Genomic DNA, 52,674 nt, shown 5'->3' with positions numbered 1-52,674 from the left:
GCGAGGCGGACCATAAAGGTCCGCCCTACACGAATGCGAGGCGGACCATAAAGGTCCGCCCTACACGAATGCGAGGCGGACCATAAAGGTCCGCCCTACACGAATGCGAGGCGGACCATAAAGGTCCGCCCAACAGCCTAGAGTTTTGTTGAGATGCTGAACACGAATTCCGGCGCGTTGTTCAGCGACTGCGGACCGTACGCATAGTAGTTGTCGCCCAGGTAACCGAGGCTCGACGTGGCGTTACCCGTCGAACCGCTGTATCCGAGCGGACTGTTGTAGAAGTTGTTGTCGCCATACGCGAGAACTTGCGCGCTCGACGGATATTCCCACGGATAGCCGTGGTTGTGCACGACCGTGAACACGTTGGTGACGAGCATGCTCGCCTTGATGTTCTGCGCGATGTCGTGCGAGACGCCGATGTTCATGGTCAGCCACGACGGCCCGACGAGCGACCCGGGCGCGTCAAAGGCGTTGGTATACGGGTCGGGCCCGTTGGCCAGCGGACCTAACATCTCGTTCCCCGCCAGCTGCGGTATGCAGCCGGGCGTCGGGATGGCCGGCGCATTCGGATTAGCAGACCCGTAGCAATGCACGTCGGGGAAATTCAGCGAGTCGCCGTACGGGTTGCCGGACTGATAGTTGAACGTCGGCGTGATGTCCCAACCTCCCACGCGATAATCCAGGTTGAGGTTCACGGTGAAGCGGACGTCGTAGGACGGGGTAGTTGAACCCGGCGATTGGGTCAAAGACGGCGAGTAGTACCCATTGGGATCGAGCGAGGCGTAGTGCGTGTTGTACTGCGTGTTATACGCAGCGATGGATGCGTTGATGACGTCGATGAAGTTCTGACCGCCGAGCGCGCGCTCGTAGCGGATTTTCGAGTCCGTGTACGTCGCCGCCAGCACAGCCGACAAGCCGTTTGAGGTTTGGCGGTCCTTGCGCAGCAAGAACTCGGAACCACGGATGCGGGCAGCGCCAAAGTTGTACCCCGTGACGAACGTCGGGTTCGTCGGAACGACGGGCAGGTTGAGGATCTGACCACGCGTCACGCGCAGGTACGGCGTGACCTTTGCCGACCAGCCTTGATCGAATGCGTGCTCCAGCGAGAAATCGTAGTTCGTGCTGTCTTGCGGCTGGACGTTGTGCACTGCGGTGAACCCGAGACCGTCATAGAAATTGTTCAGCACCGAAACGGTGTCTTGCGGTCCGAACTGAGGCGCGCCGATGTACTCTTCGTACGCTGTCGCGGGCGGCTCGACATAGCGGCCGACCGAGAAGCGAAGGACGTCGCGCGGCGAGGCTGTGAACGTGGCGCCGAAACGCGGGCTGAACTCGTTGAAGTTCAAGTCTCCGGAGACGTTCGTCCAATGGCCCGCGCCCGGGAGCGCGGACGGACCGAGATTACCGAGCGTATTCACTTGGTCCGTGAGGTATGCAAAGCACGGTTCGGTCGGGCCGTAGGCATAACCGTGCAGGCAGTTGCCCGCGAGGTTCTGCGACTGCTCGGCGATGCCGTTCGGTCCGAGGATCTGCAACGGCGTGAGGCCGACTTCGAACCGATCCAAACGCGCGCCGATGTCGAAGAGCCAGCGATCGCTCGGCTTCCACGAATCCGCCAAAGCCGCGTCCGTGTTGATCTCCGGCAGCGCGTTCCAGTACGCGAACGGTGTGCCTTTCATGACGACGTTGTTCGGGTCGCCCGGCGCGCACGTGTGGAGATTGGGATCGGTCAGCGACAGGCCGCAGCCAGCCCAGAAGTTCTCCTGGAGAAAATTCGGCGCATAGTTGTAGCGCAGCGAGAGATCCTTGCTGTAGTCAATGTCGAAGCGCAAGAGGTGCGCTTGCGTCAACTGATTTTGGTAGTTGAGCGTATAGCCGGTCGCGTTGTCGTGCAATTGATAGAACGAATCGCCCACGAAGCCGTTCGTGGCTTGATCGAAGTTCCACGCCGAATATAACGCGTACGCGTAGAACCGCGCGAAGGACGATGAGCTCAACGCACGCGTGTAGCTGACCTTCTCAATTCCGGATTGCGTGGACTGGCTGTCGACGTAATTGGATGGGATCGTGCCGATCGAGTTGCCGGCGGTGGGCCAGGTGTATGTGCCGAGCTTCGTCGGATCGTACGGAGCGTTGTTCGGGCCCACGTAAGGCGTGCCGAACACCCACTGCAGCTGACCGTTGACGACTGAGCCGCCCTGGCCTTGCGCGTAGAGCGCGGGGTCGAGATGCGCGCCCGAATACGGGTACGGATTGCCGGTCGTGCCGCCGACCCAGAGCGCTTGCAGATCGTCGGTCATGCCGTTGTGCAGGATGCCGTAGTGGAGATTGATGACGGTATCCCGCTCGGCCGCTGAGATGTTTCCGAACTCTTGCCAGACCTCTTGTGAGATGGGCACGTTGAGATTATGCGCGCTGCCGCACGAGAGAAACGGCGTGGGTATCTCGGATTGCACATTGGGACCCATGAGCGTGTTGAACGCCAAGCAGCCGGGATCGTTCGCCGCGACGTTGATCACATGGTTGTCGAGGTTCTCGCGGTTCGCGAAATTGTAATCGGCGTTGACCGCCAGTTCGGAGACGTAGTAGCTGAACTTGCGATCGGGCGACGCGCCGTACAGATCGGCCTGCATCGTGTGATTGTACGTTGGCGCGCCGGCGACGAGCGTGAGGTCGCCGCCGCCCGGATACGTTCCGCGACGCATCACTTCATTGATATAGCCGGCCATAGAACGGCCGGAATCGGCGGGGGCACCGCCGGTATAGACTTCGAGACTGGAAAGTCCGTTCGTGACGAACGACGTGGCGTTCGCGGAGTCGAAGCCGCGGTTCAATGGAATGCCTTCGAGTTCGAAACCGATCTGATCGTTTGATCCGCCGCGTATGCTCAAGCTGCCGTTACCGCCGTAGCCGCCGCCGCCGCCGATCGAGCGCACGACGCCCGGCAACGATCCGACGACGCCGTTCTGACTGTACAACGTCTCGGCGCCGCCGGCAGAGCCCTGATAGCGATTCACCGCGCTGGCGCTGACCGCGTAGAGATCTCCCGTGACCGATTTTGACACGACGCCGGCCGTGGCGGTGGAGGTCACGGTCGTCAGCACCTTGATGGTAGGCCGCATCGTGACCGCGACGGTGGAAGTCTGATCCGCTTGCACGGTTATTCCGGCTACTTGCGTGGTGTCGTAACCGTCTTTCGTGGCCGTCACCGTGTAGGTGTCAGGCGTGAGGGCCAAGACCGAGAAGAAACCGCGCGCATCGCTCGTGCCGGCCGCCGATTGCGACGGCGCTGAGACCGATATCTTCGCGTTTGCTATCGGCGCGCCGCTTGCGTCCGCGACGTGTCCGGAAATACCGCCTGTGGTGCCGGCGATCGCAGCGCCGCTCAGACAGAGACCTGCGACGATGAGTGAAGCGACAACGCGCCCAAGGACGTTGACCGACATCAGCAGACCCTCTCGTTCTATCGAAGAAAATACCGAATGTCGCCAGCGAGACGGACTCGGCGACTGCGGCAATCGTACCGTGATGCCGTGGGTTCGTCAATAAGCGACGCGCATCTTCGTACGGGAGCAAACCGATTGCGTTCCGAATAGATTCGGGGTTGTACTGCGTCCTGCGAAGACGCGACCGATGGAGAACCTCATTTGAGCGTTCGAATCGCGGCATTTCTTTCGGCGCTGCTCGCGTTGAGCGGTTCTGTCGCGGGCTGCACTCGCGTGACCCCGTCGCTGCACAGCGGGGCGTCGCTCGGCGGCGTCCACGAATGGACACATCCAGGCGTTCTGCGCATCGGCTCGCGTCTCGTGCCCGACAACTTGAATCTCCTCATCGGCACGCAAGCCATCGACACGGATCTCGGCATGTTATGGGCGAGCTTTCTCCTCAGGGTCAACGACAAGAGCGAGCTAGTTCCTGACCTCGCGACCGAAGTGCCGTCACTGGCCAACGGCGGAATCAGCCGCGACGGCCTCGTGATCACGTACCATCTCCACCATGGCGTGAAGTGGCAAGACGGCGCGCCGTTCAACGCGGACGACGTCCTTTTCACCTTTCAGACCGTCATGAACCGCAAGAACATCGTGGTGACGCGCGCCGGATACGAGTTGGTCAGCAAGATCGATGAACCCGACAAATATACGATCGTCGTCCACTTGGCGAAGCCGTATGCGCCGTTCGTGCGCGTGTTCTTTGCGGTGTCGAGCACTTCGTTCTGCATCCTTCCCAAACACCTGCTCGCCGGATTGCCCGACCTCAATCGGGCGGACTTCAACAACCATCCGATCGGCACGGGACCGTTCAAGGTCGTGTCATACGAGAAGGACGTCGAAGTCAAGCTCGTCGCCAACCCGCTTTATTTCGGAGGCCCCCCGAGACTGCGCGAGATCGAATACCACATCGTGCCGAGCGACAACACGCTGCTCACGCAGATCAAGACGCACGAGATCGATGTCTATTATCGCGCCTCCGAAGCGCAGATGCCGAGCTTGACCGGTATCCCCGGCACGAAGATCTACGCGACCGCTTTCACGCGTTTCGGCGACATCGGGTTCAACGCGTCGCATCCGCCGCTCGATGACGTGCGCGTGCGCCGCGCGCTCGCGTATGCGACAAACAAAGCCGACTTGATCTCGAAGATCACACACGGCGTCAACATCGCGGCTGATTCCGATCAGCCCCCATTCTTATGGGCCTACAATCCGTCGGTTCCGAAGTATGACTTTGACCCGGCGCGGGCTCGCGCATTGTTGGATGCGGCAGGTTGGGTGCCAGGTCCCGACGGTATCCGCCGCAAGAACGGCCAGCCGCTCTTGCTCGTGATGTCGGGCTATACGGGATCCGCGACGCTTACCGCCACCCAAGAGGTTGTGCAGCGCGAATGGCGCGACGTCGGCGTGGACGTCGAGATAAAAGACTTTCCCTCAGATCTTCTTTACGCCCCGGCCACCGAAGGCGGCATCGAGCAGTCGGGTAAATTCGATGCGATCGTGGAGAGCTGGGGCAACGGGTCGGACCCGGATGACTACGTGTTGTGGGGGTGCCACAACCAACCGCCGAACGGCTGGAACGTGTATGGTATCTGCGATCCGCAGCTCGAGACTGCCGAGCACATCGCGCTGACGTCGAACGATCCGGCCGTGCGCAAAGCGCAGTACGCTATCGTGCAAGATCGGCTCGCGGATCAGGTGCCCGTGATCTTCTTGTGGTTTGAACGATACATAACGATAGCCAACTCCGATTTCACGGGCTACCACCCGAGCCACGTCGGATCGCCGTGGTGGAACCCGTGGGATTGGTCGATCTAACCAAACTGTAGGGCGGAACTTAACGGTCCGCCGCCGGACGATAAACGTCCGCCCTACAGTTTGGTTAGATCATCAGTTATCGCACTGGTGCAGCGGGTTTGACGGCGTCGGGGTCGGCGTCGGCACCGGCACGTTGAACTGGAAATCGCTGAACGTCGCCTGCCCGACCGCGTGGATGTGGTGGCGCGTGATCTGCGAGCTCTGCGATTGTACGACGCTGTATCCGTACACGGTTCCGTAATACTGCACGAGCGAGATGTGGTCATCGCTGTCGTGATAGTACCAGTCGAAGCGCTGCAGCTGACCGTCGGAGCGTCCTACCGTCACGTCGACGGTTGAGACTTCACCGTTTATTTTCGGCACCATGTGCAGCACATATGCCTCCGGCAGCGTCGAAATCGTGATGTTGTAACAGTGCTCCCAGCGCGGCGCAGAGAGAACGGTGCCTTCGACTTTCGTGATTCCCTTTAAGTACGAAGGCGTGTGAGGGAAATCGAGTTCGGTGAAACCCGGCTGGCCGTAGTACTCGGTGCCTTCGAGCACCGGGTGCAGCCACGGGAAATTCAATTGACGTACATCCAAGACCGCGTGCGCCTGATATGAATTGAGACCGGAATTCTTGTGCATGATCAAGTCGATGATGCTTTTGGTCGATTCGTCAGGCGACGAAGACGACGCGGCGAACCCCGCGCCGCCGCCGACGGCGAGGACCACGAGAACGGCGGCGCCCGCGACCGCGGCGGCCAGGCGAGCGAGGGGCGGTTTCTTCACGGCGATGATTCCTTCGATGTATATAACGGCCGATGCCCCCTCGATAGTTCGCTCCTCATGCCGTTTTCATCGCACGTTCGACGGCGCCGTGATACGCGACACGAAGGTCGTCACGACTTTCCTTTCACGCACACGAACTGTTTGAGGTACTTGTCCGGCCGTATGAGGTCTCGTTACGCGTGACCCGGTTTCGTCGTCTTTGAATGCAGAGCCCGATACGTTTAGAAATCATCGTCGCGTAGGATTCGCGGCCGGCCTAGATTCGCATTTGTCGACGGTCGAGCGCTGGGTGGATATGCCGGGGCCGACCTGCGGCGAGGAATAGGCGGCCGCACTACGAAACGCGTCAACGCTGATGGCGGGAAACACGACTTCGTCCGAACCTGTCGAACGGGTTGATCTGCGTCAGTTCCCTACATGGGAACGGCACGACCGTATGCTGGCGTCGTTCGACAAGCTGGCCGCCGGCCAATTCGTCGAATTCATCAACGATCACGAGCCCAAGGCGCTGCGCGCATCGGTTGAATCCGAGCGCAGCGGCATCACGCTATGGGATGTCCGCAATCAGGGCGACGGCCGCTGGATCGCTCGCATCACGCGCTTGCCCGACCCGTCCGTCACGGGCGACGCCCCGCGCGTCGCATTTCTACGCCGCTGCACGATGTTCCGCAACGTGCCGAAGGATCTGCTGCGAGAGATCGACCGCGTCGCCAAGGAGCGCACGTATCACGACCGTATGGTGATCGTCGCGGAAGGCACGAATTGGGCAGAACTCGGCATCGTGCGCCGCGGCATCGTGGAAGTCACGCGCGCGACCGACGAAGACCGCGAGATCGTGCTCTACGACGTCTCGCCGTGCTCGATGTTCAACGAAGCGGCGGTCTTCGACGAAGGCACTGCGGAGGTCACGGTCATCGCTCGCGGCGATGTGGACACGGTCGAACTTCCGGCCACGTTCGTACGGCAACTGCTCCAGCGCAGTCCCGAGGCTGCCGCCGGCTGCGCGCGCTTTTTTGCGCAGCGCCAACGTCGCTTGTCGGGTGCCGCCGGAAATCTCGCGTTCGGGCGCGTGTTGACAAGAATTGCGCGCGTTCTCTTGGACTACGCGTCACCCGACGAAGGCATGGCGCGCGGTGTCGGCGGTGTAGAGCGCATCACACAGTCGGACCTTGCCGCTCGTGTGGGCACCGTCCGCGACATGGGCAGCCGGGCGCTTTCGCACCTCGAGGATCTTGGTGCGATTGAGTTGCGGCGCGGGCGCGTCGTCCGTCTCGACCGCGCAAAATTGGACGACGTCGTAAAAACCACGAAATAGCCGGCGATATACGGCTAACGCCGCACGAAGAGCGCGCCGAGCCAGCCCCCGGCAAAACCGCACGCGACATCGAGTGCGTTTGAAAATAGCCCTTCCGGCGGCGGAGTGAGAGCCTGCGCGATCTCGATTGCGAGGCTGAACGCGGCGACCCACAAGCCGACCTGCCACGCAGCCGGAGATGAGGCGCCGGCTCGAGAGGCTCGCGCTGCGCAGTAACCGATCACCCCGAACGCGATGACGCTGTATGCCTTGCGGAGCACGACGTGAAAATCAAGGCCGGCCGGCGAGGTGAGGTCGTAGACCGCGTTGCTCGTGGCGAGATAGAAGAAGATCACGGCCGCGAGCGCCGTGATCCACCACCAAGCGGCGGGTCTTGCGCGGTACCCGCGCAAGGTCACGAGACCTTTGAGACGGGAGAGCGCACGCGCCCGCGCGCGGCTTCATTCACGTAGACAGACGTGATCGCACCGAGCCGCTTGATGCCTTCCATGATCTGCGCCGGCGTCAGCGACCCGATGGCGAGACGGAACGAGCGCTCATGCCGGTCGTTCACCGAGAAAGCCCGGCCAGGAATGAACGATATGTCCTTTTCCAGCGCGCGAACGAGCAATGCATCGCCAGAGCAGCCTTCGGGCATGGTCACCCAGACCGCACCGCCTGCGCGCGGACGCGTCCATCGCACAGCGTGCGGCATGTTGCGCTCGAGCGCGCCGAGCAACGCAGTCAGTTGATCCGCCCACTGGCGCCGCATCTGCAGATCCTGGCGCGCGATGGAGCCTGCCTCGAACAGGCGGCGCAACACGAGCTGCAAGAAAACATCGGAGCCGCGATCGATGACGTCCTTCGCCTGGATAAGCTGTTCAAGCACGCGCCCGGTAGCGAGCGTGGCGCCCATGTTCATGAGAAGACCACGAGAAACGGGGCGAGCATAGATCACGCGGCCGTCACGGTCCGTGGTGTACAGCGGCATCTGCGGTTTTCCACGGTACGTGAGCGGCGCGAAGGGGTCGCACTCGAAGACGAGCCAGTTGTGGCGAGCGGCTAGGTCCATGAGATGCTGCCGGCGCGCGGGGTGCATCTCGAGCCCGGTGGGATTATGCGCGCGCGGCGTGGTGACGACGAGACGGATGGGCTCGCGCGCGGCAGCCGCTTCGAGTATGTCGGTGCGCATGCCCTTATCGTCCATGGGAATGCCGATCATCCGGAGATTTCGAAGCCGGACCGCGTCGACGAGGCAGAATTGATTCGGGTCTTCCATGGCCACTGCGTCGCCTTCGTTGCAGAACGCGAGCAGCGCCAGTACGAGCGTCTCTTCGTAGCTGTTGGTGACAAGGACGCGATCCGCGCCGACTTCGATGCCCTCGTCACACATGTGCGCCGCGATGGCGGCCCGAAGATCGGGCGCGCCTTGCGTGTCCGTGGGGTGAACGGTGCTGAACTCCGAGTCGAGCGCGATTCGACGCATGGCGCGGCGCGACGGCGCCAGCATTTCGCCGCCGTACGACGGCACGCTGAAAAACGCGAACTGTGCGTGGCCGCAAGCCGGGGGCAGGCGATAGATGAACGAGAGATTCGTCTGCGCTCGCGGCCGGATGTAGCCGTCTTGCCATGCGAGGGCTCGCGCGTCCGGGTGGGGAGTATCGGCGGGTCGCGGCGGTAACTCCGCCACAAACGTCCCCACGCCCGGCCTGCCCGCGAGCAGGCCGCGCTCGCCGAGCACACGATACGCATGGGCAGCAGTGACGATGCTGACCTTAAGCTCTTCGGCGAGGTCTCGCACGCGAGGCATAACAGAGCCGCGCTGCAGACCGCCTTCTGCGATGAGCAGGCCGATCGCATCCGCGACCTGCATATAAAGAGGGCCGCTATTCTTTAACGGGGCGCTTTTAATTAAGATTAAGGCCGACTGTTCTGCTAATTTAGGCATGCTTACATACTATAGTTACTAAGTGACGGGCAAGTCAAGCAGAATTAGTTGTCAGCGCTTGAAAAGGTCTTCCGGCTTGTCGATCCGCCCGACTCGCCGCTGCCACGATCGCATTCGGCGACGCTGCTGCCACTTGTCGTAACGCTCGCGCAGATTTGAGCCGCGGAAATCCACGCCGCTCAGACGCGGGCGAAACACCGTGAACGCCCACGCGAAGAGCGATACGCCGCCGACGACGGCTGCCGCAGACGGGATGCTGCCGTAGCGCCCGTAGTTCCCGAAGAATTCCCAAATGATGACGAATGCCGCGAGCCAGCGAGCCTGCAGCGGGAAGAAGTATAGATAGACGGTCGCATATGGATTGAGGGCCGCGAAGGCCACGACCACCGCCACAAAACTGCCGACCATGCCGATCATCACGGGCACGCCGAGCCACGGGCTCAGCGCCATCATGATCAGTCCAGCGACGATCCCCGATGCGAAGAAGAAGAAGGCGAATCGCCAGCCGCCCCACGCGCGCTCCAACGACCCGCCGAAGAAATACAAGACGATTCCGTCAAACAAAACCGGGATTAAAGAGAGATGCACGAACGGGAATGTGAACGGCCGCCACAATTGTCCGGACAAGAACCAGGCGTCATTCGGCAGCCATCCTAATTGAAGGACGAACGCCGCTCCGAGGCCGGCGAACGCGAGCAAGAAGACGGCCGCGAAAACCGCCAGGATCGCGAACACCACGGGCGTGCCGCCATATCCAAAGGAAGGTCTATAGGTGGCCATGCGTCAGCCTGCGTTGACCGATCGACCGCCGGCTCGACGCATCACGCGGCTTGCGCGCGAACGAACTCGAAAACGACGTCAGCGCAGCGGTAGAAGTCCTCGAGATCAAGCCATTCGTCAAGCGTATGGATCGCGCGCATCCCGGTTCCGAAGTTCACGGATTCGATGCCGCGGCGATTGAACACATTCGAATCGCTGCCGCCGCCGATGGATGCCGTGCTCACGTCTGCGCCGACCGCCGTTGCTGCGGCGAGCAACGACTGGACGATAGGCGCCGCGTCCGGCACGTTCATGCTCTCGTACTCGCGCTCGCAGCGTTCCTCGACCCAAGCGCGATGCAGCGCACCTGCCACCGTTGCCGTGGCGGCCGCGGCGGCATCTTGGAAGCAGCGCCGGATGGCGGCGGTTGTGCGGTCGAGCGCGGCGTCGTCGAGGGAGCGCGCCTCGCCGCGCACGAGACAGAGATCGGGCACGACGTTCGTCGCGCTTCCGCCGCTCGCGATGACGACGTTGCTCGTGGTCTGCGGATCGATGCGCCCAAGCGGCATCGCCGCGATCGCCTGCGCAGCCACGCGTACGGCCGAGATGCCGGTCTCGGGCGCGACGCCGGCATGCGCTGCGAGGCCGTGCACGGTGAATTCGAATCGGTCGGCAGACGGCGCCCGAGTGACGCAGACCGTCGCATGAGCTGAATCCAGGACGAGCGCACGCTTCGAGCGCAGCGATCCGACCTCGAGTTGCTTTGCGCCGAGTAACCCGATCTCTTCGCAGATGCTGAAGACCACCTCGATCTCGCCATGAGGTATCGAGCGCTCTTTCAGCGTGCGCAAGACCTCCATGATCACGGCGACCCCCGACTTGTCGTCGCCGCCCAAAATCGTGGAACCGTCCGACCGCACGCGGTCGGCCATGCGCACCGGTTTGACGCCGTTTCCTGGCGGCACCGTGTCCATATGCGCGGACAGGAGGATCGGCGGCGCATCCGGCGCGATGGCGGCCATGCGCGCGATGACGTTCCCGACATCTGCACCGACGGAGGATCCGGCATCGTCGATGCGCACATCGCAGCCGAGGTCGCGCAATTCGGGCACGAGGCGATCGGCGACGCCTCGCTCGTGCTTAGACTGGCTATCGATCTGGACGAGGTCCAGGAAGTGTGAGACCATCCGTTCGCGCTGCATCATATGAACCCGAGTTTCCGCGGTGACTGTCGTGCTCCTCCGCTTGTGCGGATTGTCACATCGGCCGCGCGACGGAGGGTAACGGAAGGCGCTGCGGCCGATACATATGGATGACATCTTAAGCGCGGGTTGGGGGCACATCGGACATGAGTAAGAGCGTGGAAATCGCGTCGACGGCGGACGATCTGAGAATTGCAGGATCACTGCGGTGGCTGCAAATCGCGGCGCCGTTCGGTCTGTCGCTTGTCGTGGGGACGATGCTTGGCGCGATGGCGGGCGCGTTTTCGTATACGAACGCCGTCGACCCCACTGCCGGCGACGGCCGCTACGTCGTCGCGCAGCTGACGGGTATCGCCATTGGTTTTGTGATCGGAATATTTTGGGCGCGACACACGGCACTGGCGCCGCCGCCGCCGGATCCCGTCAATCTGGGGATGACCATGCTGCGCAAGTATCATCGCAACGCGACTCGCTCGGGTGCGGACGCAGACGCGGCGCAGTATAAGATCGGTGCAGAGTTCGTCCGCTCGCTGCACAACAGCGGCTGAGCCGGACCACGAGAGGAGGCGCTGCTTGTACGAAGGCCCCGCGCCCAGCCGCGCGACGATCGATCGATTCAAGCAGGTGCCGGGACTTCACGGCCTCTTCGTGCTTTTCGTATCCGTGGCGCTGTCGATCCTCGGCGGCGCCATAGGTCTATTCATAGGCGCGTTTCCCTATTTCGTGGTAGGAACGGCGCACTACGCGCGCGTGGACTTGTTCTTCGCGCAGAGCATGATCGTCGGCGCGATGATCGGTCTGATCGTCGGCTGTGCCAACGGCACGCGTTGGTTCCACGCCAACGACGTTCCGGGCTGGTTGAACCGGAGATTGATCCGCTACATGCGCGGCGCGACGCCCGTGATGAGCGGCATCAATCAGCGCACGATCAGCGTCTCCTATTTGCAGCAATTGCGCGCGATGCAAGGCGACTGACGGCCTAAGGCATAATCGTGCGGCGATATCCAACCGCACGAGGAGAGCTCGCCGATGCTACGCCGCGGTCAAGTCAAATTATTTCGCCATAACTCGGCTGCGCTGCGTGACAACGCGCTCGGCGATCCGTTCGAACGCGATCTTTACTGCTATCTGCCGGCCGGCTACGAGACGGACGGCAAGTCCTACCCCGTCATCTATTTCTTGTCCGGCTATACCGGGTTCGGGCGTTTGCTGTTGAACGCGGACGCATTCGCCGAGTCCATGGACCAGCGGCTCGACCGGTTGATCGCAAGCGGTGCGATGCCGCCTTCGATCGTCGTGATGCCCGACTGCTTCACGAAGCTCGGCGGAAGCCAATACCTGAACTCCTCCGCGGTCGGGAAATACGAAACCTACATCATCGACGAACTCGTGCAATTCGTGGATGAACAACTGCGCACGTTGCGGAGCCGCGATCATCGCGCCGTGACCGGCAAATCGAGCGGGGGCTACGGCGCGATGCGTCTGGCGATGCGCCACCCCGATGTGTTCGGAGCTTTTGGATCGCACTCGGGCGACTGCTATTGGGAGTACTGCTTTCTCGCCGATTTTCCGAAGCTCGTGATGCAACTCGAAAAGCACGGGGGCGTAGCGGGTTTTCTCGCGGCGTTCGAAGCGCTGCCCAAGAAACCGCACGATACCACGATCATACTGATGATGCTGGCGATGGCCGCCTGCTACTCTCCGAACCCCGCATCGCCCTACGGATTCGATCTGCCGGTCGACGAGGCCACCGGCGAAATTCGAGCCGACGTCTGGGCGCGCTGGCTTGAAAACGATCCGATACGTATGGCGCCCCAGCATGCCGATGCGCTGCGTTCGATGAAGGCGATCTTCCTAGATGCCGGTCTCAGGGACGAATGGAATCTTCAACTGGGCGCGCGCATGATGTGCAAACGCTTCGATGCGATCGGCGTGCCGTACATCCACGAAGAGTACGACGACGGGCACATGGGCGTCGTCTACCGGTACGACCGGTCGCTGACGATTCTCGCCAACGCCATCGCCGTCTAGGGCGGGACCGTAAAGGTCCCGTCTACACCGATTCTATGGTTCGCGGGTATCCGACGAACGGGCGAAATGCAGCTGCAGGGTGATCGTCTTGGCCGGGGTGCCTACGGTCGCCGTCAATTTGCGTGTGATATCGCCCGAGAGCGGCACGAGCAGATGCGGCTCGTAGACAACGGCGCCGCTTGCCGAGATGCGCGCGTGCGTCGCATCCGAGATCGAGATCGACTGGACGATCTTAATCGTGACCGCCATGCCTTGTATCCCAGTCACGGCATATCGCGTACGCGCGTCGAGCGGCGGCCTGTGCTCGGTCACCGTCCATGCTACGCCGACAGATCCGAGAGTCTGCGGCGCGAACAGGGGCGCGAAAAACGGCAGAAGCTGCACCGCCGCGTCGCTCAACGCGCCGGGCGCGAAGTCGAGTTGTCCGGCGGGTTCGATCGTGCCGAGCGCGACTAACGCCGTGGGGTTCCGGGTCCAGCGCTGAGTTATCTTTACGCCGAGGGCGTTGTTGCGCACGGCCATAACGTCGACGGTCACGGTACCGTGGTCGCGGCTCCCCGTCGTCTCCGCTCCGCCGACACTGCGGGCGTAGGAGACATCGAACACGACTTCACGAAGCGCTGCGCTCTGACCAGCCGGCGCGGTCGCGGCGCCTGCCGGACGCTCGTCCGTCAGAAGCCCGCAGCATGTGAGCGCCGCCGCGAACGCGGCGGCGCAAAGCGCCGGCGATGTGGCCCGAGCGCTCATGGAGACGGGTCGCGCGAGTCGGAGACGCGCTGGAAATTCGCGACGGTCGTCACGTTGGTCACGGACGATGCACCGGAGCTTCTCGCGTGCAAGACGACCTTGCCGGAGACCGGCACGAGTACCGCGGGCTTATATTGCACGTCCGTCGTGATGGTTGTGTCGATCGCCGCCACGCTCTTGCTCGTCACCGTGCTTAGCTCGTGGATGTTGGCGATCGCACCGACTATGTCGCCGACCGAGTAGGTCGTCACGACGTCGGCGGCCTGTCCCTTCGCCGCGCGCGACCAGGCCACGCCGGAGTTCGCAGGCTGCCCCGCCATGACATCGGTGCCGAAGTATTCCAAGATGGAACGCGTGCATTCGTTCATCTGACCGTTGTTGAAGTTCACCGACCCATCGGACGCGACGTTGCCGAGATACGTGCCCGACGGCGTTGAACCGGTCCAGCGTTCGGAGACTCGCATGCCGAGCGCATTATCGCTGATCTGCATGATGTCGACCGTCACCGTTCCGCTGTCGGTTGCATTGTTGTTGGACTCGTTGAACGCCGGCGCTTGCACCGCTGCATTGTTGATAGGATTTAGGATCTGCCCGCCATAGGTCTCGCCCGAGACCTCCAGCCGGCGCGTGTACGAGACTTTATAGACGACTTCGCGAAGCGGCGTGGCCGGGGAAATCTGGCCGCCGGCGGCCGACGCTGGCGGCGCGGCTGCTGCGCCGGACATCGCGAGCGCAGCGACAACAGCGAGGAACATGACAAACCTCCTTGTGCCCAAGACTTACGGATCCTTCGTATCGCTGATGCGTTCGAAATGGAAGTTATGCGTCACCGTCTGATCCGCGGTGCCGTTCGAGCTTCTGACTCTCGTCGTCATGTCGCCAGAGATGGGCACGAGCCGCCCCGGACGATAGATGATCGTATCGGTTTCGGTCGTCGGGAACATCCCCATGCCGGAGCTAGTCATCGTGGCGTCGACGGAGATCGTCACATCGGCTCCGTTGATCTTCGTGATCGCGAAGTGATGCATGTAGTGCGTCTTGTCGGCGTCGCTCGTAAGCGTCCAATTCGTGCCGACCGTCATGTCGTGCGCGGTGACAAAACCAGAGGCCACGTACGGCAGGACCGCCGTCATCGCAACGCTGTACGTGCCGGACACGATGCTCAACGTTCCATCGGGTGCGACGTAGCCGACCGCGGAATATGGTTTGCCGCCAAGAGAATTCCAGGCCTCGGATGCGCGCACGGCGAGGATGTCGCCGCTCAACACTTGGAGGACGTCGACGGTCAGCTTTCCCTCATCCCAACCGCTGCTCGACCCGGTATCCGTGCCGCCGTAATCACTCGCCGTGCCGCGCGCGGTATCCGACTCCGCGATCTTGTACACGATCTCTCGCAGCGGTCCGGGTGCGGCGGTAGCCGCAGCTGCCGGTGCCGCGGTCGCTGCCGGCACCGGGCTTGCGTCAGCCAAAATCGCCGAAGTACTGCCGACGGCCAAAAGGACCGCGAGCGCGACGGAAAACATGGAGGGATAATCCTTTCGTCGGATCGGTCGAATCGTCCGACGAATTATTTGCCGGTCGGGGGGCGGTTACCGCTTCACGAATGGGACCGCGAAGAGGAGCTGCGCGGACTCGACGGAGATGGCCCCGGGACGGTCGATGAAGCGCACCAGTTCAATGACCACCCTCGAATGTTCGGTCGGAGCGGCCGCGCCGTAGAAGTCGAGCTGGCGCGACGCGTATGGATTGGCAGCCGCGTCGTAGCGGACGGCGAGATAGGAGTTGCGGGTCGGGCGGTACTTCAAATCGAGGAAGCCGCCGCTAAATCCGGTGACGGAACCGAAGCCGTCAGAATTCGCGTCCCGGCCCCAGAGCTGCTGGGCGGTGAGATCCCATCGATCGGATGTCCAATCAGCCTGGACGCCTTCCCGGCCGTAACCGTCCTGGTACGTGTTGCCGGTGCTTCGCGATGTGAAGCCGCGGTCGCCAAGCATGCCAAGCACGCCCAGCCTGAGGGCAGGGTCGAGCTGGAGCGTGGCGGTCCCGAATAGCTCGGGCTTTGCGAACGATTGCGCAAGATCGGAGGGCGGTGCGGGCGCGCCGTACGCGGCCCCGTGGTATTCGTCGAACGATATGGAAAGTTCGACGTCTTCGTGCTTGTTGAGCTCTCCGAACATCGCGCCCAGCCGCGGCGTCGTGAAGTTGGCGGCGCTGTGGCCCACCGATTCCGTATATGCGAGCGGAGCGGTGATCGTATCGTTGCGCTGCGTCGCTTGGACGATGGTGCCGAGATCGTAGAGGCCCAAGCGCACCGTTCTGCCTTGATCGTCGACGTGCTGACCAAATGCGAAGAACAGACTTCCGGCGGCTCCCTGGCTGCCAAAAAGATAGCGGGCGAAATACGAGTACTCATCGTTTCGACCGAAATTTGCCGTGCTGATCAACACCGCCAGATTATTGAAGCGTCGCGATTGCGACGGGAGAAGATCTTTTGTCCACGTGTTCTGAAAGCGAAGCGCAAAGGGGAACTCGTGGTGTGTCGTCGCCTTCGGCAGACGAAAGCCGGCTTTCCGAAACGCGTTGCCGAACGCGTTGAGGTCCGGCACCGCCGTGTGGCACTGCGCGCACGAGAAACCGTAGCGTTCAGCAAAAATGGGTACGGCCGAAGCCGGAAGCCGACAAGCCGCCAGGACGACTGCCGCAAGTACGGTCGCGCCGACTATGATGCGTGCGTTCACTGGACGATGATGACGCCGCGCATAGGCTCGGGGTAATGGAAATAGCAGCCGAAATAGTATGTGCCGGGGACGCTTGCCGTGAAGACTTGCGACGGCGTTCCGCCGGCAAGCGCGCCCGAGGACCACTTCAATTGCCCGAGATCGGTACCGCTTTGGTTCAGCGCCTGCTGGTTGAGCGGATTGCCGGGGGGAAAGCCGCTCTGCCCAACGCTCGACGCCGTGTGCGTGAAGTTGTCATCGTTGACGAACTGCACCGTAGAGCCCACGGAGACGATCAGCGGATTCGGACTATAGCCGGCGACGATGCCGTATTGCGATCCATGCGGAGCGAAATTCAATAAGCTGATGTGTATGATGACCGCACCGAGCGCGACGCCGCCGCCGGATCCGCCGGTGGCCGAGCCCGGTGTGCAACCGGCCGCCGCGATCACCGCCAGAAGCGCTGCGGCAAATCTCGCCTTGTACATGGTGCGATGGTACGGTCGCGTACTGAATTCATTGTGAAAACCCGCGCCTGGACAAAGCTTGAAAGGGTCGTGCGGGTTAGCGTCGCAAAGACGATCTGCGATGGGCAAGCAAGCGTATCCCTTTACAAAACACGATCACGGCAATGAGCTGCTCGAAAAAAGTGGGACCGCACTTTTGATCGGCCTCTGCCTCGAACAACAGGTCCACTCCGCAAAGGCCATGATCGGGCCTTACGAGCTGCAGAAGCGGATCGGCCATCTCGATGCTCGCAAGATCTCGCTGATGAAACCCGAGGCGCTCGAAAAAGTGTTTCGCGAAGAGTCCGCGATACATCGATTTCCAAGCATGATGGCGAAACGCGTGCAAAAACTCTGCGGCGTCATCGCCGACGAGTATGACAATCGCGGTGAGCGCGTGTGGACGGGCATCACGAAGGCGGAAGAACTCTACGGGCGATTTCTGGCGCTGCCGGGATTCGGCGAAGGCAAAGCTGCCGCAGCCGTTCGCATCCTCGCGACGTTCGGCGGCCACAGGACGACCGGCTGGGAGAAATATTCCTCGCCTGAAGACATGCCGTGGACGTACAAAGACGGCGTCATCGAACGACCCGCGGACTAGGATCCGCAGCGAGCGGCGAGAGCGAGGAGTGCCGCGGTCACTTGGTCCGGCCGCTGGAACGTGGGGATATGGCCGGCGCCTTCGAATTCGACGTAGACCGCTCCGGCTACGGCGGCCGCTAGTCCGACCGCCTCGTCGCGCCCGAGAATCGGATCGTTCACGCCGCGCATGACGACAGCCGGCACCTTGATCGACGCGAGTTGGGGCGTAGAATCCGGGCGCGTGGCAAGCGCGACGAGCGCATCGGCGAGCCCGCCGCTTGATGCGTCGGCCAACATCTTTTCGGCCGAGGCACGCGCCGCGGGGTATGCTGACAGCTCTTCATCGAGCGGCCGGCGCGTGCGTTCTATGAAGAACGAGCGCCCTTCTCGTATGATGCGCTCGGCGTCCTCGAGCCGCGCGGTTCTTCTATCCTTTGAATCGGGAATCGAGCGCGAATCGACGAGAGCCAAACCCTGCAAGAAGTCTGGCGCGGCGCGCATCAGGGCAAAGGCGAGATAACCTCCCAGCGAACAGCCCGCCACGATTGCCTTGGTCACCCCCAACCTCCCGAGGCCCGAGAGCAGGTCGGCCGCCCACGCATCGACGTGCGGCGGCGTCGCGGGCCATGCTGCGGCACCTCCGAAACCTGGCATGTCGGGGACGAGGACGCGGTGTGACGCGGCTAACACGTCGGCCTGTCCATCCCACATGCGACCGTCATATGGAAATGCATGAAGGAGCAGTATCGCAGGCCCACTGCCTTTGTCGCGGATCCGCCATTCGTATGGGTTTGCGAGCATCTAGTCGATCCTATCGAACGCGATGTTCCCGCATTCGCACGCTTCGATTTCGAACGACAGAGCGAACTCCTCGTGCTCACGAGCGCAGGCGGTACAGCGGTACGTTCCCGGACCGGCTAGTTGGCCCACAACGAAGCGCCGGTCGTCTGCCATAGCGAGTGTTTTTCCGACGCGTCACAAAAACACTTCCGCGCCAGTCGTAATGCCATGCAAGACGCGGTAGACAAGCTCATCCACTCGCTGTTGAACGACCGGTCGAAACCGACGTCCGATGCCTGGAATCGCTTCGGCGATCACGGCGAATCGGAGATGCGGTGCCCGCTCTTCAAGACCGATTCGATGTGCTCGGCCTGCTGCGAACATTTCACCCGCGATCTCTTCGACGGCGAGAGCGGAGGAACTGAAGCCGCATTCGATGATGCGTATACGCGCTTTCGTCTCACGGCGCGCCGCGAAGTGAGCCGCCCCGTCTTCCGCCACCTTGCGGCATACGCGTGCCGCCGCTGCCCCAACAATCCGATGCGCGGCGTGCCCGCGAACGAAGTCATCTCCGAAGACGAAGACTAAACCGCCGCTTCATCATCCGTTACTCCATGAAACTCGCCGGCGCGCGGGTTTCATGCGTTTTGGCGACGAACGCCGCCGCATGAACAATCCGAATGGGTCTTGCGACCTGTGAAGATCGCGAAGTGCGGCGGCGCGATCATGGCAGGCGCAATCATTCTCTTCGCGCACGCGCCGGCTCAGGCGTGGGGTTTGAAAGGCCACACCATGATCGGGCAGGCCGCGATGGCGCACCTTCCAGCTGACGTGCCTGCGTTTCTTCGCAGCGACGATGCGAAGAACGAGATCATCTACCTTCAGGCCGAGGAGGATCGGCTGAAGATCGGTACCGATGTGGATCACGCATGGGCGCGGGAGTGGAGCACGGATCATTATCTCGACGTCGACGACAACGGCATGGTGGGCGGCGCGCTCTCGCTCACCGCGCTGCCCGAGACTCGAGATTCTTACATAAAGGCGCTGTGGTCCGCCCCGAAGCCTACCGACGCGTACTCCGTCGGCTTCCTTCCATATGCGATCCTCGAGGGCTACGAGCAGGTTCGCGCCGATTTTGCACTCTGGCGAGTCGCGCCGGCCGACGAACGCGCGCGCCGGGCTTCGCTTACGATCCACGACATCGGAATATTCTCGCACTTCGTCGGCGACGGAAGCCAGCCGCTGCACGTCTCGGTGCATTTCAACGGCTGGGGTGACTATCCAAATCCGCAGAACTACTCGGAGAGCCACACATTTCACGAGGATTACGAAAGTCGCTTCGTCGACGCCAACGTGACGGTGGACCAGGTCACGCCGCTCGTCGGTCCGTCGCAGGTCTTACCCGACGTGCCGCTCGCCGCCATCGAGCACTACATCCTCGAGACAAACGCGCGCGTCGTACCGCTCTATGACCTTGCAAAACGCGGCGCCATGGATGGGAGCGGTCCGCCTGCGACTCGCGCGGAACTCGTATCGCTCACGTCCGATCAGCTCGCGGCCGCAGCGACGATGCTTGATTCGCTCATCGAAACAGCCTGGCGTTCGAGCGCATCCCTAAAATCGTAGTAAGGCGAGCAACGCTCGCCCATGTGCCCAAGCATGTCTGAAGGGGCCGACGCGAGTCGGCCCCTCTCTAATCGGTCAATCGGCGTTTAGAATGGTCGCGCGGTGGGACTCGTGTTCGGATGCGCGTTGTCGTATTGCTCGGCTTCGAGAAGCTGCTCGCGCGCTTGCTGAAGAAGCGTCATGGCTTGCGCGCGGTGTCCATTGTAGTCGTTCTGATCGTGCTGTAACTCATCGATCACGTGCTCCAGGTGGCGGCGCACTCGTCGGATGTTCCTCTCGCTGTTGTTTTCGTTGCGCCGCCAATCCGCTGGATGGCTCGGCGTGGGCCGGGGAAGCGGCTCCGGCGGAATAGGTGTCGAGATCGGCCCAGGCGGTCCGGCGACCGGTCCCGCATTGGCGAGGGCGGTGGTTCCAATCAATGCTGCCGTTGCTCCCATTGCGGCAGCCAGAAAATTCCTACGTTCCATAGGTATACTCGTTTCCTTTCGGTTTGGCTGGAGGGAAGGTCAGACGAAGTTGAGAGTGGGGAACCCGCTGCCCAAGACAGGCGCCGACGGCACACCGAGCCACCGCTCGAGTATCGTCGCGTACACCGAACGGAAATCGGTGTGCCACTTCAGGTTGCCGAAGTCGAGGTCCGTCAGGCTCGGATGGTCGCCGTAGAGACCACCTTTCACACCGCCGCCGACGATGAACATCGGCGCGGCCGTGCCGTGATCGGTGCCGCGATTCGCGTTCTCCGATACGCGCCGTCCGAATTCGGAGAACGTCATGGTGACCACGCGATCATCTGCGCCGTGCGCTGCCAGATCGGCGTAGAATGCTTTTATCCCGCCGGCGAACTGTTCGAGCAACGTGTCCTGGCGCTGCCGCTGATTGACGTGCGTATCGAACGACCCCAAGCTGACGTAAAAGACCTTTGTGCCTAAACCCGCATTGACGATCGCCGAGACCAAGTTCAAGCCTTGGCTGAACGGCGTCTTCGGGTAGTCGACCGCAGGCTTGTAACCTGCGATGAGCTGCGGGAGCTGTATGGATGCGGCATGCGCGTCGTGTTCCACGCCTTGCACGAGCGCGAGATAGGGGCTCTGAAACGCGTACGTCTCGCTCGCGCCATTGAGGATATTGTCTGCCTGACGTTGCTCGTCGCGCTTGCCCCGAAACGCGAAACCGCGTAGGTCGGCGATGGCGGGCACGTCGGTCTTGGCGGCGATCAGCAGCTGCGGCAAGATCGGGCCGATGGCGACGCCCTTGAAGAGATTGTTGGCCGGTAGGCCGGCTTCATCGAGATAGCGCCCAGCCCAACCATCGGGGACGTACTTATCCGGGGCGGCCGTTTGCCAGATCTCGGTGGAGCGGAAATGCGACAGGATGGGGTTCGGATAGTGAACGCCCTGCAGAATCGCGACGCGCTGCGCGTCGAAAAGTTCCTTGAGATCCGCCAGCTTCGGGTTGAGGCCGAGGTCACCGTTGAGCTTGACGACCTCTTCTTGGGCGACGCCGATGGTCGGGCGTACCTTGTAATAATTCGGGTCGGAGAACGGAATGAGCGTGTTCAGTCCGTCGTTGCCGCCTTGCAAGTTGACCACGACGAGGCTGCGTCCGGCGGCGGATCCGCCGATGGCGGCTGTTCCGGCCGCTCTCGCAGCACGGGCGAAGATCGAGTCGATCGCGAGGAAACCTGCGAACGCACCGACGCTTTGGACGATGAATTGCCGTCGCGATGCCATGTCTTCCGTTTCCTCGCTAAGCCAGCTGGTAAGGAGCGGTCGCCATTGCTAGACTCATCGCGCCGCGAACTTTTTCGTCAAGGTTCTCGCCGTTGAGCGTCACGAGATTACCGACACCGTCGGTTTGTAAGAAGCTCAGGATACTGCTGCGCTGTGACGCATTCGCGTCGTCCTGCAGCGCGATCCAAATTATCCGCTCGGCGATCGCGCCGGGGTCTGTCATGCTCGTGTTGCCGATCCATTCCATCGGCGTTGACATTGCCGGCATGGCCGGCGGCCCGCTTGCGGGCGATGCCGTCATGGCAGGTGACATGGCCGCGGTCATAGCCTGTCCGGCGGCGGGCGGCGTGGCATAGACCAACTGATTCGCAAAATTCAGGCGCGCGAGCTCCGTGCTCTGATTCATCCATTGCGCGCCGCCGGGCCAGCCGGCGACGTTCGGCGGACGCATCGGGATCTGCCCCATGGCCACGATGCCGCCCGCGAGTCGCGGCGTGAATTCGGTCGCGCCGACCAGTTTCATGGATCCGACGGCGAGCTCCAACGGGCTCTTGATGAGCGCGCGGTAGGCACGCGCCGAATAGAAGACGTTCGAACGAAGCAGCGCGTTCATGAGAACGCGCACGTTGTAGCCGCTCGAACGGAAGATATCCGCGGCCGCCGCGACGAGCGCGGGTTCCGGATCGTCGTAGACGAAATGACGGAGGAACTTGTGCGCGACGAACTGCGCGGCCACGGGCTGGCGCAACAGGATGTCGACGATGTCGTCGCCGGTGAAGTTGCCCGTCTGGCCGAGAAAAGTCTTTTGACCGTCGTCGTGCAGGCGCGGCACGAAGTGCGCTGTGTCGTCGCTGCGGTTCACGGTCCAACCAGTGAACGAGCGCGCGCTCTCGCGGACATCGTCTTCGGTGTAGTTGCCGACGCCGAGCGTAAAAAGTTCCATCAGTTCGCGCGCATAGTTCTCGTTTGGATGCCGTTTGTTGTTCTGCGCGCCGTTGAGATAGAAGAGCATCGCCGGGTCCTGCGATACTTGGTGCGTCAGGTCGCTGAAATTACCGAGCGCGTTTCGGCGGAAGAGCGCGTACTGGTTGACGAGCATCTGCGGCGTGACGCCGCCGTCGACCGAGCTCGTGAAGTGATTCGACCAGAAATACGTCATGCGCTCGAGCAGAGGATTGGGCGAAAGCAGCACGCGATTCAAGAACCACATCGTCATCGCGATGTTCGCTTGACGTTTCTGCTGCGGCGTCGTCATCGGCCCGTAGGAGAGATCGGCGTCCGGCGCCTGCGGCATCGGATCGCGACTGAAGTTGATCAAAGCATCGACCGCAGCGTTCATACCTGCGGCCGAAGCGGCGTCGATCTCCGTGGGAGAGCCCCCGAAGCCTGCGCGCCGGAGGAGGTGGGCGGCGAGCTTCGGGGTCCACGGGCCCGCGTAGGGCAAGAGCGCCGTGGCCGCATCCAAAGATCCGGCGGGCCGATATTGCGAACTGGCCGCTTGAACAGCGCTCATAGGTCTATTGTATCGATAGGCGGTGAGGAACTCTTGAGGCCGCCGTGAGAGTTGCGTGAGAATGGCAGCATACGGACCTGCGCGAAGGGCGCGCGCATGGCGTATGATGCGATTGTGATCGGTTCGGGCCACAATGGTCTTGTGGCTGCGGCATATCTCGCCCGCGCGGGCTGCAGCGTCTGCGTGCTAGAACGAAGCGATGTGATCGGCGGCGCCACGATCAGCGAGCATCCATGGCCCGGCTGGACGGTATCCACCGCATCGTATGTCTGCAGCCTCTTGCATCCGAAGGTCATCGCGGATCTCGACCTCGCTTCACATGGGTACGCCGCATATCGCAAACCCGCAGCCGCTTTCACGCCCCTGCTCGACGGCCGTTCGCTCCTTCTGACCCGTGACGCCGCCGCCAACGCCGCGGAAATCGCGATATTCTCTCAACGCGACCTCGACGGATTCCGTTGCCTCGAAGCCGAGCGAGATCGCCTTGGCGGATTGATCTTCGACGCGCTCGACGCCGACGCGCCCTCATTCGGGTCATTTGACCGCGCCACCCAAGCCACCATGCAGGGCTCTGTGGCCGACTTCGTCCGGCGCTACGTCGAAACGCCTGTGCTGCAGGCTGAGTGCGTCAACGACGGGTTGATCGGCACGTATGCGGGGCCTGAGACGCCGGGGACCGCATACGTGTTGGCACATCACAACGCCGGACGCGCCTTCGGCGTCCAGGGCGCCTGGGGATTCGTCCGCGGCGGCATGGGAGCGGTGTCGGCAGCGATCGCAAGCGCGGCGCGGGCAGCCGGCGCAGAAATCCGACACAGCGCGGCTGTCAGCCGGGTGCTCGTGCGTTCCGGCAGCGCGATCGGCGTCGCGCTTGACGACGGCACCGAAGTCAGCGCGCCCGTCGTGCTTTCGAACGCAGACCCGAAGACGACATTCTTGCGATTGACGCCGCGCGACGCCTTAGACGACGCGTTCGTCCGGCGCGTGGAGGACTGGTCGTCTACGGGCGTGGCGCTCAAGGTTAATCTCGCGCTCGGTGAACTTCCGAATTTCACGTGCCGGCCCGGATTGAATGCGCAACCGCATCACAGCGCTACGCTTCACGTCGCGGATTCTATCGAGTATCTGCAGGCGGCCTACGAGGATGCACGATCGGGAACCGTTTCACGCGCTCCGCTGATCGAGGGCTACATGCAGTCGCCCACGGACGAAAGCATCGCTCCAAAGGGCAAACAGCTGCTTTCGATCTTCGCGCAGTACTTTCCGTATGACCGCGGTGACGGTCCCTGGACAACGGCGATGGCCGAAGCCGCCGCCGATACGATCGTGGCGTCCCTCGCCAGATTCGCGCCCAACTTGCCCAACGCGATCGAAGCAAGGCAGATTCTCGCACCGCCGGATCTCGAACGACGCTTTGGATTGTCCGGCGGCCACATCTTTCACGGCGAACTTCTGCCAGGGCAGATCTTCGAAAATCGGTTTTCGACGCGAACGCCGCTGCGCGGCTTGTATCTCTGCGGTTCGGGCGCGCATCCTGGCGGCTGCGTTACCGGCGCGCCCGGCCTGCGCGCATCGCGCGCGGTGCTCGCCGACCTGGCTGTTCGTTCGTGACCGACTCCGCCTCCGACGACGTTTCGCGATTCGTCAAGGCGCTAGCCAACGAAACGCGTCTACGAATCGTCGGCGTCCTTTCGCTCGGCGCGCGCACACGCTCTGAACTTGCAGAAGTCCTACGGTTGAGACCCGATGCATTGAACCGACACCTCCGGCTATTGCGAGATGCCGGTCTGATACTCGATGACGAGACGAGCGGTAACGGCAAGCTGCAGCTCGAGATCGCGTGGCTGCGCTCAGGAAACGCGCTCAGCAACTCGGTCAAGCGGCCGGCGGAATCTCTCGCATCGCCGACGCTGTCGAGGCTAGAAGCGACGACGTTAGCCCCGTTCGTTCGCGATGGCCGGATTTCCAAGATTCCGGTCGGCGCAGAGAAACAGAAGCTGCTGATGCGATGGCTAGTCGAGCGCTTCGAAGAGAACCGAAGCTACGCCGAGCGCGAGGTCAATGCGATATTGAAAGAAGTGCATCCAGATTTCGCAGCGCTTCGTCGAATGCTGGTGGACTATCGCAACATGGCACGCGATCACGGAGTGTATAAACGGGTTGGGAATATTTGAAGCGGCCCGACGCTAGTCGGCCCGCGTTTCCCGGATTCGCATGATTCGGATAGCGCGCCGTCCGATGGGTTGGTATGCTGTCCGCATGTTGCAAGCGACACAGACCAAACTGCGTGTAGTCTCTATGCCTACAGAAACCGCCGATCGTGTGCGCGAGTCGCTACACGACGGCCATGGCAACACACTCCAGCCCGGTACCGATTACGGCAGCGGGCCATGCAGGCACTGCCTGCGTTATTCCAAGCCGGGCGAACCGTTGCTGCTCTTCTCGTATCGCCCTTTCGGGGAGCCGCGCCCATATCAAGAAGTAGGTCCAGTATTCATCCACGCCGAGCCATGCGCACGGTATGAATCGACTGACGCAATTCCAGAAGATTTTGCGAATCGGCCACTCGTCTTGCGGCCATACGATGCAAACGATAACATCGCGGACTCGCAGCGATACGCAGACGCCGGCGAAGCGGCGACTATCGCGCGCGAGCTGTTGGCGAACGAGGACGTCGCGTACGTTCACGCGCGCAGCCGATCGCACGGCTGCTATCTGTTCCGCATCGAACGCGGCAATGAGCGCCCAGGCGGACCGTAAAGGTCCGCCCCACACTCGGCGGACCGTAAAGGTCCGCCCCACACTCGGCGGACCGTAAAGGTCCGCCCTACATTGTGCTAGCCGCGGAGCATTTCGCGGGCGGCGTTCCAGCCCGACGCGCCCATCACGCCGCCGCCCGGATGCGCGGCCGCACCGCATAAGAAGAGCCCTTTGATCGGCGTGCGGTAGCCGGCGAAACCCGGCACCGGCCTGAACATGAACAATTGGTTCAGGCCCATCGATCCCTGGAAAATGTTGCCCCCGGTGAGATTGAACTTCTCCTCGAGATCCACCGGCGTCAGAATCTGCCGATCGAGCACGGACGCTTTGAAGCCGGGCGCGTGACGCTCGACGATGTCGAAGCAACGGTCCGCGAATTCGGCGCGCAGTTGCGACGTCCACGGTCCGTCCTTGAGCGCGTACGGCGCGTACTGGCAGAACATCGACATCAGGTGCCGGCCAGGCGGCGCGACGCTGGGATCAACTGCAGACGGGATTGTGCACTCCACGATCGGTTGTTGCGACATCTTGCCGTACTTCGCATCATCGTACGCGCGCTCGATGAAATCCTGATCGGGGCAGAGATGGATCGTGCCGCGATGCTGCGGTCCGGGCGCGGATCCGGGGCATGCGGTGAAATCGGGCAGCGATGCGAGCGCGACATTGATCTTCACCGATGCGCTGCTGTAATCGATGCGGTCGATCGCGGCAGCGAAATCGGCCGGCAGCATGTTCGAATCCAGCAACCGGGTGAACGTCACGCGGCAATCGACGTTGCTCGCCACGCGGCGCGAGCGGAACTCGTCGCCGTTCTTCAGCACGACGCCGGTCGCGGCGCCTCCGGCCGTCAGGATCTTTGCGACTTCGGTCTCCGTGCGAATCTCGACGCCCAGGTCTTTTGCCGCCCGCGACAGCGCTTGCGTCAGGCCGCCCATCCCGCCCTTGACGTAACTCCACACGCCGCGCTTGCCGTTCGTCTCGCCCATGACGTGGTGAAAGAGCACGTACGCCGTTCCCGGCATCGACGGCGAGGCGAACGCGCCGATGATCGCGTCGGTGGCGAGCGTCGCTTTGAGCTCTTCGGATTCAAACCAGCGGTCGAGGATCGGTCGAGCCGGGCCCGTCAGCACTTCGATCGCCTCGCTCATCGCGGGGCCCAGTTTCTGCATGGCGCGGCCCATCGGGGCCATGCGCAGGAGGTCCGACAGTCCAGGATGCGCCACGTTCGGCGGCTTGAGGATCAGCGTCGGTTCTACGACCGAAGCGACGCGTTCGAGCATCGCTTCGTACTTGGGAAAATTCTCGGCATCCTTCGCGCTGAACTTCGCGATCTCGCGCACGTTCATTGTATGGTCCGGACCGAGAAAGAGATGGCGGCCGTCTTCAAACGGCGAGAACGAGGACGGGTCGCGCTCCACGACGTCGAATCCGTAGTCTTTCAAGCGCAGATCTCGGATGATCTCGGGCCGGAAGAGGCTATTGACGTACGCGGCTGTCGAAACTTTGTATCCAGGAAAGATGTTCTCTTCGGTCACGCATGCGCCGCCGACGACGTAGCGTCGTTCGAGGACCAGTACCTTCCACTTTGCGCGAGCGAGATAGCACGCGGTGACCAATCCATTGTGGCCGCCGCCGATGATGATCGCGTCGTACGTCGAGGTCGAAGGCATCGTCGCTCCTAATGTAGATAATGTAGGGCGGACCTTTATGGTCCGCCGCGCCGACGATAGAATCGGCCACACAGTTTTCTGGCCGACCAAGCAGGTCGACTCGAACTCGTGCGCGTCGCACTTGAAGGAGCGGTTGGTCGACTCCTCGTCTGTCCGCGCGGCATCGAAGACTGAAGAGCATGCGGCAACCCGCGAAAGATTCGGCGATCGCATTGCGCGGTCGAATCGCGACAGCCAGCCTTATAAGTCGAAGACGCCGGTTTCGTCTCCGCCATTAGGCGCGAACCTCGAAGCGACAATCGTCGAATCGATGGTTGGTTCCGGTCTCCGGCCCGAAACACTTCGGGGCCAACGTGGGTATACGGAAGTATGATGTTGATGACGTTCTTCAGTCGCGCACGCCAACTTCTGGATCTTCCGCGGACGTATCGCGTTCTCACTCGGCTTTTCGTGGACGGGCGAGTTCCAAGCTGGCTCAAGTTCACGACGGTTGCCGCCGCATTCCTGATCATCTCGCCCTTGGACATCTTCAGCGATATCCCGTTCCTCGGACCGCTCGACGACATCGCGCTCTTGATGCTGCTTGCTCAGACGTTCATCTCGATGTGCCCGCGAGACGCCGTAGCAGACGCCAACGGCTTCGCGCGCTCGGCAGCCGTTATCAAGAACGTGACGCCGCAAGAATAATATGACTAGGGCCGACTGGCGTCGGCCCCTTCAATAAATCGCTCCTTCAATCACGTACGCTCGAAGAGGAACACCCGCTTCAGGGGGCTGCGGCTCTTGTAGGATTCCACGAAACGGAAGCCGTTCTCGTGGGCGAGGTTTAGCGCCGCTTCGACTTTGGCCGCGCTCGAAGTGAATATCTCTAAGGTCATGTAGCGCGGCGCGTTGTGGGGCGAGCTCTGCACGCCGGCCGTCGCGCGCTCGATCAGACGTCCGATGGCGGCGATGAGCGCTGACGATACCGGCTCGCCTGCGATGAACAACTTCGATCCAATGCGCTCGATCGGCAATCGCCCGGCGGATGGATCGATGAGTGCGAGTTCCCGGCGATCTTTCGAACGCACGATAGAAAATTTTAGATCGCGATACGAAACGTCGATCGCCTGACTGCCGTCCGGCAACGCGAGGCGATCTTGCTCGTGCAGTTGCGCGTCGTCCGACAGACCGCTGTTGAGTTCGGAAAGCTCTTCGGCTAAAACGTTCTGCACGATTCGCCATGCGTAGTCCGCACTTTCGCGCGGGCTTCGCGTCTGCGCGCCGTCATCCGAAAACTCTCTCATGCGGTCGCGAATATTCTGTCGCGTATCAGAGAGTGAGAGTTCGGCGCGCAATTCTTGAAGCACCGTTCAGCCTCCAGAGAAAAAAGAAACGTATTGCTCGACCAGAAGCGAGACGTCGAGGTTCTGCCATCGCCTGTCGCTATTCCTCGCGCCCACGAAACGTAATCTCCGAAAAATGTCAGAGTCGCGTACTGCTTGAAGGACGTCGATCATGCCCTCGCCTGGGACGTATCAGGAAGTGTTCCGCTACATCGCGTCGGGTCTTAGCGCCGCGTGGGCGTCTATCGGAATCGCCACCGCGATTGGCGCGGGTCTGGGCGAGGGACCGACTGTCACCGCAGTTTCCGGCTTGCTCGTCAACGTGCTGCTGTTCGCGGCCGCGGCACTTGCGTTCACCGGAGCTCGGCGGTGGCGTGTCGCGATTCTCACCATGGCGAGCCTCGTGACCGTGCAACGCATCAGCGTCGTCGTCGGCTTTGGCGGAGCGACTTTTACCATCATCGCGGCGCTGCTTGCTCTGATCGCGATTGCCGGCCCTACGCTTGTGGGGATCGTGCCAGCGCGTCGCTGAGATCCGATGCAGTGGTGACCCGCGCGAAGCACGCTGTACCGCGACACAGATACGCAACTGGCGATGAATCGGCAAGCGCTGAGTGCCCTAACCGCTCGAGCCGTTCCGATTCGGTGATAGGATCCACTGGAATCACGGAAATAGCGGGCCATGTCGTGGAAAGCGCGGCGCGGCGAAGCCTCGCGGCTTCGAGCGGTGCGCCGACGATGACCACGCTGACCGGCGGCTCGATTGCGTCCATAACGGCCGAGCCATACAGAGCGGCGAAGACGCCATAGCGCCGGTAGTCCCGCTCGAAGCGACCGAGGATTTCGCGTGCCCGGTCGGCCATGGCTGGCTGGGCTGCCGCGGCTGCATACGCAAGCAGCGACCGCGCCATGAGCGCGTTCTCGTTGAAGGGCACGGCGACGTCGCTCAAGCGGCCTGGCGCGCCCTCGGATGAGAGCCGGTCGGCGTAGCCCCGGCTCTCGTCATACAGCGCGTCGCTGGCAGCGATGAGCCGACCCGCTCGCTCAAGCCATAGTCCCTCGCCGGTCGCGGCATGCGCTGCGAGCGCCGCGGCGATAGACCAGGCCTGGTCGCCGAGGAGCCCGCGCACGTGCGGCTCACCATCGGAATAGCGGCACATCAGGCCTTCGCGCAGCAAGCGCGACCACAGCGTCTCCAAGATCGCCAAGCCGCGAGCGGTCCAATCGTCGAATTCGCCTGCTGCTCCGCCCAGCAACGGCGCAGAGAGAAGAAGCGACCGTGCGGTCTCGGCATTCCAAGACGTGAAGATCGTACGGTCTACGTACGGCGCAACGCGATTCAACCGTCCGGCCGCGTCGAGTTGGAAGTATGATTCGTCGGCATCCTGGCTTCCGCCATACGCACCCGCTTCAGCTTGCCACAGCGAAGCGTCGAGATAACGCTTGACATCGCGCGCGACGAGGCCGAGATCGTCGGCCGCGAACGCCGCACCGGCGCGAGAGCACGCGAGCACGAGTCCGCCGAGGTCTTCGAGCATCTTCTCGAAGTGCGGCACGCTGAAGTCCCGCGTGGTGGAGTAACGGAAGAATCCGCCTTCCACGTGGTCGTACATGCCGCCGCCTGCCATACCGCGCAGCGTCGCAAGAGTCATCCGCTCGTCGCGCGAGTCGCGCGTGCGCGCCCAATGGTCGAGCATGAAGTGCAGCGTGCTCGTCTGCGGGAACTTCTGCTCGTCGCCAAACCCGCCGAACTCTTGATCGAACTGCTCTTCGAGTTGTCCGAGGACGGTTTCGGCGGTCCGGTTGTCGAGCGTGCCCATCGCCGCTTCGCCGTCGATCGATCTACCGCGCGCTCTTTCATCCTTGACGCGCCGGGTCTGCTCAGCCAATTCGAGACGGTTATCGGGCTCCGAAAAGAAGCGATCGATCTGACCGAGCAAACGGAGCATCGCATCGGGCGGGATATACGTTCCGCCGTGGACGATCTCGCCGTCAGGCGTCAACACCGCCGTCGTCGGCCAACCGCCCATGTTGTAGCGAGCGTTCACATCCGGGCGGCGATCATTGTCGACGCGGGTGGGGATAAACCGCTCGTTCAACAACCGGATCACCGCATCGGTCGAATATGTCGTCTCGTCCATGACGTGGCACCAGTGGCACCATACGGCGGAAATCGCGAGGACGACCGGTTTCCCGGTGGCCTCTGACTCTCGAAACGGGCCGTCGCCCCACTCGCGCCAATTGATCTCGGACGCTCGATTAGGACGCGGGGAAAAATGCAGGTCGCTCACCGTCGACGCGCTTACACGCCGTTCGTAGAGTCGCCTTCGCTCGGCACATCGGGCGCCGTAGGCATAAGAACAACGCGATTAGGAAGAGCCCGGCATTTGCGCGAACGGGCTGCGCGCTATGCAATCGTTTGCGTGCCGTTCCCTCGGCGACGCATCTATCAGCGTGGAATTGGGGACGAGCCGCGATCCGGAACTCGCGCTCCAAGCCGCACGCCTGGCGGACTCCCTTTCGGCGTGGTTGGGTTCGCGATCGCTGGATGTCGTGTCCGGCTACTGCTCCGTCCTCATCCGCTTCGATCCGCTCGTCATCGGGCCGGCCGAACAGCTGCGCGCGGTCACGGATGCGCTTGCCGCATGCGCCGCCGAATTGGAGACTGGGAGCGCTCGCGAGCAGCGGCCCCCGCGCAACCATACCGTTCGCGTCTGCTTCGGCGGTGAGCACGGCGTCGACTTCGAGCGCACGGCGCACGACTTGGGAATGCGGGAGACGCGCATGCGCGACATGCTGTGCGGGGCGGACTACCGCGTCGCGTTCCTGGGGTTTCTGGCGGGATTTCCGTACCTGTCCGGCCTGCCGCCGGCGCTGCACGGCGTCGAACGGCTCACGCGACCGCGACCTCGGGTTCCCGCGGGGAGCGTGGCGATCGCCGCCGGCCAATGCGGGATCTATCCGCGGGCGTCGGCCGGCGGCTGGCGCCTCCTTGGACGCACAAACGCGGTGCTTTTCGAACCGGCACACGAACCGCCGACGCTCTTCCAGCCGCTCGATCGTATCCGGTTCGAGCCGGTCTCCGATCTGCGAAGCGCAGGCGTGACGACAGCATGAGCACATTTCGCAAACGCACCGTTCGTATTGTCGATCCGGGCGTGTTGAGCACAGTCCAAGATCTGGGTCGCCGCGGCGCAGGCCGCCTCGGCGTTTCTCCGGGCGGCTCAGCAGATTGGTATTCCAGCCGTGCGGCCAACCGGCTCGTCGGCAATCCGGATTCTGCCGCGCTGATCGAAACCACGCTCTCAGGAGCGTCGTTCGCGCTCTCCGACGATGTCTGGATAGCGGTCACCGGTGCCTCCGCGCCCTTGGCGGTCGGCGGGCGCGTCTGCGAGCAATGGCGGGCACTGCGCGGCCGTGCCGGCGAGCGCGTGGTCGTCGGAGCTGCGCGGCGCGGCCTGCGCTCGTACGTCGCATTCGACGGCGGCGTGATCGCGCCGCCGCTCTTGGGGAGCGCGAGCACCGATGTCACGTCGGGGTTCGGGGGTCGGATTTTCGGACGCGGAGACGAATTTTCGCTCGGCGCTGCGATCGACACGAATCCTGGGGCGCGCATCGAGCCGATCGTATGGCAAGCGGAGACCGTGCTGCGGACTGCATGGCGGGCCGCGTCATCCTTCGTCGACCCGCTTTTCAGCAGTTCGTTTCAGGTCACCGATAGATCATCGCGTCAAGCAGTGTCGCTCGAAGGGGAGGCGACACTCGCCGGGATGCGCGCCGACCGGCCGTCGGCGGGCGTGTGCGCGGGCTGCGTTCAGGTCACTGCTGACGGAACACCGATCGTGCTGCTATGCGAGCATCAAACGACCGGCGGTTATGAGATCGCCGCGGTCGTAGCGACGGCCGACCTTCCTCGTGCCGCACAGCTGCGCCCCGGAGACCGCGTACGCTTCGAGGCGATAGATATAGAAGAAGCGGGTGGTGCACTTGAGGAGCGGCGCCGCGCGCTCGATGCCGCGAGCCAGTCCCTCGCCGGCCCTAACGACGGCAGCGCCGTGCTCGCCGCAGGATTCTTCGAAGGCGCGGAATCGTGATGGCCGCGCGGACGATCGATCTCAACTGCGACGTCGGGGAGCTGCCTGGATCCGAGGGCCGCATCGCGGACCTCGATCTCATCGCTCTCGTCAGCTCGGTGAACATCGCGTGCGGCGCTCACGCGGGTGACGAAACGATCATGCGAGCGACCATCAGCGCGGCCCTGGCAAGCGGCGCTGTCATCGGCGCGCACCCATCGTACGTCGATCGAGAAGGTTTTGGCAGGCGCTCGTATGCGCAGGATGCCGGCTCTGCCGCTCAAGCTCTTCGGGCACAAGTCGAAACGCTGCGCGCGATCGCGGCCTCGCTCGGCGCGCACGTCGCACACGTGAAGCCTCACGGTGCGCTGTACAACGACGCGGCCGCCGATCCGGACCTTGCCGCGGCGCTCGCAGGCGCCGTCCGAGAGGTAGATCCGTCGCTCGTGCTGGTCGGTTTGGCCGGCGGTGCATTGCTGCAAGCCGGTCATGCCGCCGGGCTGCGCGTCGCCGCCGAAGGCTTTTGCGATCGGGCATACGAGCAAGACGGCTCGCTGCGCTCTCGGGCTTTGCCCGATTCCGTCTTCACCGATCCGGATTTCGCGGCCCGACAAGCCGTGACGCTCGCGCTCCGCGGCGACATCGCCACGCTGTGCATCCACGGCGATGAACCGACGGCCGTCGCGGCCGCTCGAGCGGTGCGCGCCGCGCTGACGCGCTCAGGTGTTTCGATCGTTTGTCCGTGGGCGCGGAAGACGACGGTATGATGGGCGGGAACGAAATCCGCAATAAGCTCGTGGCGCTCGTCGATGCCATCGCGCTGACGATGCCTGACATCGAGATCGTCAAATGCATGGTCATTCGCGAGCGCGGAGCCTGGGTCGTGCGCGTCGTCGTGGATCGCGAGGGCGGCGTCTCGATCGATCTCTGCGAAGACCTTAATCGGCGGCTGGCGCAACGAATCGATGAGATGGGGCAAGAGGCGCCCGAGTACCAGATCGAGGTCGAATCAGCCGGCCTCGAGCGCCCGCTCTTGACGCCCGCGCATTATCGCCGTTTCGCAGGCAAACAAGCGAAGGTCGTGACGTCGCAACCGCTTGCCAATCGCGTGGAATTCACCGGACCGATCATCGCTGCCGACGATACTGCGGCGGTCATCGACGACCCGCACGCCGGCGCAACGCCGATACCGTACGCGATCATCAAACATGCCCGCCTCGTCTATGACCCGCGCTCCGACCTGAAGAAATCCCGCTCCTCGTAGTGGGGCAAGCATCGCTTGCCCAGTCACGGAAACGTCGCGTGAGGGTTAGGTCCAGTACGCGAGCAGCGCGGACTGAAACGCGCGTTGGTCGGTCCAGGCGGATGCGACGAGCCGCTCCGCGGTGCCGGTCGGCGCGTTCGTGCGAACGCGGATAAAGGCGGCTGCTAGAAGCGGCGCAACCGACTTCACGATGACCGGTAATTTCGAATGGTCGGCGCTTGCGAACTGGCCGCTCACTAACCGCGCCGCGCCCGCCGCAGCGGATGCGACGTCGGCCGAGCGGTCGTACGCCGCTCGACGGAGTCCGTTGACGATCTTCTCCAAATCCGCGATCGGCGCGAGCGTGATCTCGGCGGCGCGGGAACGCAACGGCCGACCGGCGCTCATGGCTGAGATCGGCGTTTCTTCGGTCTCGAGCACGGCCGGAGTGAGAATTCGCGGCGCGGGTCCGCGGCCGCGCGTCCGGTTGCGCCACGTCGCGTGGAGGAAGAGCATGCAGCACGTCGTCGTCAGCCATTCGATGTTGTTCGACGGCTGGCGCGCGCGCGTCGGCTGCGAGCCCAACAAGGCAGACGCGAGCCGAAAGCTCAGGACGCGCTGTCCTTCAATGCCAAGGCGATCGGGGAGTCCGCTCAGAGCGCGCAGCGCGTCGGTGGCCGCTGCGAAGAACGAGGCGATGCCCGACTCGACGTATGCAACGACGCGGGTGGTGGGCACGTCGCTCACATTTGCGGCGCACGCGTAGAAGCACAACTCGTCGATGGCGCAGCGGGTGCCGACGCGGAGTCGTACTTCCAGGAGCTGGCGAAAGCGTTTGAAGTCGAGGGCGGAGACTTCGGTGAGTTTCGCCGAAGCAGCTTTGCTGTGCCGCAAGAGACCCGCATCCACGAACTGTTCCCACGTGTGCGCGTCGGCCTCGTATCCGGCGGTCGCGAGCCGCTCCAACGCTTCGGCAAGCGTCAGCGCCCGGGTCGGCTGCTGGCCGATCGAAGGACGAAGCTCGATAACGTGGGCCATGGTGGATCAGTACTCGTTGTACGCCGAGTAGGTCAGCGTTCCGGTGGTCATGGTCGTCGCCGATTGCACTGAGTCGTACTTGAATGCCGACGACGGCCCGCCGCCGATCAGAACGTTCGATCCATCCGCAGCGCCGGTGAGCGTCGTCGATCCGCCCAAGTACACCGATCCCGCCGATGAGTACACGGTGCCGATCTGACTCGGTGTTCCAGTGGGTTCCAGGTCGAGCGCGTATGGGGCGGCGCCGCAGGGACTAAACGTTGTAGGGTCGGAGCCGAGGACGAGCAGCAGAGAATTCTGACCCGGCGCCGCGTTGTAGTTGCCCGTGCCCGTCACCGCCATCACGCCGCTGACGACGAAGACATTCTGGCCCTGATTGGCGTTCGCGATCACACCCGAGCCGGAAACGCAGACGTTGCCGTTCACGTATACGTAAGAACCCTGAGTTATCGTGATGGTGCCTTTGGTCAGCTGGATGTCGCCGTTGACGTAGGTGTTGCCGGCTATCGCTCCACCTGAACCGCTGCTCAAGGATGCCCCGGTCACTTGCGAGCCGGCCTGCGCGAGTGATCGCGCATTCTGCGCCGCCTGCTGTACTTCTATTTGCGTGGGAAACTTGATCGCCGCGCCGCCGGAGGTCCCCCCCGGAATTTGGTTCGTGCCGACAGCAGAGGTCGCTCCTTGCACCGTGCTCGGCGTGCCCGGGACGTTGATGTTGCCGTCAGCGTTGACGTTCGCGTCGCCCGGGCTCAGCGGATCCTGCATGATGGGCTCGGGTGCGAGATCGTTCACGTCGTTCTGCGAATTGATCGCGCCGGCGGGCAGCGTGAGCGGGGGTGACGGATCGGCAATCGCCTCGATATACACTTTGCGGCCGCCCTGGAAGGACGATTCGCCGTAGATATATGCGGAATTCGCCGGCACCGTGATCAACGTGCCGGTCTCGGGGTCGGGAACCTGGGGCGTGCCCTTGTTGCCGAGGTTATTGAGCTCGACGCAGCCCGAATAGGGTTTGGCGTTAAGCGTGCCGTTCACGCAATTTCCGCTCGGGTAGTTCGGGTTTTCGGCAAGTTCATTCAGCGCGAGGTTCGCGCCCGCTTCTGCGCTGTTCAGCACGCGATACTTGACGCCCAGGGCCTGCGCGCTGGTCTGCGCGTTAAAGGCGCCGTAGGCGACGATCAGCGCGACGATGATGAGCAGCGCCACCAAGATGACGACGATGAGCATGACCACGCCGCGTTGCGACGTTCGAACAACGTCAGTTGCGCGCATACGTGTTGCCATACATCGTGAGTTCGGTCTGATCGCCGCGGTTCACACCCGCGCTCATCTGCAAAGCGACAATGCCGTTGGCAGGCGTGACACCCACCAAGAGTTTGCGGACGTCGCCCGCGGCTACGTCCGGCGACGAGATCAGGAGCGCTGTCGTCACAGCCCAGGTCGCGTCAGCAGTCTTGAATTGCGGCACACCGTTCAAAATATTTGAGACAACGGGCTCGAATGACCGCATCAGGTCCATGCCGATTCCCGATGAACTCGGCGCTAACCAATAGACGGTGTAACCGGTCCAGCTCGCCTGACCCGAATTTTGTCCCCCGGTTAAGAAGAACTGCGACGAATCGTTTCCCGCGATCGCGACAGCTTGCGTCTGCGTGGGTGGTCCGACCTGTTGACTGCAGGCGACGATAGGAAGAGTCGTGCAGTTAAATACGCCATTGACATCGCTCTGGCGCGCGTCGCGCTGGACTTTGTACAACGCCAGTGCAGCCGAATTGACTTCGTCCACCTGCGATTGCATCTGCGCCGGCGCCCGCATGACCGCCGGAATGACCGCAGCGATCGTGGTCAGCAGCATGCCGAAGAGCACCGCCACCGTGAGGATCTCGGCGAGCGTGAATCCGCGCGCGTGTCGCGCGCTACGATACTTGCTTGGTCGCATACGACTCCACCTGATACAATCGATTCGCGCTGCCCTCGTTCCATGTCACAGAAACAGTGCAGTCCTCCAGTCGCGTAAATCCGGCAACGGGCAGGCAATTTCCGGTGATCGTGAAGTTTCCGGGCGAGGCGTTCTTCACACCGTTGCCGGTGACGGAAACGCCGCCGTCGATCGGGATGACGGGCGGCTGCGGCATGGGCGTTCCCTGTTCGACGGAACTTCGTATCGCATCCATGTATTGTTGACCGGCGCTCACCGCTTGAACGAACTGATCATCGTGGCTCGTCGTCTGGAAAGAGCCGGGGATGATCGAATAGAACGCCGCGAGCGCTATCGCGAAAATCGTGATGCCGAGGAGCGCCTCTAATATCGTGAAGCCGCGAGCGCCCGATGAACGAATAGCCATTTACCAGATCCAGCAGTGCCATGTACCGACGGCGAAGTACAAAAATGTCGCCTTGGTAAACTAATACCCAAGTTGTAGTGACGTGGGTCACTCGCTCCCTGCGAACGAGCGTTCGATTTGGTTAACTTCGCCGCGCCATGGCCCTATACCCCGGCAAGAGCCTCCTCATAGTCTCGCGCCGAGGTTGCATCGACGCCATCAGGAATCTTCACGCCCTTGAAGAGCATCGTCAACACAAGGGCAAGTCCGAGGTTGGCGCCTAGCGCGATGAGCCCGACGTAAAGGGGCATGACTCGTGCGCCGAGATGCAGAGCGAATACCGGCGTAAAGCCCGCGGCGACAGCCATCCACGTGGCCAAGACCATGCCCACGAGCCAGCCCACGAACAAGGCGCTCCGATGGAACCAGCGCGTGTATAGCCCAAACACCACAGCGGGAAAGGTCTGCAGGATCCACGCGCCGGCCAAGAGCTGGAAGTAGATCGCGAATTGCGTGGGCAGGAAGAGAACGAAGAGCAACGCTCCAGTCTTGACGATGAGCGAGGCGAAGCGCGCGACCTTCGTCTGCACGGCGCTCGAGCAGGCAGGCTGGACGAACTCCATGTGGATCGATCGCGCGTACAAGTTGGCTGCGGCGATCGACATGATCGCTGCCGGCACGAGCGCGCCGATCGCGATCGCGGCGAAAGCCACGCCGATGAACCACTGCGGGAACGAAGCGAGGATCAGCGCAGGCACGGCTCCGTTGGGAGTGGCGGGATGCGCGCCGGCCGCGATGGCCATGTAGCCGAAGAGCGCGATGAAGCCGAGCATCACGCTGTACGCGGGCAGGATCACCATGTTGCGACGAACGACGCGCGCGCTTTTCGCGCCGAGCACACCTGTGATCGAGTGCGGATACATGAACAACGCGAGGCCCGAACCGAACGCAAGCGTTGCATACGCCGAATATCCGGCTGGCGCGAGCATGATCGAAGCGGGCTTCGGTCGCTGCGCCAGGATCGTCGCTGCCGTCGCGAAGATATGCGCGAAGCCGCCGAGCTTCGTCACGAGTACGATGGTCGCACCGATGACCGTCACGTAGATCAATGTGTCCTTCACAAACGCGACGAGCGCCGGTGCGCGCAACCCGCCCCGATACGTGTAGATGGCAAGGATCGCAAACGCGACGATCACCGGCAAATCGCCCAAAAAACCCGAGCCGGTGAAGCCAAGGGCCGCTATCACCACCTGCAGTCCGACCAACTGCAGCGCGATGTACGGCATGGTCGCAAGGATACCGGTGATCGCCACCGCTAGCGCAAGGCTACGACTCCCGTAACGTTCGCGCACGAAATCGGCGTAGGTCACGTAGCCGCGATTCTTCGCGATGCACCAAAAGCGCGGACCGAAGATGAAGACGAGAGGGAAGACGATCGTCGTGTACGGCAGCGCGAAGAATCCAGGCGCTCCGACGCCATAGATGAGCGCGGGCACGGCGATGAACGTGTATGCGGTGTAGATGTCGCCGCCGATGAGAAACCAGGTGACCAGCGTGCCGAAGCCGCGTCCGGCGAGCGCCCATTGGTGGATATCGTTGAGGTCGCCGGCGCGCCAACGCACCGCCGCAAATCCGAGCACCGTCACGAGTGCGAAGAGCGCCACAAAGACCGCGACGGCGGTCCAAAGGATCACGATCGGTCAGTCCGCGTCAGGAGGTAGACGAAAGCCATGACGATCGCGGTCAGTCCGATGCACAAGAATTGATACCAGTAGAAGAAGGGAACGCCGCCGATCGAGGGCTCCGCATGCGCGTAGAGGGCCGGCCAGAGCGTGCCCGCAAACGGGAGAATGAGAAGCCAATAGGCGTACGGCCGCCGCACGGGCCGCACCGGCTGATCCTTCATGCGCGCGGCGTTTCATTCGAGCGACAAGCGAGTCCTGGCTTGATTTACGGAACTTCTGCTTCCATCTCTTCCGGATCTTGCGCCGGCCTGAACAGCCATTGCGCTATCGCGGTCGGCACGATTGCCGTTAAGATGACGACGGTCACGAGGGCCGAGTATTGCGACTGCGTGATGTCATGATGCGTCAATCCATAGAGGCTTGAAATCGTTCCAAACGTCAGCCCCGTCGCCATCAAAAGCGTCAGGTAATTCGCGTTCCCGGCTGGATACTTGAACGCAAAGCGCGCCAGCGGCAGCACGCCGGCGATCTTCGCGAGCACTTTGACAAAAAACAGGCTCACGATGAGCCCGGCCCCGGACACCGCCGAGCCGGCCTCGACGTACGTTCCCGCCTTGAGGAAATAGAACGGCGCGAGCAACGTCATGGTCATGGTCTGCAAGCGCCGGCGAACGTCAGGATACGACACCATCATGCCGGCGCAGCCCAGACCGAGGAAATATGCGGGCAGAACTCCCTCGCTCTTGGCGTACGTCGCAAGGGCCGCCAGCAGAAATATGACCGCGAAGAGAATTCGAAGCGCGGGTTCGCTCACGAACTGCCGCGTGCGGTTGATCAAGGATGGCAACAACCTCGGGAGCAAAGCCATCGACGCGATAATCCCCACGACGAGCGCGATGAGCCAGATATTGTAGTTCGAGAAGAGCAGGCCGAGCGCCACCACGGTTCCCAAATCAGTGAAGAAGCACGCCGCGAGGACGAGCTGGCCGAACTCCTTGCCCGCAAGTCCTGATTCAACCATCACCGCGTAGACGACGGCGACGGAGGTCGTCGACATCGCGATGCCGGCGATCTTCGATGCGTCGGGCGTCCAGTGCCCGACGTAATACGCAAATGCCATGGCAGCGAGAAACGGCGCAGCAAACGAGGCGGCGCCAAGCGCGGTGGACGGGAGGAGCTGCTTGCGCAGTACGGCGGGATTGATCTCGGCGCCGGCGAGAAACGTCAACAGGATGCTTCCGAATCCGGCGACAAAATCGATCCATGCGTTCGTTCGCAGCGCGATCAGATTTCCGGCGACGACGCCGACGATGATCTCTACGAGGGCCGCGGGCATCTTGATACGCACCGCTATGAACGCGCTCGCAGCTGCGAGCACCATCCAAAGCCCCGCGACCAGCCACATGTTTTGCGCGTCTGTCAGTTGACGAAAGAGCTCGTGCGGCACAAAAAACTCCTATCGATACATGCTGTGCGATAGGAGCCATCAGCCGGTTGCGCGGCGGTTCAGCGGGAGCCCCATCCCGTCGACCGCCGCTTCGATTGTGAATCTCGCAGCGCCTGTGGCGGACGGGTTCGGACGAGTACGCGGGATGAATCAGCCTAGAATCCGAATGCTGCCCTTCAGCATGAGCCTGCGCGTCACCGATCATCTCGCGAACGAACGGACATTTCTCGCATACGTTCGCACGTCGCTTTCTCTCATGGCCTTCGGCTTCGTCATCGCGAAATTCGCCTTGCTCGCGCATCTCGCGCCCGGCGCGCTTGGCACCGTTCCTCCCGCAGCCGCACTCTCCGGACACAAGCTCGGCATCATCTTCGCAGCGCTCGGCTGCGCGTTGGGCGCCGCCGGTTCGTGGCGATTCATCGTCGTGGATCGGGAGTTGAAACGCGATCAGTACCAATCGGCGCCATGGCTCGCCGTCGCGGTCGGCACGGCGACGGTGGTCACAGGCTTTCTCGTGATCCTGAACCTATTGCGCGTGCTCTGACGCCACTCTCATCGCGCGGGCGCGCACTTCCTCGGCGATGTCGCGCGGCGAAACGACGCGCGCGAGGCCCCCGAAGCTCAAGACCCACGCGATCAGCTCATCGCTCATCGATACCGCGAACGTCATCCGCAGCGAACCATCCGGCATCGTTTCGCAGCGGGTTTCAGCCGGCCACCGCCTTGAGCGGACGTTTGCGGCGGCTCTTGCGTCGATGTCGATCACGAGTTCACGCGGAGCATCGCGTCCGATCATGATGCCGAAACTGTGACGGAGCGCGTCATCGAAGCGCCACTGCGGATCCGGCTCGAACGTCTCGAGTAGTTCTACAGAGCCCATCCGATCGAGCGCGAAGAGCTTCGGCTGATCCTCGCCCTCAACGATGGCCCAACAATAGATGCGGCCGTCATGATCGTGCATGGCCAGGGGTTTCGCCCAGCGCGCATCCGTCGCGCCGCCGGCGGTATGTGTATAGTCGAATTGGATCAACCGGTGCTCGCGGATCGCCGTGTCCACTTTGTCCAGACGATCGTAAAAAGCGCTGTCCGCGCGCGGCTGCGGCCGGCGCGACGACAAGGTCGCCGTCGCTTCAGGATCTTCGATCGCGATGCGCGCGTCGAGGATATCCAGCACGTCACCAAGCGCCTCGACATACGGCGTGCCGAGGCCCGCGATGGCGGTGCGGACGAGAGCGAGCTGGGCCCTGCTGCGCGGATCCAGCCGCGGCCGCGCGAGCGCGGCGCGCGCGGACGTGTGATAGAGCTTATCCTTCGTGTTGTACGTCAGCGGATAGCCGGCGTCGCGGAGTTCGGCTTTGACACGCTTGAACGTCGCCTCGGACGAGGTGCTCAGCAATTCGTGGACGCGCTCTTTTGAGACGACGCGTTTCTCGTCGATCTCTTTCAGCAATTTGATGAAGCGGGCCGTACGGCCGGTATGCTCCGGTTTGGGCGGCATCATGCGCTCGGACGTTGGGGAGCGATGCCGCCGAGCCCTGGCAAGGCGCCGTCCGACCTTGCGCAGGGGCGCGGCGTGTGGTAAAATGCCGATAGAATTCCTCTAAGAGGAGTGGGTTGACACCCGCTCCTTTCGCGTTTATCAAGGAAGCCGCAAACGTCATGCCAGCCAAGAAATCCACGAAAAAAGGCGCCGAGGGATCGGCTCAAGCCACTGTCGTCAGCCCCGCGACGGCGAACCCGCAACTGATCGAGGCGCTCAAAGAACTCGAGCGCGATCGCAACCTCTCGGCCGAAGTGCTCATGGAGGCGCTGGAAGCCGCGCTCGTCTCGGCGTACAAGCGCAACTTCGTCCGCGAGCCCGAATCTTTGGGCGAGCCGGTTGTCGCGGTGGATCGAGCGAACGGCGCGTATAGGGTATTCGCCAGGCGCACCGTCGCGGCGGAAGTCGCCGATCCGAATCTCGAGATCGCGGTGGCCGATGCGGGCGGCAAAGCGGCCGGTGAATTCTACGACGTCGAGATCACACCCAAAGAGTTCGGACGGATCGCCGCGCAGACCGCAAAGCAAGTCATCGTGCAGCGCATTCGCGAGGCCGAGCGCGACATGGTCTTCGACGAATACAACGATCGGCTCGACGAGCTCGTCGGCGGTCAGGTGCTTCGCTACGAGCAGCGCAATATGTACGTCGATCTGGGGCGGGCCGAAGCCATCTTGCCGGTCGCAGAGCAAGTGGCGCGCGAGGTCTTCCGCATCAACGAGCGCATCCGTGCGTACGTGATGGAAGTGCGCAAGACGAATCGTGGTCCGCAGATCATCCTTTCGCGCAGCCATCCGAATCTCGTCCGCCGTCTTTTCGAACAAGAGATCCCCGAAGTCTCGCAAGGCATCGTCGAAGTCAAGGATGTCGCGCGCGAACCAGGGTCGCGTTCGAAGATATCTGTCTGGACGCAAGAAGAAGACATCGATGCCGTGGGCGCGTGCCTCGGCCCGCGTTCCTCAAGAGTCAACAACATCGGCGAGGAGCTGCGAGGCGAGAAGATCGACGTGATCCAGTGGGCGGCCGACCCGGCGACCTATGTCGCGAACGCATTGGCCCCCGCCAAAGTCATCCAAGTGCATTTGAACGAGCGCGAACATCTCGCCGAGGCGGTCGTGCCCGATTATCAGCTTTCGCTAGCGATCGGAAAAGAAGGCCAGAACGTCCGCTTAGCGGCGCGCCTCACCGGGTGGCGTATCGACATTCACAACGAAGAGCAGTGGGCCGAAGTCATGTCGCAGCGTGTGGACGAGGATCAAGAACGCGAGGAGTTGGCCGCGATGGCGGAGGTCGCTGCGCAAGAGAGCGGCGTGCAGCTGACGGCGGAGATGTTGGCCGAAGACGAAGAGCTGATCCGCAAGCTACAGGAACTGCAGCGTATGGCTCCCGGAGAGGGCGAAGAAGAGTCCGACGAATCGCAGCCTTCGGCCGAAGAAGCAACCGCTACAAGCGATTCCGCCGAGTGACGATCTTGTAGGGCGGACCTTTATGGTCCGCCGGCCTCCATGTAGGGCGGACCTTTATGGTCCGCCGGCCTCCATGTAGGGCGGACCTTTATGGTCCGCCGGCCTCCACGTAGGGCGGACCTTTATGGTCCGCCGGCCTCCATGTAGGGCGGACCTTTATGGTCCGCCTATCTATAGAACCTAGAGATCCTCAGCGGAGGAAAAGCGTTTCGACGAACGGCGGATGCGGCGCGTAGACCGCATCGATCGCACGCGTCAAGACCGCGATTGCGAACCGGGCTCCGAATTGCACAACGAGCGTCATTATATTTCGTCCTCAACATGGTCGCGCCGGGGCAGCGTCGAGGTTCGCCGCCCAGCGGGAACTTGATTACTGTAATTATCGGCACGTGACGGCCGAAGCGTACGCATGTCCTGGCTCATCTCCGGCGCACAGCCGAGAGCCGCCAGATTTCGCCGTCCACGAAATGGACATAGGTCACACTGCAACGATGGAGGACCGAGCCCTCGTACCCGAGACCGTCGATCGGGCCGAAGTCATTGACGCGAAGCGGTGCGGACGACGCCGACCACTTCGCTTAACGGCAGATCCCAGCGCGCGATCAGCGCAACGGGCGTGGTTTCACGATCGTGTTACCGACTCGTCATGCGTGTCTCATCGCGTATGAATCGATCAAGATTTGACGAGCGACGGGAATTGATGACGTAACGCCGCGAGCTTCGGTAGATCGTTGTACATCACGTACGGATTGTCCGGATTGTGCGCAACATAGTTCTGGTGATAATCTTCGGCCGGATAAAACGCGCGCAGCGGCACGACTTGCGTCACGATCTTTCCATCGAACGACTTCTGCGCTTCGAGCGCGCTGATATACGACTCGGTCTCACGCTTCTGCGCGTCGGTCGTGTAGAAAACCGCGGAGCGGTATTGCGTTCCGAAGTCGGGGCCTTGCCGATCGAGCTGCGTCGGATCGTGGGCGACCAGAAAATAAACGGAGAGCAACTGCCCAAAAGTGATCTTCGCCGGATCGTACTCGATCTGCACGGATTCTGCGTGACCGGTCGTGCCGGTGCTGACGATGTCGTAGTGCGCCGTCTCGGCTGCTCCGCCGGAGTACCCGGCGACCACACTCTTCACGCCTCGCAAGTCGCTGAAGACGGCCTGCATCCCCCAGAAGCAGCCGCCTGCGAGCACGACCTTCTCCGTGGCCGGTTGCGGAGCGGCGCTGACCGGCGCGAGCAGAAGCAAGGGAGCAGCCAACACTATCGCGGACAACCCGCATCTGTCAAAAATTCGTCGCATTCCAATCATCCCGTCAGACGTATTCCGTAGCGCGCCGAAGACGCACTCCTCTCTATACGTGCCGGACGTCAAAGCGGATGTCAAAGGCGCGTCGCCGAATGATACATCGGGTGCATACCTCCGACTCAACGGCCCCTCCCGCGCACGTGCCGTTTCGCCAGTGTGTCGGTTGCCGCGCCCGCTTCCCGAAGCAGTCGTTGGTACGGTTCGTCCGCCTGGAGCAAGGCGGGTGGCAGGCTGACCCTGCCGCACGCTTGCCGGGTCGAGGGGCGTACCTATGCTCGCCGGCATGCCGCGACAAGGTAAGGAAGAACAAGAGATTTGCGGGATTAGCCGAAGTGCCGACTTCGGCGCTGCCCGCTCCGGAACGCGCTCATTTAGCTCGTCAAGAAGATAAAGGAAAAGACTGACCCTTGGCAATGGTACGGGTTCACGAGCTCGCCAAAGAGCTCAACCTCTCGAGCAAAGATACGATCGCCCTTCTGAGCAAAGTTGGCATCAGAGCCAGCACGCACATGAGCGTCATCGACGAGCATCGCGCGCGCATCGTAAAGGGCGTGTTGGTCGGCGATTTGGCGCAGGCCGCGAAATCGCACAAGCCGGTCGCGAAAAAGGCGATAGCCGGCAACGGCGCAACCACCGCGGAGGCGCCGCCGCCGCCTGTCGAACCAGAACGCGATGCTGTCGACGCCAAGGTCGCTGCACCAGTCGCCGATGCGCCCGAGGCAGCGCCGGCGCCGCCACCCGAAGTGCAGAGCCCGGTCGTACGTTTGCGCACGGTCGCAACGTCCACGCCGCGACGCCCCACAGTGGTGCGGCCGGCGCACCATCCGAAAGTAGTTCCCGCAGCGTCGGCCGATCCCACCGCACCGATTCCGATGGTGCGGCCGGTGCAACAGAGCGTTCCGCAGCAACCCCGCGTCGGCGTCGGCCCTCGACCCGCTGGTCCTGGCTTCGTGCCGCGGCCGGGTGGTCCGGGAATGCAAGGGCGTCCTATGCCCGGACGTCCGCTCGGCGGCCCCGGCGGTCGACCGATGCCCGGTCGCCCGGGAAGCCCGCTGCAACCTGGGAGCGGAGCGCCGACGAGCGGCCCGCAACCAGGCGGCCGCAAAAAATCGCGCGAGGAGATGGAGCGCGATCGCAAAGAGCGGCAACGCGAGGAACTGCTCAAGAAGACGCAGCCGCGACACAAGTCCGCGCAAGCGCCGATGGTCGAACCCGAAATCCTCAAGGATCTCGAGATTCCGGATCTCATCACGGTGCAGCAGCTCGCGTCAGCGATGAGCGTCCCGGCAGGTCAGGTCATCGGCCAACTGATCAAAATGGGCACGATGGCCACCATCAATCAGCACGTGCCGCCTGACGTCGCGTCGCAAGTCGCGCGGCGCTTCGGCTTCAACGCGCTCGTCAAAGAAGCAGACGAAGAGACGGTCGAGATCCTCACGGAATCTGACCCGCCGGGTTCGCTCACCGCGCGCCCGCCGGTCGTCACGGTGCTCGGTCACGTCGACCACGGCAAGACGTCGCTGCTCGACGCCATTCGATCCACAAAAGTGGCCGCCGGCGAAGCAGGCGGCATCACGCAACGCATCGGCGCGTATACGGTCGAGACCAACGACCGCAAGGTCACGTTCATCGATACGCCGGGCCACGAAGCGTTCACCGAGATGCGCGCGCGGGGCGCGAAAGTCACCGACGTCGCGATTCTCGTCGTCGCGGCGGATGACGGCGTCATGCCGCAGACGATCGAAGCGATGAATCACGCGAAGGCGGCCGGCGTGCCGATCGTCGTCGCGGTCAACAAAGTGGACAAGCCGAACGCCAACGTCGATCGTGTGAAGCAGCAGTTGTCCGAATATGGTCTGACGCCGGAAGACTGGGGCGGCAAGACGCAGTTCATCCCGGTGTCGGCGAAGATGAAGACCGGCATCGACGAGCTTCTCGAAATGGTGCTGCTCAACGCCGATCTGCAGGACCTCAAGGCGAACAAGAACCGTCGCGCACAGGGCGTCATCATCGAAGCACGGCTTGACCGGTCGCGCGGACCGGTTGCGACCGCATTGGTCAAGAACGGCACGCTGCGCGTCGGCGACATCGCCGTCGTCGGTTCCACCTTCGGCAAAGTGCGCGCCCTCTTCGATGATTCCGGCGCCGCGATCAAGCGCGCGGGTCCGTCGATCGCCGCCGAAATCATGGGTCTGTCCGACGTGCCCGCGGCCGGCGACGTGCTCGAGGTGGTCTCGGACGAACGCGACGCGCGAGAGCTCGCCGCCAAACGCTCGCAGCGCAAGCGCGAACAGCGCATGGCCAGCGCGCGCCGGCCGGTCACGCTCGACGGCTTCTTGGCGCAGGCCAAAGAAGGCGGCATCAAAGATCTCAACCTCATCATCAAGGCCGATGCGCAGGGATCCGTTGAGGCGCTGCGCTCGCAGCTCGACGGCCTCGCGAATGAAGAAGTCCGCACGCGAGTCATTCATATGGGCGTCGGCGGCATCAACGAGTCCGACGTCATGCTTGCGAGCGCGTCGAACGCGATCATCATCGGCTTCAATATCCGTCCGGACGCCACGATCGCGCGCAAGGCAGAACAAGAAGGCGTCGACGTTCGTCTCTACGACGTCATCTACAACGTCATCGACGAAGTCAAGGCCGCGATGACCGGCATGCTCAAACCGCAAGAGCGCGAAGTCGTGCTGGGTCAGGCTGAAGTGCGCAAGCTGTTCAAGGTGAGCAAAGTGGGCACGATCGCCGGCGCTTACGTGCGCGACGGAAAGATCACACGCGACTCGCGGGTCCGCGTCCTGCGTGATAACGTCATCGTCTATGAGGGCAGGCTCGCTTCGCTGAAGCGTTTCAAAGACGATGCCCGTGAAGTTGCGACGGGGTACGAATGCGGTCTTTCGATCGAGAACTTCAATGATCTTAAGGAGGGCGATGTGATCGAAGCCTTCACGATGGAGCAGTTCGCCGCGGTCTCGTCCGCTTCGTAACCACGTGCAGTAGGGCGACCATCTGTCGCCCCATGGCAAATGGGCAAGCGTTGCTTGCCCTACTACAAAGCGGTACCATTGACGTCGAACACGTGTACGGTGAAATAGAACATGCATGAGCCGGCTGGAACGAAGAGCCAGCGCCTCGAGCGCGTCGAGCACGAGATCGTGCGCGAGCTGAGCGAACTGATCCGCGAAGAGCTGAAGGATCCGCGAGTCGGGTTTGTCACGCTCATCCGCAGCGAGGTGAGTCCCGACTTGAGAACGGCGAAGGTCTTTGCAAGTCCGCTGGGAGATCGGCGCCAATCGTCGGCCACCATCGCGGGTCTGCAGAGCGCAGCTGGGTTCTTGAGCGTCGAGCTCGGCAAGCGACTGCGCATGCGTCGCACACCCACGCTGACCTTTATCCGCGACGAGTCCATCGCACAGGGCGTCCGCATGGCGCACATCATCGACGAGGTGCAGCGACGCGATGAGCAGCGAAATCAACACGACGACTAACGGTTCAGGCAGCGAGCCTCCCGGAGCGAAGGGCGTGCTCGAGTGCCTTCGGTCGAACCGCCAGTTCGTCATGTGCGCGCATGAGAAACCAGACGGCGATGTTCTGGGAAGCGGCTTCGCGCTCGGCATGGCGCTCAAGAGCATCGGCAAGGACGTCTTCTATTTCCTCGACGACGACGTGCCGGCCAACCTGCGGTTTCTTCCGGAAGCGCACCTCACGCAACGCACCTTCGATGGCATAGGCGACGACGCGGTCTTCGTCTTTCTCGACATGAGCGATCAGTGGCGAGCCGGAAAGGCGCTGAACTGGGTGCCGCCGGAGCGCATCGTCAACATCGATCATCATCTCGGGAACCATCGATTCGGGCGCTGGAATCTCGTGGTAGAATCCGAGGCCGCCACCGGCAGTCTCGTGCTGGGGCTCATCGTGGCGCTCGGCGTGCCGATCACGCCCGACACCGCCACGTGTCTGCTTGCGGCCATCATCTCCGACACGGGCTGCTTCATGTATTCAAACGCCGACCCGCACACCATTCGACTCGCCGCATCGCTCATGGAGGCAGGCGCGCAAAAAGATCGTATCAACGAGCAGCTCTATCAGACCCGAACGTTCTCCGGCCAGAAGGTCTTAGGCCGCGCGCTCGACACCGCCACGCTCACCGACGATGGGATCTGCTATTCCGTCGTCACGCGAGCGATGCTCGAAGAGTTCGGCGCCGCCTACGAAGATCTCGAGGACGTAGTAGGTGCTCTTCGCGCGGTCGATCGCTGCGAGGTCTCGGCGCTCCTCAAGGAAGCTCCCGACGGCACATTCCGCGTGAGCATGCGATCGCGCGGCCGGATCAACGTCATGGCGGCTGCGAAAAAGCTTGGCGGCGGGGGACACTTCCGCGCGGCCGGCGCCACCATCAACGCGTCGCAGGATCAGGCACTGTCGGCCGTGCTCAACGCGATCCGCGCCGAGATGGCCGAATCGGCTCGTGCGACCGGCTAACGCCGGGTTCGGTTTCATCAACGCCTGGAAGCCGCAGGGACCCACATCAACAGCGTTTGGGTCACGCGTGCGTCGTGCGCTTGGCGGCGTTTCGCTTGGCCATTGGGGCACTTTGGATCCCGGCGCCGAAGGCGTCCTCGTTCTCGCGGTCGGTCATGCCTCGAAGTTGCTTCCATTGCTCGGTTCGGGGCGTAAGATCTATGAATTCGATCTCATGCTTGGGACCGCCACCGACACGGGCGATGCGTCAGGCAAGATCATCGCCGAGTCCCGCGTCGCCGAAGACTGGATCGCTCGATTGCCTGGCGCGCTCACACCGTTCGTCGGCACGATCGTGCAGGTACCACCGATGTATTCGGCAGTGAAAGTCCGGGGAGAACCGCTCTATAAGAGCGCTCGAAAGGGCATCTCCGTCGATCGCCCTGCGCGTGACGTGAACATCTACGTTCTAGAAGTCGTGGGGTGTTCGGATTCGAGCGCCCGGCTTCGCGTCGTGTGCGATGCAGGGACGTACATCCGAACGCTTTGCGAGGACATTGGAAAGCAGCTCGATGTGCCGGCGCACATGGGTTCGCTGTTGCGAACGGCAGCCGGGCCGTTCACGCTGGAGAACGCGGTCGCTGCGGATGCGCTGCTTGCGGATCCCGGAGCGCACATGATCGACCCGCTCGACGTCCTGGCGCAGCCTCGCGTCGAACTCGAGCCGGAACGGGCCAAGTTTTTCTCGCATGGCAATGCGGTGGATCATGGGGCGTTGGCGGCATATGGCGACGTGCTCGTGATCATCGACGGCCGTCTTGCGGGCACGGCGCTCGCGACGCCGTGCGCGGACGGCGCGCGCCTTCAGCCCACACGCGTGTTCATATAGGCCAGTCGGCCTTGTAGTCGCAAGGAATCCGCCGCCGCGATGACAATTCACACGGCGCACACGCCGACGCTCACCAGTCAAAGTGAGCGCTGGGCGCGCACAATTCTCATATGACTCATATGAAGAACGTCAATTACGTTATGCTCGCGGCGTGCACCGCCATAGCCGCCGCATTGCTCGCCGGCTGCGGCGGCGGCGGTGGCGGATCCGCAGTCCCAGGCATTCAGCTCGGACAAACACCGCGACCGGGACCGAGCGCAAGCGCGTCCCCGAGACCGACGAACAGCCCGAGCGCGCAGCCGAGCCCAACGCCGACCGCAGTCGCGCAGCAGACCCCACCGCCTCCAAGCCGGTACATGCAGGATACGTGGTTCGGAATCCATGCGATGCAGGTCTTCGACGAAGTGACCTATGGGCCGGTCCATAACATGATCACGCAAGGCGAAGCATTTGTGGATGGTTACCGGTATGCTCTCGTGTGGGGACCTCGAGCGGCCACAGCCGGTACCTGGCACACGACCAACCCGACGCTGCGTGCAGCGTACTATCTTCCGTTCGACACCGATCTCTCGATCGGCGGTTTCGGAAATCTCGGCCATAAGATCGATTGGTGGCAGGCCAATCACCCGTCGTGGGTCCTGTATAATTGTCACAGCGGCGGAGCGCCGACCGAGACACCCGCGACAGCGGCACAACTCGAGAACGTCGTTTTGGATATCACCAACGCACAAGTCGTGCGATATCAGGTGCAGCTGGCCGGGTCGTACGCTGAAGCGAATTCGTACGACGCGCTGGCATACGACATCGTGACAATGAAGAACAACACCGATCAGCAAAACGGCGACTACGGCTGCGGAGTCTACCGCGGTCCGGGATTTACGAATTTCCATCGCCTGTTCACCGGACAAAACGATGATCCAGCGTGGTCCAGCGCGGTGGCCGCGTGGGCGGCACAGTCACGCGCGTATCTGCACGCGCTGCCGCGGCCGCTTTGGCTGGTCGCGAACACCATTCCGCAGAACCTGCAATTCGGCGATCCGCGCGAGACGGCGCTGCTCGCAAACGTCGACATCGTGTTGGATGAAGCGGGATTCTCGCAATACGGCAACTACGTAGACGATGCTCAACTCACGAATACGGCGCATTGGGCCGAGTACATCCAAGGTCTTGGCAACGGATTTCTCGTCGTGGACAACTGGGGAGGGTCGTCTGAGTCGCCCACCGCGGCTCAATTCGGCTACTCGCTGGCGACATATCTCTTGGTGAAAGAAGCGGCCGCAGCATTGTTCGTCGGCGCGAAGGATCCGTACGGCGCCGAGCGCTGGCAGCAGCCCTATCAAGCGCTCATCGGCGCACCGTGCGCCCCGATGAGCGTGACGGGATCGAGCGTGTTCACACGGCGTTACACGTCGGGTTTTGCCGCGGTGAACAACGACCCGTCATCCCAGGCGTCTATCGCATTGCCTCGCGGCACGACGTACGTGGACGTGCAAACGGGCCGGGTCGTGTCGAACTCGTTCATCGCGGCGCCTCGTCACGGGTACGTTTTGGAGACGATCTTCGCGGGATGCCGCTGATCCACGCGCAATAGGGCGCGGCTGCACGCGTCCAGAATGCCGCGCCCGGCATGCATATAGTCCGCAATCTCGAAGCGCACCGAGCCGACGCCGACCTCGTTTTGACGATCGGCGTTTTCGACGGCGTGCACATCGGTCATCGCGCGGTGCTCCGTGAATTGTTCGCGCGCCGCAAGCCGGGCGCAGCGGTCGGCGTGCTGACGTTCGATCACCACCCGCAGGAGTTCTTGCATCCGGGCCACGCGCCGTGGCTGCTCACCACGACAGAAGAGAAGATCAACCTTCTCGACGCCTGCGGGATCGACGTTCTCTTCTTGATCCCTTTCGACGAACATATCCAATCGATGCCGGCGGAGAT

At 62.6% G+C, this 52,674-nt stretch carries 53 protein-coding genes; 25 read left to right on the top strand and 28 right to left on the bottom strand.

The features are described from left to right. Positions 1–137: 137 nt before the first annotated feature. Positions 138–3,449 (bottom strand): TonB-dependent receptor, encoded by a 3,312-nt coding sequence (locus VKT51_07605; protein HLJ84017.1) that lies wholly within the window; start codon positions 3,447–3,449, stop codon positions 138–140. A 201-nt stretch (positions 3,450–3,650) separates the two neighbouring features. On the opposite strand from VKT51_07605, the gene VKT51_07600 reads away from it, so the two are divergent. Beyond that, entirely contained in the window at positions 3,651–5,309 is a 1,659-nt protein-coding gene (locus VKT51_07600) for a peptide ABC transporter substrate-binding protein (protein HLJ84016.1), read from the top strand. Positions 5,310–5,381: 72 nt separating this feature from the next. Here the strand turns inward: VKT51_07600 and VKT51_07595 are convergent, their stop codons facing one another. Continuing rightward, positions 5,382–6,080 (bottom strand): hypothetical protein, encoded by a 699-nt coding sequence (locus VKT51_07595; protein ID HLJ84015.1) that lies wholly within the window; start codon positions 6,078–6,080, stop codon positions 5,382–5,384. Between the two features lie 355 nt (positions 6,081–6,435). On the opposite strand from VKT51_07595, the gene VKT51_07590 reads away from it, so the two are divergent. Then, positions 6,436–7,395, top strand: a complete 960-nt coding sequence (locus tag VKT51_07590) for a DUF2249 domain-containing protein (protein HLJ84014.1) — start codon at positions 6,436–6,438, stop codon at positions 7,393–7,395. A gap of 14 nt (positions 7,396–7,409) precedes the next feature. Here VKT51_07590 and VKT51_07585 read toward each other — a convergent pair whose 3' ends face one another. The 4 genes from VKT51_07585 to VKT51_07570 all read right to left on the bottom strand — a co-directional run bounded on the left by VKT51_07585 (position 7,410) and on the right by VKT51_07570 (position 11,286). After that, a complete protein-coding gene (locus VKT51_07585) occupies positions 7,410–7,787 on the bottom strand; it encodes a hypothetical protein (GenBank protein HLJ84013.1) in 378 nt (125 codons plus the stop codon). 2 nt (positions 7,788–7,789) lie between these two features. Continuing rightward, positions 7,790–9,247, bottom strand: a complete 1,458-nt coding sequence (locus tag VKT51_07580) for a PLP-dependent aminotransferase family protein (GenBank protein ID HLJ84012.1) — start codon at positions 9,245–9,247, stop codon at positions 7,790–7,792. Positions 9,248–9,373: 126 nt separating this feature from the next. Further along, the gene (locus VKT51_07575; protein HLJ84011.1) at positions 9,374–10,102 is read right to left on the bottom strand and encodes a rhomboid family intramembrane serine protease; all 729 of its coding nucleotides are present in this window, start codon (positions 10,100–10,102) and stop codon (positions 9,374–9,376) included. Positions 10,103–10,143: 41 nt separating this feature from the next. Beyond that, complete coding sequence (locus VKT51_07570) at positions 10,144–11,286, bottom strand: M20/M25/M40 family metallo-hydrolase (GenBank protein ID HLJ84010.1); 1,143 nt, start codon at positions 11,284–11,286, stop codon at positions 10,144–10,146. A 143-nt stretch (positions 11,287–11,429) separates the two neighbouring features. Between VKT51_07570 and VKT51_07565 the strand changes: the two genes are divergently transcribed. From VKT51_07565 to VKT51_07555, 3 genes are read left to right on the top strand one after another with little or no spacing between them, the layout of a single operon-like run. Next, complete coding sequence (locus VKT51_07565) at positions 11,430–11,831, top strand: hypothetical protein (protein ID HLJ84009.1); 402 nt, start codon at positions 11,430–11,432, stop codon at positions 11,829–11,831. Between the two features lie 25 nt (positions 11,832–11,856). Further along, positions 11,857–12,258: a hypothetical protein gene (locus VKT51_07560; protein HLJ84008.1), complete on the top strand. Its 402-nt coding sequence runs from the start codon at positions 11,857–11,859 to the stop codon at positions 12,256–12,258. A gap of 54 nt (positions 12,259–12,312) precedes the next feature. Further along, positions 12,313–13,314: an alpha/beta hydrolase-fold protein gene (locus VKT51_07555; protein HLJ84007.1), complete on the top strand. Its 1,002-nt coding sequence runs from the start codon at positions 12,313–12,315 to the stop codon at positions 13,312–13,314. Positions 13,315–13,347: 33 nt separating this feature from the next. On the opposite strand, the gene VKT51_07550 is transcribed toward VKT51_07555, so the two are convergent. The 5 genes from VKT51_07550 to VKT51_07530 form a co-directional block, all read right to left on the bottom strand. Next, on the bottom strand, positions 13,348–14,061 hold the full coding sequence (locus tag VKT51_07550) for a hypothetical protein (protein ID HLJ84006.1): 714 nt from the start codon (positions 14,059–14,061) through the stop codon (positions 13,348–13,350). Further along, positions 14,058–14,816: a hypothetical protein gene (locus VKT51_07545; protein HLJ84005.1), complete on the bottom strand. Its 759-nt coding sequence runs from the start codon at positions 14,814–14,816 to the stop codon at positions 14,058–14,060. The genes VKT51_07550 and VKT51_07545 overlap by 4 nt, the downstream gene beginning before the upstream one ends. A gap of 24 nt (positions 14,817–14,840) precedes the next feature. Continuing rightward, the gene (locus VKT51_07540) at positions 14,841–15,584 is read right to left on the bottom strand and encodes a hypothetical protein (GenBank protein ID HLJ84004.1); all 744 of its coding nucleotides are present in this window, start codon (positions 15,582–15,584) and stop codon (positions 14,841–14,843) included. 66 nt (positions 15,585–15,650) lie between these two features. Then, positions 15,651–16,799 (bottom strand): hypothetical protein, encoded by a 1,149-nt coding sequence (locus tag VKT51_07535; GenBank protein ID HLJ84003.1) that lies wholly within the window; start codon positions 16,797–16,799, stop codon positions 15,651–15,653. Beyond that, positions 16,796–17,266: a plastocyanin/azurin family copper-binding protein gene (locus tag VKT51_07530; GenBank protein ID HLJ84002.1), complete on the bottom strand. Its 471-nt coding sequence runs from the start codon at positions 17,264–17,266 to the stop codon at positions 16,796–16,798. Before VKT51_07530 ends, VKT51_07535 begins: the two co-directional genes overlap by 4 nt. Positions 17,267–17,366: 100 nt before the next feature. Here VKT51_07530 and VKT51_07525 point away from each other — a divergent pair, with 100 nt between their 5' ends. After that, a complete protein-coding gene (locus tag VKT51_07525; protein HLJ84001.1) occupies positions 17,367–17,885 on the top strand; it encodes a hypothetical protein in 519 nt (172 codons plus the stop codon). On the opposite strand, the gene VKT51_07520 is transcribed toward VKT51_07525, so the two are convergent. Together VKT51_07520 and VKT51_07515 are read right to left on the bottom strand one after the other, a co-directional pair. Continuing rightward, positions 17,882–18,667: an alpha/beta hydrolase gene (locus VKT51_07520; protein HLJ84000.1), complete on the bottom strand. Its 786-nt coding sequence runs from the start codon at positions 18,665–18,667 to the stop codon at positions 17,882–17,884. The genes VKT51_07525 and VKT51_07520 overlap by 4 nt on opposite strands. Beyond that, positions 18,668–18,820 (bottom strand): hypothetical protein, encoded by a 153-nt coding sequence (locus tag VKT51_07515; GenBank protein ID HLJ83999.1) that lies wholly within the window; start codon positions 18,818–18,820, stop codon positions 18,668–18,670. Between the two features lie 54 nt (positions 18,821–18,874). On the opposite strand from VKT51_07515, the gene VKT51_07510 reads away from it, so the two are divergent. Both VKT51_07510 and VKT51_07505 read left to right on the top strand, forming a co-directional pair. Then, complete coding sequence (locus VKT51_07510; GenBank protein HLJ83998.1) at positions 18,875–19,234, top strand: hypothetical protein; 360 nt, start codon at positions 18,875–18,877, stop codon at positions 19,232–19,234. 138 nt (positions 19,235–19,372) lie between these two features. Next, positions 19,373–20,272: a hypothetical protein gene (locus VKT51_07505; protein HLJ83997.1), complete on the top strand. Its 900-nt coding sequence runs from the start codon at positions 19,373–19,375 to the stop codon at positions 20,270–20,272. 86 nt (positions 20,273–20,358) lie between these two features. Here VKT51_07505 and VKT51_07500 read toward each other — a convergent pair whose 3' ends face one another. Genes VKT51_07500 through VKT51_07490 form a run of 3 tightly spaced genes read right to left on the bottom strand, consistent with a single transcriptional unit; the run spans position 20,359 to position 23,515 of the window. Next, complete coding sequence (locus VKT51_07500) at positions 20,359–20,739, bottom strand: twin-arginine translocation signal domain-containing protein (GenBank protein HLJ83996.1); 381 nt, start codon at positions 20,737–20,739, stop codon at positions 20,359–20,361. A gap of 39 nt (positions 20,740–20,778) precedes the next feature. Beyond that, a complete protein-coding gene (locus VKT51_07495) occupies positions 20,779–22,002 on the bottom strand; it encodes a DUF1501 domain-containing protein (GenBank protein ID HLJ83995.1) in 1,224 nt (407 codons plus the stop codon). Positions 22,003–22,018: 16 nt separating this feature from the next. Then, on the bottom strand, positions 22,019–23,515 hold the full coding sequence (locus VKT51_07490; protein HLJ83994.1) for a DUF1800 domain-containing protein: 1,497 nt from the start codon (positions 23,513–23,515) through the stop codon (positions 22,019–22,021). Between the two features lie 96 nt (positions 23,516–23,611). On the opposite strand from VKT51_07490, the gene VKT51_07485 reads away from it, so the two are divergent. The 3 genes from VKT51_07485 to VKT51_07475 are packed head-to-tail and all read left to right on the top strand — an operon-like array spanning position 23,612 to position 26,275. After that, on the top strand, positions 23,612–25,126 hold the full coding sequence (locus VKT51_07485) for an NAD(P)/FAD-dependent oxidoreductase (protein ID HLJ83993.1): 1,515 nt from the start codon (positions 23,612–23,614) through the stop codon (positions 25,124–25,126). After that, positions 25,123–25,689, top strand: a complete 567-nt coding sequence (locus tag VKT51_07480) for a DUF2087 domain-containing protein (protein HLJ83992.1) — start codon at positions 25,123–25,125, stop codon at positions 25,687–25,689. The genes VKT51_07485 and VKT51_07480 overlap by 4 nt, the downstream gene beginning before the upstream one ends. 40 nt (positions 25,690–25,729) lie before the next feature. Further along, complete coding sequence (locus tag VKT51_07475; protein ID HLJ83991.1) at positions 25,730–26,275, top strand: DUF1203 domain-containing protein; 546 nt, start codon at positions 25,730–25,732, stop codon at positions 26,273–26,275. A gap of 77 nt (positions 26,276–26,352) precedes the next feature. Here the strand turns inward: VKT51_07475 and VKT51_07470 are convergent, their stop codons facing one another. Further along, a complete protein-coding gene (locus tag VKT51_07470; GenBank protein ID HLJ83990.1) occupies positions 26,353–27,945 on the bottom strand; it encodes an NAD(P)/FAD-dependent oxidoreductase in 1,593 nt (530 codons plus the stop codon). 378 nt (positions 27,946–28,323) lie between these two features. Between VKT51_07470 and VKT51_07465 the strand changes: the two genes are divergently transcribed. Further along, on the top strand, positions 28,324–28,632 hold the full coding sequence (locus VKT51_07465; protein HLJ83989.1) for a YkvA family protein: 309 nt from the start codon (positions 28,324–28,326) through the stop codon (positions 28,630–28,632). Positions 28,633–28,682: 50 nt separating this feature from the next. On the opposite strand, the gene VKT51_07460 is transcribed toward VKT51_07465, so the two are convergent. Beyond that, entirely contained in the window at positions 28,683–29,231 is a 549-nt protein-coding gene (locus tag VKT51_07460; GenBank protein HLJ83988.1) for a hypothetical protein, read from the bottom strand. Positions 29,232–29,442: 211 nt separating this feature from the next. Between VKT51_07460 and VKT51_07455 the strand changes: the two genes are divergently transcribed. Beyond that, positions 29,443–29,802, top strand: coding sequence for a hypothetical protein (locus tag VKT51_07455; GenBank protein ID HLJ83987.1), 360 nt, complete (start codon positions 29,443–29,445; stop codon positions 29,800–29,802). Here VKT51_07455 and VKT51_07450 read toward each other — a convergent pair. After that, the gene (locus VKT51_07450; protein HLJ83986.1) at positions 29,768–31,561 is read right to left on the bottom strand and encodes a DUF255 domain-containing protein; all 1,794 of its coding nucleotides are present in this window, start codon (positions 31,559–31,561) and stop codon (positions 29,768–29,770) included. The genes VKT51_07455 and VKT51_07450 overlap by 35 nt on opposite strands. 118 nt (positions 31,562–31,679) lie before the next feature. Here VKT51_07450 and VKT51_07445 point away from each other — a divergent pair, with 118 nt between their 5' ends. From VKT51_07445 to VKT51_07430, 4 genes are read left to right on the top strand one after another with little or no spacing between them, the layout of a single operon-like run. Further along, positions 31,680–32,387: an allophanate hydrolase subunit 1 gene (locus tag VKT51_07445; protein HLJ83985.1), complete on the top strand. Its 708-nt coding sequence runs from the start codon at positions 31,680–31,682 to the stop codon at positions 32,385–32,387. Further along, positions 32,384–33,364: a biotin-dependent carboxyltransferase family protein gene (locus VKT51_07440; protein ID HLJ83984.1), complete on the top strand. Its 981-nt coding sequence runs from the start codon at positions 32,384–32,386 to the stop codon at positions 33,362–33,364. The genes VKT51_07445 and VKT51_07440 overlap by 4 nt, the downstream gene beginning before the upstream one ends. Beyond that, entirely contained in the window at positions 33,364–34,110 is a 747-nt protein-coding gene (locus VKT51_07435; protein ID HLJ83983.1) for a 5-oxoprolinase subunit PxpA, read from the top strand. The genes VKT51_07440 and VKT51_07435 overlap by 1 nt, the downstream gene beginning before the upstream one ends. Continuing rightward, positions 34,110–34,607 (top strand): hypothetical protein, encoded by a 498-nt coding sequence (locus VKT51_07430; GenBank protein ID HLJ83982.1) that lies wholly within the window; start codon positions 34,110–34,112, stop codon positions 34,605–34,607. The genes VKT51_07435 and VKT51_07430 overlap by 1 nt, the downstream gene beginning before the upstream one ends. A 45-nt stretch (positions 34,608–34,652) precedes the next feature. On the opposite strand, the gene VKT51_07425 is transcribed toward VKT51_07430, so the two are convergent. The 7 genes from VKT51_07425 to VKT51_07395 all read right to left on the bottom strand — a co-directional run bounded on the left by VKT51_07425 (position 34,653) and on the right by VKT51_07395 (position 41,080). Further along, on the bottom strand, positions 34,653–35,624 hold the full coding sequence (locus tag VKT51_07425) for a hypothetical protein (protein ID HLJ83981.1): 972 nt from the start codon (positions 35,622–35,624) through the stop codon (positions 34,653–34,655). 6 nt (positions 35,625–35,630) lie between these two features. Continuing rightward, on the bottom strand, positions 35,631–36,896 hold the full coding sequence (locus tag VKT51_07420; protein ID HLJ83980.1) for a hypothetical protein: 1,266 nt from the start codon (positions 36,894–36,896) through the stop codon (positions 35,631–35,633). After that, positions 36,883–37,563: a hypothetical protein gene (locus VKT51_07415; protein ID HLJ83979.1), complete on the bottom strand. Its 681-nt coding sequence runs from the start codon at positions 37,561–37,563 to the stop codon at positions 36,883–36,885. The genes VKT51_07420 and VKT51_07415 overlap by 14 nt, the downstream gene beginning before the upstream one ends. Beyond that, a complete protein-coding gene (locus VKT51_07410) occupies positions 37,541–37,969 on the bottom strand; it encodes a prepilin-type N-terminal cleavage/methylation domain-containing protein (GenBank protein HLJ83978.1) in 429 nt (142 codons plus the stop codon). Before VKT51_07410 ends, VKT51_07415 begins: the two co-directional genes overlap by 23 nt. A 143-nt stretch (positions 37,970–38,112) precedes the next feature. Further along, the gene (locus VKT51_07405; GenBank protein ID HLJ83977.1) at positions 38,113–39,642 is read right to left on the bottom strand and encodes a sodium:solute symporter family protein; all 1,530 of its coding nucleotides are present in this window, start codon (positions 39,640–39,642) and stop codon (positions 38,113–38,115) included. Continuing rightward, complete coding sequence (locus VKT51_07400) at positions 39,639–39,854, bottom strand: DUF3311 domain-containing protein (GenBank protein HLJ83976.1); 216 nt, start codon at positions 39,852–39,854, stop codon at positions 39,639–39,641. Before VKT51_07400 ends, VKT51_07405 begins: the two co-directional genes overlap by 4 nt. Before the next feature lie 44 nt (positions 39,855–39,898). Then, complete coding sequence (locus VKT51_07395; GenBank protein ID HLJ83975.1) at positions 39,899–41,080, bottom strand: cation:proton antiporter; 1,182 nt, start codon at positions 41,078–41,080, stop codon at positions 39,899–39,901. Between the two features lie 145 nt (positions 41,081–41,225). On the opposite strand from VKT51_07395, the gene VKT51_07390 reads away from it, so the two are divergent. Beyond that, positions 41,226–41,624 (top strand): DUF202 domain-containing protein, encoded by a 399-nt coding sequence (locus tag VKT51_07390; GenBank protein ID HLJ83974.1) that lies wholly within the window; start codon positions 41,226–41,228, stop codon positions 41,622–41,624. Here the strand turns inward: VKT51_07390 and VKT51_07385 are convergent. Next, complete coding sequence (locus VKT51_07385) at positions 41,607–42,578, bottom strand: WYL domain-containing protein (protein HLJ83973.1); 972 nt, start codon at positions 42,576–42,578, stop codon at positions 41,607–41,609. The two genes, VKT51_07390 and VKT51_07385, sit on opposite strands and share 18 nt — an antisense overlap. A gap of 116 nt (positions 42,579–42,694) precedes the next feature. On the opposite strand from VKT51_07385, the gene nusA reads away from it, so the two are divergent. Further along, the gene (nusA, locus tag VKT51_07380) at positions 42,695–44,083 is read left to right on the top strand and encodes a transcription termination factor NusA (GenBank protein ID HLJ83972.1); all 1,389 of its coding nucleotides are present in this window, start codon (positions 42,695–42,697) and stop codon (positions 44,081–44,083) included. A gap of 673 nt (positions 44,084–44,756) precedes the next feature. Here nusA and msrA read toward each other — a convergent pair. Beyond that, a complete protein-coding gene (msrA, locus tag VKT51_07375) occupies positions 44,757–45,344 on the bottom strand; it encodes a peptide-methionine (S)-S-oxide reductase MsrA (GenBank protein ID HLJ83971.1) in 588 nt (195 codons plus the stop codon). Between the two features lie 461 nt (positions 45,345–45,805). On the opposite strand from msrA, the gene infB reads away from it, so the two are divergent. From infB to VKT51_07345, 6 genes are all read left to right on the top strand, one after another. Further along, positions 45,806–48,376 (top strand): translation initiation factor IF-2, encoded by a 2,571-nt coding sequence (gene infB / locus VKT51_07370; GenBank protein ID HLJ83970.1) that lies wholly within the window; start codon positions 45,806–45,808, stop codon positions 48,374–48,376. A gap of 111 nt (positions 48,377–48,487) precedes the next feature. Next, positions 48,488–48,877: a 30S ribosome-binding factor RbfA gene (gene rbfA / locus VKT51_07365; protein ID HLJ83969.1), complete on the top strand. Its 390-nt coding sequence runs from the start codon at positions 48,488–48,490 to the stop codon at positions 48,875–48,877. Continuing rightward, on the top strand, positions 48,849–49,871 hold the full coding sequence (locus tag VKT51_07360; GenBank protein HLJ83968.1) for a bifunctional oligoribonuclease/PAP phosphatase NrnA: 1,023 nt from the start codon (positions 48,849–48,851) through the stop codon (positions 49,869–49,871). The genes rbfA and VKT51_07360 overlap by 29 nt, the downstream gene beginning before the upstream one ends. Continuing rightward, entirely contained in the window at positions 49,858–50,739 is an 882-nt protein-coding gene (gene truB / locus VKT51_07355) for a tRNA pseudouridine(55) synthase TruB (GenBank protein HLJ83967.1), read from the top strand. The genes VKT51_07360 and truB overlap by 14 nt, the downstream gene beginning before the upstream one ends. Before the next feature lie 119 nt (positions 50,740–50,858). After that, the gene (locus VKT51_07350) at positions 50,859–52,316 is read left to right on the top strand and encodes a hypothetical protein (protein HLJ83966.1); all 1,458 of its coding nucleotides are present in this window, start codon (positions 50,859–50,861) and stop codon (positions 52,314–52,316) included. A gap of 50 nt (positions 52,317–52,366) precedes the next feature. Then, the coding region (locus VKT51_07345) for a hypothetical protein (protein ID HLJ83965.1) at positions 52,367–52,674 on the top strand (308 nt) is incomplete at its 3' end.

The organism is Candidatus Eremiobacteraceae bacterium, from assembly GCA_035295225.1.
Classification (GTDB): Bacteria; Vulcanimicrobiota; Vulcanimicrobiia; order Eremiobacterales; family Eremiobacteraceae; genus JABCYQ01.
The sequence above is the reverse complement of the archived record's forward strand: the minus strand, read 5'-3'. Positions and strand labels throughout refer to the sequence as shown.

Excerpts from the sequence above, each read along its gene's own strand:
- VKT51_07605 (HLJ84017.1), bottom strand. The coding sequence starts at position 3,449 with ATGTCGGTCAACGTCCTTGGGCGCGTTGTCGCTTCACTCATCGTCGCA.
- VKT51_07590 (HLJ84014.1), top strand. The coding sequence starts at position 6,436 with ATGGCGGGAAACACGACTTCGTCCGAACCTGTCGAACGGGTTGATCTG.
- VKT51_07580 (HLJ84012.1), bottom strand. The coding sequence starts at position 9,247 with ATGCAGGTCGCGGATGCGATCGGCCTGCTCATCGCAGAAGGCGGTCTG.
- VKT51_07575 (HLJ84011.1), bottom strand. The coding sequence starts at position 10,102 with ATGGCCACCTATAGACCTTCCTTTGGATATGGCGGCACGCCCGTGGTG.
- VKT51_07570 (HLJ84010.1), bottom strand. The coding sequence starts at position 11,286 with ATGATGCAGCGCGAACGGATGGTCTCACACTTCCTGGACCTCGTCCAG.
- VKT51_07565 (HLJ84009.1), top strand. The coding sequence starts at position 11,430 with ATGAGTAAGAGCGTGGAAATCGCGTCGACGGCGGACGATCTGAGAATT.
- VKT51_07555 (HLJ84007.1), top strand. The coding sequence starts at position 12,313 with ATGCTACGCCGCGGTCAAGTCAAATTATTTCGCCATAACTCGGCTGCG.
- VKT51_07550 (HLJ84006.1), bottom strand. The coding sequence starts at position 14,061 with ATGAGCGCTCGGGCCACATCGCCGGCGCTTTGCGCCGCCGCGTTCGCG.
- VKT51_07545 (HLJ84005.1), bottom strand. The coding sequence starts at position 14,816 with ATGTTCCTCGCTGTTGTCGCTGCGCTCGCGATGTCCGGCGCAGCAGCC.
- VKT51_07540 (HLJ84004.1), bottom strand. The coding sequence starts at position 15,584 with ATGTTTTCCGTCGCGCTCGCGGTCCTTTTGGCCGTCGGCAGTACTTCG.
- VKT51_07530 (HLJ84002.1), bottom strand. The coding sequence starts at position 17,266 with ATGTACAAGGCGAGATTTGCCGCAGCGCTTCTGGCGGTGATCGCGGCG.
- VKT51_07525 (HLJ84001.1), top strand. The coding sequence starts at position 17,367 with ATGGGCAAGCAAGCGTATCCCTTTACAAAACACGATCACGGCAATGAG.
- VKT51_07520 (HLJ84000.1), bottom strand. The coding sequence starts at position 18,667 with ATGCTCGCAAACCCATACGAATGGCGGATCCGCGACAAAGGCAGTGGG.
- VKT51_07515 (HLJ83999.1), bottom strand. The coding sequence starts at position 18,820 with ATGGCAGACGACCGGCGCTTCGTTGTGGGCCAACTAGCCGGTCCGGGA.
- VKT51_07510 (HLJ83998.1), top strand. The coding sequence starts at position 18,875 with ATGCAAGACGCGGTAGACAAGCTCATCCACTCGCTGTTGAACGACCGG.
- VKT51_07505 (HLJ83997.1), top strand. The coding sequence starts at position 19,373 with ATGGCAGGCGCAATCATTCTCTTCGCGCACGCGCCGGCTCAGGCGTGG.
- VKT51_07500 (HLJ83996.1), bottom strand. The coding sequence starts at position 20,739 with ATGGAACGTAGGAATTTTCTGGCTGCCGCAATGGGAGCAACGGCAGCA.
- VKT51_07495 (HLJ83995.1), bottom strand. The coding sequence starts at position 22,002 with ATGGCATCGCGACGGCAATTCATCGTCCAAAGCGTCGGTGCGTTCGCA.
- VKT51_07490 (HLJ83994.1), bottom strand. The coding sequence starts at position 23,515 with ATGAGCGCTGTTCAAGCGGCCAGTTCGCAATATCGGCCCGCCGGATCT.
- VKT51_07485 (HLJ83993.1), top strand. The coding sequence starts at position 23,612 with ATGGCGTATGATGCGATTGTGATCGGTTCGGGCCACAATGGTCTTGTG.
- VKT51_07475 (HLJ83991.1), top strand. The coding sequence starts at position 25,730 with ATGATTCGGATAGCGCGCCGTCCGATGGGTTGGTATGCTGTCCGCATG.
- VKT51_07470 (HLJ83990.1), bottom strand. The coding sequence starts at position 27,945 with ATGCCTTCGACCTCGACGTACGACGCGATCATCATCGGCGGCGGCCAC.
- VKT51_07465 (HLJ83989.1), top strand. The coding sequence starts at position 28,324 with ATGACGTTCTTCAGTCGCGCACGCCAACTTCTGGATCTTCCGCGGACG.
- VKT51_07460 (HLJ83988.1), bottom strand. The coding sequence starts at position 29,231 with ATGAGAGAGTTTTCGGATGACGGCGCGCAGACGCGAAGCCCGCGCGAA.
- VKT51_07455 (HLJ83987.1), top strand. The coding sequence starts at position 29,443 with ATGCCCTCGCCTGGGACGTATCAGGAAGTGTTCCGCTACATCGCGTCG.
- VKT51_07445 (HLJ83985.1), top strand. The coding sequence starts at position 31,680 with ATGCAATCGTTTGCGTGCCGTTCCCTCGGCGACGCATCTATCAGCGTG.
- VKT51_07440 (HLJ83984.1), top strand. The coding sequence starts at position 32,384 with ATGAGCACATTTCGCAAACGCACCGTTCGTATTGTCGATCCGGGCGTG.
- VKT51_07435 (HLJ83983.1), top strand. The coding sequence starts at position 33,364 with ATGGCCGCGCGGACGATCGATCTCAACTGCGACGTCGGGGAGCTGCCT.
- VKT51_07430 (HLJ83982.1), top strand. The coding sequence starts at position 34,110 with ATGGGCGGGAACGAAATCCGCAATAAGCTCGTGGCGCTCGTCGATGCC.
- VKT51_07425 (HLJ83981.1), bottom strand. The coding sequence starts at position 35,624 with ATGGCCCACGTTATCGAGCTTCGTCCTTCGATCGGCCAGCAGCCGACC.
- VKT51_07420 (HLJ83980.1), bottom strand. The coding sequence starts at position 36,896 with ATGCGCGCAACTGACGTTGTTCGAACGTCGCAACGCGGCGTGGTCATG.
- VKT51_07415 (HLJ83979.1), bottom strand. The coding sequence starts at position 37,563 with ATGCGACCAAGCAAGTATCGTAGCGCGCGACACGCGCGCGGATTCACG.
- VKT51_07410 (HLJ83978.1), bottom strand. The coding sequence starts at position 37,969 with ATGGCTATTCGTTCATCGGGCGCTCGCGGCTTCACGATATTAGAGGCG.
- VKT51_07400 (HLJ83976.1), bottom strand. The coding sequence starts at position 39,854 with ATGAAGGATCAGCCGGTGCGGCCCGTGCGGCGGCCGTACGCCTATTGG.
- VKT51_07390 (HLJ83974.1), top strand. The coding sequence starts at position 41,226 with ATGAATCAGCCTAGAATCCGAATGCTGCCCTTCAGCATGAGCCTGCGC.
- VKT51_07385 (HLJ83973.1), bottom strand. The coding sequence starts at position 42,578 with ATGCCGCCCAAACCGGAGCATACCGGCCGTACGGCCCGCTTCATCAAA.
- infB (HLJ83970.1), top strand. The coding sequence starts at position 45,806 with ATGGTACGGGTTCACGAGCTCGCCAAAGAGCTCAACCTCTCGAGCAAA.
- rbfA (HLJ83969.1), top strand. The coding sequence starts at position 48,488 with ATGCATGAGCCGGCTGGAACGAAGAGCCAGCGCCTCGAGCGCGTCGAG.
- VKT51_07360 (HLJ83968.1), top strand. The coding sequence starts at position 48,849 with ATGAGCAGCGAAATCAACACGACGACTAACGGTTCAGGCAGCGAGCCT.
- VKT51_07350 (HLJ83966.1), top strand. The coding sequence starts at position 50,859 with ATGAAGAACGTCAATTACGTTATGCTCGCGGCGTGCACCGCCATAGCC.